Below are 57,671 nucleotides of genomic sequence, written 5' to 3' on the forward strand. Positions count from 1 at the left end.
ACACACATACACAAAAACACCAGCCGTGGGGATTAAATGTCGGTTTTGTTGACTTACGGTCGCCTACTTTATGGTACTCAACGTCAACACGTACCGCTTCCGCTACGATACTACCCCCGGATTCGGCATAAACATGCCAGTCGCCGCCCACATTTGCTAAATACATGTTGTGTTTGCCTACGGGGAGGCCGGTCTCATCGCCTTCGAATTCGTTTTCAAGTACACCTATAACTTGTCCTTCTTCGAATTCATCCAGCGTCTTGATATGGGATGTGTCGGCGGGCGTGAATTTAGCGCCCTTTCCATCTTTCTTGCCGTACGCTGTTCCCTTTTCGTGGAGTCTGATCCGTTTCGCCTTTTCAACGATTTCTTCGGCGGTCGGTTTTTCTTTACGCATAGTGAAACACCTTGATCCTTTCTTGACCTTCCAGGTCAACAGTGTATAATTTCCCTTATTAAAATAGCAAACAGGGGTGACAAATAGTGTCAGTGGAAATAAAAATAATTCAGTTATTTTTATTAAATATTGCACAAATATTGTGCGAGCCTATTTGAACTTAGATACGAACGGTATGATTGCTGTCTATCTTAACATACGCCTCTTTCTAACATTTTTCTAACAGAATTAGCCAAAGCAATAGAAGATAAGAGAAAGCACCAGACAAAAGGCTCAAGCTAAGTTGTTGCTATTATTACCTGTTAGTGTCTGGTGCTTTCTGTTGTTCGGACAATCGAACAGGCTCATAACCCGAAGGTCGCAGGTTCAAATCCTGCCCCCGCTACCAAATTTAAGCTCCTGAAGTCCAATGACTTCGGGGATTTTGTTTTTTGGGGAGTTACCTTCAGATACCGGATTTTCTAGGAGTCATATAGGAGCTGCAGAACCGTCAAGTGGTACTACCCCACGTCAACTGGCGAGAATCGACTCATAGGCGGTCAGGAGTGTCCCTTCGCAGTTGACCTACACAGCATCTCAATGAGAAACTTATCTTTCTGCTCGTTTTCATGAAGAAAACCATATGATTCCTCCCACCCAGTAGTATCGTCATGTGGAGGTGTACGCACAATACCTGTAGGATCGACCACAAGAGCGCTTACGTAGTCCCCTCCATACTTTAGATCGAAAAGTCTGGCCAAGTGATCTTTCATGTCATTCACGATCATGGTCTTTGCCTTTTCCATACTCGGAGGCGGTGTATCCACGATCTTTCTTGAGAATCCACCGGTGTAAGCGAAAAGATATACGACGTTCTCATCATCCGGGTAGACGTGTGTGTGTTTCTCAAGAACTGTGGTGCTGTGATCGCCCCACCATCTCACCGCTACAATTCGTCCTCGGAAGGAATCAAGCGATAGGGAAAGTCCATCAATTGTCTTAAATATCAGAGCCGGAAATTGACTACCGACGAGACGTAGAGATTTGCGGCGCTTCTGGAATAGGGAAGAAGGGAGGGAAACAATAGCAGCAAGATCATCCCGCGCTCTACGCAAGGCTTTTCGGGGATTACTAATGAGAAGTTGGAAGAATCTCAACACTGGGACGCCTATAAGGAAGAAAAGTAACCAAGTAAGGAATTTCTTTTCTCCTGGACTGAGATAGCCATCATCAGCTAAAATAGGAGTCCCTGAGAGAAAAAGGAACAGGGACACAGTTACGGAAACGTCAATGCGCATGGAATACTCCCAGCAAGAGGTTCACGAATAATATTATTATGTTGTTACTTATCTGCCCGAATCACACTGTTACCTATCAAACAGGTTCATACCACCCAAAATCCCTACCCAATGGGTGGGATACGAATTTTTATGGAACCGGGTGCAAGATAGAGCGTAGAAGAACCAGCATGGCTTCTCATTCTTACATTGAGTGGACTTACGCAGGAGCTTCTAAAGCGACGAGTTGCACTTCCCATCAATTGAAGGATTCCATAAAATATCCAGGAGGAACTTTATGTTCAAAACCTATCTGATTCTTGCACTGAGGAACGCGATTAGACACTGGGGTTACGCTCTCCTCAATATATTTGGATTGGCGATCGGCATGGCCTGCTGCGCCTTGATTTTCCTGTGGGTGGTTGAAGAACTGAGTTATGACAGATTTCACGCCAACGCGGATCGCATCTATCGCGTCACAAACCGCCTACAAATTGGTAATATGGATCGAAGTGCGGCAACAACAATGGCTCCGGCAGGTCCCGCAATGGTAGAAGACATTCCTGAGATTAGCACCGCCGTTCGATTCAGTATAGCCAGAACCTTGCGAGTTAAGTATCAGGATCGCCAGTTCATTGAAGATGGCGCCTACTATGCCGACAATTCTGTTTTCGAGGTTTTCTCATTTGGCTTGATTTCGGGGGATCCTCGCTTGGCACTTACTGAGCCGTATTCAACGGTAATTACCCAGGAGGTTGCCCATCGCTATTTTGGTCAGCAAGATCCGATAGGCAAGATTCTTCAGATTGATGGCGCTGACGAATTTGTGGTGACAGGAATCTTGCAGGAGGTGCCACAAAACTCGCATTTGCGTTTTGATATGCTACTTTCGTTTCAGACACTATACTCGCGTGACCGCGAGCTTCTAAGTATGTGGAACAGGCTGGCATATTTCACATATATACTTTTGCCTGAGAATGTTGACTTCAAACAGGTTGAGCAAAAGCTACCAGCTCTCATTGATAAGTACTTAGGTAAAATCCTTGCTTCTCGTGGAGCTGTCCAGGAACTCTTTCTCCAGCCTCTAAAAGAGATTCACCTTAAGTCTAATTTGGAGAGAGACTCTTTCGCCGAAGGTGATATTACCAATGTTTATCTGTTCTCAAGCGTTGCCTTATTAGTGCTTCTGATTGCGTGTTTTAACTTCGTTAACCTCGTCACAGCCCGATCCGCAACACGCGCCGGAGAAGTCGCTATGCGCAGAATATTTGGCGCTCAGCGTAGGCAGCTAATACAGCAGTTTATTGGTGAAGCTGTCATGTTGTTCATATTTAGTATGGTGATCGGTTTGGGGCTGATGAATCTGGCCCTTCCTGCCTTTAACGAATTAACCGGATTAGATTTCAGTGTGAGCGACTTGATGAACCCAAGTTTCTTACTCGGGGCTGTAGTTGGGGCGTTGATCATCGGAACTATGGCTGGAGCGTACCCGGCTTTATATCTCTCATCATTAAAGCCGACCAATATGTTTAGACACGCGTTCGCACAGGGGCGCGGTAAAGGAATTCTGCGTCGGGTCCTGATAGTCGTACAATCAGCCACTTTGGTCGCTCTAATTATCTCCACTCTAGTAATCTACAATCAGATCAGCTATATGAAGAACCAGGGGCTTGGCTTTGACCACCGGGATTTGGTGGTTCTGCCCGACATCACCGATCCCTCGGTACCCCCCTTGGACATATTGCGGAATGAGCTTATTGCAGTAGAGGGCGTTGTTGGCGTTACAACCTCGTCCTCTGTACCAGGTCGAGGGGGAATGGTGATGAGTGTTATTCCTGAGGGTTTTTCTGACAATAATGCCATGATGTTGACCGCGATAAGAGTTGACGCCGATTTTATTCCAGTGCTTGGCATGGAGCTTGTCCAGGGCAGAAATTTCTCCAAGAACATTATAACTGATACTGCTGAAGCAATAATCATTAATGAAACTGCGGTTGCGCTATTTGGTTGGAACAATCCCATCGGTAAGAATATTCGTCGCGTTGTGCGTCGCCCATCAGGCACCGATTTCGTTACAAAAAAGGTTATTGGCGTAGTGCGCGACTTCCATAACGAGTCGCTGCACTCAAAAATCGGACCTGTGATGCTTGAGAACTCAGCGGATAACCTAACAATAATGTCAATGCGCGTGGAGTCTGGTGCACTGACAGGTACTCTAAACCGGTTTGAAACGAAGTGGTCTGAACTCGCGCCGGATTATCCGATCGACTATATTATCTTGCAAGAGGATATTGAGACTCGTTACAATGGCGAAGGGCAACTGGCGCATATGACCACCTATTTTTCGCTTCTTGCTATCACTGTAGCATGCCTGGGACTGCTCAGTATTACCGCATTTTCAGTCGAACGCCGTGGTAGAGAAATCGCTGTTCGCAAGGTATTGGGAGCCACCGTTTTCAGTATCCTCGAACTGCTCTATAAAGAATTGCTGGTCCTTGTATTGGCGGGAATCACAGTTGCCATTCCGCTTTCCTACTTTGTAATCAACCGCTGGCTGTCAAGTTTTGCCTACCAGGCGACCTTTGGTTGGGAGTTTTTTGTCATATCAGTGGTCATCACTATCGTTATAACAGGACTCACGGTCAGTATTCAGACCGCTCGCGCGGCCCTGGCCAATCCGGTGGATTCTTTAAGATGCGAGTAACCGATCTAATGTGTAACTTATGTAACAGTCATACAGGGTAAATCATTTCCAATTTTGTTGCAATTATCGTAAAGTTACTCTATTATTAAATGCGAATGCGGGAACCCACCGTCCCCGTTTCACGCGGACAATGGGCCACCGGACTAAATAAAATTGACAACCAAACGTTCACCTGTATCTTATTTGAAGCAAGCTATATTCTGAGATTTGTCTTAACGTCGGAGAAAAATATGTTAAAATATTGCGAGGGCATCAGGAATATCTCAGAAGATGATATTCTCAGGCTGTATAATTCGGTCAATTGGACCACCTATACAAAAGAACCGGAAAATCTTATCAAGGCCGTAACAAATTCTACCTACGTAGTTATCTGCACTGAGAATGATAAGCTTATCGGCCTGGCGCGCTGTCTGTCTGACGACAGCGCTATCCACTACCTCCAGGATATTCTTGTTGATCCGGATTTCCAGCATCGGGGGATTGGCCGTGAACTTCTTAATCGATGTTTGAAGAGATTCGAACATGTCAGGTCGCATGTTCTTCTCACCGATGATGATGAAAAACAAAAACTCTTTTATGAATCCGTCGGCTATACCAGTATAAAATCACTGAAAAAATCAGTTTTAAATTGTTATGTAAAAATGCCGGGAATGAATTTGGAGTGAATGGTTAGGAATTACCTCGCAACAAGGTTGTGGTACCAATGCAGTGTATATATAAATCAAATAATAAAAAAATGTGGAATTTTAGTTTGCCAGAGTATCTGAAAGTATTAGAACCTCTTTGCCCTTGCGAGATTTATAGGTATTATAAAACAAAGAATAATTTCTTAGTTTTCTGTTCGCGTAAAGCTCTCTTATTATACGATTATTGTCGTAAGTAAGAACCCAGTTGGAATCAGAATGTTCATTCAGCAAACTCGCGAGAAGTTCATGATCCGTATGTCTGTAATGATTAAGATACAAACAAGAACCTTTTTCATAATATGGCGGATCTAAATATATAAGAACATCTTTCTTGTCCAAGTAATCCTTTATTAATTGAATACCATCCTTTTGGGATATTTCAATCCTGTTACGATATTCAGAAAGCTGTTCAATTCTTTTTGCCAAGTTATCCTTATTAAATCTGGCATCAATTTTCCATTTACCTTTTTGATCTATACCGCCAATGACCCCACCATCTATAATCCCTGAAACATTTGTTCGGTTTAGAAAGAATACTGCAAATCCCAAATCAAATCGTTTAGAGCGGCGATTTTGATATATCAGTCTTTGATTTTTCCATTCTCTAATAGTAATTGGAGTAGAGTATATTTTCTTTATAAATTGACGCGTATCACAAATCGCAGATTTCCAAAAAGAATAAATGGCCTTATCTAAATCATTTATTATTACGCTATCGACTTTTTCTAAATACAGTAAAGCTAAGGCTGCCCCAGCACCACCTGCGTACGGTTCTATATATGTAGTAGCTGATTGAAATTTATTTTTTATCAATTTATCAAAGAATGGAAACAAAAACGTTTTTCCGCCAGGATATCGCAACGGGCTATAATGGTACTTATGATTTCTCTTATTTGGTATTTTCATAAAAGCTCCGCTACTTCGGGTTTAATATATATCTAAAAAGACTTTCCATAGAATCCCATGCCATTTCGACATCCTTATCAACTGCAAAAACACTAGGATTATGATTGGTAGCATTGAGAAACTGCGCCGAATACGATGTCATTGTATTATTGCTAATTATCCTCTGGGTGACTTGAGACAATTCCCTTTTCCTTATTTTGTCCATCTCTTTCTTGAACTCTTTTAGAACATCATCAAGAGAAACAAATTTTCCTCTTCTGGGAGGTGTTATAGTAACGCCCCTTTGAAGGAAGTATGCCTTTAATGCGCATTCAAGAAAGCTCCTTAAAAGATCATGAGCCGCATTTGGAAATTTGTGAAAATCAATGCTCTGCAACTCTATTAACATTCTTCGGACTCCTGGAGCTTTTAATGTAAAAACTATATCTTTTGGAGCAAGCTTTTTTCTTCGCTTTATATTTGGTGGAATTTTTTCCTCGAAATCCTTACTCGATATTATTCTTGCTCCCTTGGATTGTTTTGGAATGCAAGATTTCGGTAAGGTGGAGAGATATTCACTTCTATTTTTTTCATTATTTAGTGCGCGAGAGTCTACAACTTTATCAACGACATCTTGAATAATTCTTTTGAATCCTTTTTCAAACTCAAGTTTAGCTATTCTAATTTTAACATCGCCATCTTTAGTGAATTCGAAGCCCAAGAAATTTCTTACATTTTTGTCTTCATACAATCTTTCCATGGTTGAAGCCGGAAACGATCTCTCATTGTGCACCTTTTTTGCCGTTTGTTCATTATCATAAGTGATAGATTTTGCTATTTTGTGGAAATTGATCAGTTTTAAGAATTTATCAATATCTACACCGGGATATTCTGTTCGCAATTCCTGGACGGTTTTGCCTCTTTTTAATTCCGCTTTATAGAAATATGCCTGTCTTAGTGGTCGCCACGGGCGTCTTGTATTTTGTGTATGTTTACTGGCAAGGAAGTGTCTTACCGATTCACGGTCAGGTGCTAAAATTACAGCAATACTTTTTGGAAATCGTCCTGCGCCTTTAATTAGTTTCTTTACATTTATTTCCTTCGTGGGTACAATCGCAGGTCGGGCAAGAACTTTGAGAGCCGCGACCCTTCTATTACCATCTATTACGGTGTACTTCTTACCTTCTTTGATAACCACAGGAACTTCATCGGGAAAAAACCCATTTATGGCCATACTCTCCAAAATTTGCATGGCATTTTCGTTTAAAAAGAGGTCATTAATCAGTGCGGCTTGGGATGATTTAACCTCAATCTGTAATCTAATATTTTCAGGATCAAGAAACAATTCAGTGGTCCTCACTTTTTTTCTAGGCCATGATTCATAGTTTGGCTTTACCGATTTTGTTTTCATATTTAGTCCTTGATTTAGCTATCGTTATTTATCTATTTTTCAAAATTCTCAAATAATCAGAAAACGAAATTAACCGATGGGCGGGTGCTCCACTGCCTAAATAGTATAATTATTTTCATTCACTCAATTGCCCAAATTATGGATTCCCGTAAACGCATTTAATTATAGCATAATTATATGATAATGGCAATCACTTTATCGTTTTTCACAATTTTTACAAAATTTGCCATTAATTACTAACATCTCCCATTTTGTATGAAGAAAGGGAACACACCCCATCCCGCTGGGCTTGTTGAAAAAGTCTTGAAATGATCTTCAGCCTAAGGAATGGGGAAACATTTCGAATCGTAAGTTCTTGATACACAGCAGATCACAATTTTGTTTTCACAAAATCAAGATCTGCCGCAACTCTTGGCAGTGGTTTTTCAACACGCCCCGCTTTGCGGGAAACCCCTCTCAAGACAGGCAAAAGCCTGGCCGGCAAAAGCTTGGTAGGGGAACAGGCGACGCCTGTTTTCAGGGCTCCTCGCAAGCGACTCCTGCAGGAAAAATATGAATGCTTTAGTAATCACCACCGATTTGATATGACCCAAAACGTTAATCTGAGGAAACAAACCCATTTGGGGAAGATGAAAATCCTCGCAATACGAAAAAGGACAAAACGAACCCAATTCTCCGCAATCCAAGACAAAACAGTAAATTACAAGGAATTTTCAAAAAATATTATGTGGATAACTTCTGCAAAAGCAGAATCAGTGACCACAACAAAGCCCCGGTCGATTGCTCAACCGGGGCTTATGGGTGCAGGAGATAGTATGCGGTCATTTATAACTCATGACTTCCTTAACGGCCGCCATGACTTTCTTATTATTGGGCAAACAAATATCATCGCCGTCAACTCCGTAAGCAACTCGCGAATCGATAGCGGTCACCAGTTTGACAGGCGCTTCAAGATAATTTATCGCGCTGCCCTGCGTAATAACACTCGAAATCGTCGCCGCCACCCCGCCGTGCCAGCGGTCTTCACTGATGACAACGACTCGCCCGCATTCCTCGGCAGATTTAATTATTGTTTCTTTATCCAAAGGACGCAGCGTCCGCAGATCGACAACCCGCACGCCGGTTCTTTCTTCCTTGAGAATCTCGGCTACCCGGCGAGCCAGATGAACCGTCGTACCATAGGTGATAATTGCGACGTCTTTATGCTCGGGATAATAAACTTTGGCCTGCCCGAACGGGATCATTTCATCAAGTGGCGGATATTCGGTTTCGACCGGCACGCCTTCCCAATCGCGGCGGTTATACAGCGCTACCGATTCGCAGAAAAGAACCGGGTCGTTGCAGGCGTAGGCGGTGCGCAAAAGCCCGGCGGCATCATAAGCGTTCGACGGCACAACAACATGAATCCCCGGCATATTGATAAAGGTACCGATATTGGCTTCGCTATGCCAGAACGCGCCCGCGCCCTGCTTATACCCGCCGTAGGAAACACGAATCACCATCTGCGCCGTCCATTGACAATTGGAACGCTGATAGAGAGTGCAAATCCGATCTTTAAGAATTTGATACCCGGGCGATACATAATCGAGAAACTGAATTTCCGGAATCGGCCGACGGCCCTGAAAAGTATGCCCGATAGCGCGTCCGAGGATACCGGCTTCATCAAGAGGCGTATTGAAACTACGGCTCTGACCGAATTCACGCTGCAGGTTTTTGGAAAGGAGGAACACCCCGCCTTTGCCTTTGAGATTTTTCATCTTCTCGGGATGATTCAATATCTCGCCCGAAAAATCGCCGACATCCTCGCCAAAAACCAAAGCGTCTTTGGAATGAGCCAGAATTTCCATCAGGGAATAATTAATCGCCGAGCGCATCGTCATCGGCCCCAAATTTTCCGGGAGATCCGGTTTGGGGAAATATTTTTTCTTATGATACTCGGCGAATTTTTTCTTTCGGTCAATCTTAGCGGCCTTTAAAATTTCCGTCCAGGTTTTTTGAGCTTTTTCGAAAGTATAATCGTAAACTTTGGTTTCCACGTCCTCCAACCGTTTCGGTTGATAATCTTTGACCGCTTTTTCGGACTCCTCCATTACTATTTTTTCAATCTCATCCCACATCTGGCCAATCTGTTTGGGAGTAATCGCGCCGTCTTTGATAAATGTCAAACCGGTTTTCAATGTGCAATCATTCTCGATATGCCATTTCTGCAAATCGGGATCCATGTAGAACGACTGGTCATCCGAACCGGAATGCGACTCCTCACGAGTAACTTTGACATTCATCAATACCGGCCCGGCCCCGCTGCGAGCGTAATCTATCGCCTGGCATACATTCTTGATCGATTCCTTTATATTAGTTCCGTCGAAGCGAAAGATTTTAAGACCAAAACGCTGAAATCCCTCGAATGGTGTAGTTGGATCGCCTTCGGGGAATTGTTCTTCGACCGAAACCGAGATGGCCCAGCCGCAATTGTAAATTGCGTAAACATTGGGTGATTTATCGAAGACCGAATAAAACACAGCCCGCGCAAATTCCGGCGAGGAGGTGCTTCCTTCACCGATGGAACAATATACGACAGCATCTTTGGGATAACGCCCGCCGGGAAACACTGCCTGTTTTGAAATAGGCGCCGGATGAATAATCGCTCCGCCCAGTCCGGCTGCCTCGAGAGCATGCGATCCCGTTGGCGATGCCTGAGGCAGAATTTCTTTGTCGAGATAAGCCGAATGGGATGGCTGAAGCATACCTCCCACCGCCTGACCGCGACGATCGCCAATCGCCTCCAGCATTTTTTCATGAACCGATACGCCGCGATGCATATCAAAACCTTTATTGCGATAATACCCGCTAAAAGGATCATTAGGCCGAAGAATTTGCGCCGCGACAATATCAATCATTTCCTTGCCGCCGCAACCGATTACAAACCTGCAATGGCCCTTTCGCAAAAGCAGCTTTTCTTCCATCTCGATGCGCCGAGCCAGAAGCATTGAGTAGAACATTTTTCGCAGTTCGCTGACTTTCAGGCCGCCGTAAGCCGGCAATGCCTGTCCCGCTTTTTTGGCCGCACCTTTCCTGCCTTTATAATTCTTTAGTTTTTCCGCGAGAGCTTTTATATGCACAACTGCCTCCCCAAAAAATTTGATGATAGATTTTTGTATGAGACACCCGTAAATACTTCAATTTCATAACCGCTATCAACTACTTTTTCCTACACCAAAATTGATTGCTCAATTTACCATTGAATCAAATACGCATATTATTATCCATAATTGGAGAAATTCTTGATTTGCCGCACTCTTATGTACGATAACAGGATAGTCGCCTATGGACATAAAGGCGATTGACAAATTTCTCTTTATATTTATATTATGACAAAGACGATATAGAAACGAGCACTTTTCCCTTAACCGGGGGACAAATGAATCGGAAAATATCAAAAGTAATAGTCTTTATTTGCTGGGGCATTATATATTTTTTTCTGTCCGGTTGCGGCGGTAAACTGGCAGGGCCGGAAAATGATAAAGCTCAATTTGATATTAAAATTGAATACATGCGCGATGCATATTTGGGTCATTACAGACAAGCCTCTATAGAATTCGCCGGCGATTTTTCGCAAATAACCGCTCTCGATTTAAGAATTACTTATGACCCGGCTTATGTAGATTTTGTCGAAGGATACGCTGGCGGTCTTCTCATTGACAATAAATGGGAATATTTTACATATAGCTATATCCCACCGGTAGATTCCGGTGACATAAAAACCCCGCCTTTGCTGCATCTTTATGCATTCAACAATATTAGCTTTGATCCTGTGCCCTTACAAGGTCAGACCGATGATTCAACATCGATTGCCGTTTTGACATTTATTACAAAAAATAATCATGATAATGACTGTTCGTTTTCGTCTATTAGATTTTACTGGGAAGACTGCTATGACAATCTACTATTCACCGATTTCCCCGACAGCGCGATTTGCGCCACAGCCGTCTATGATACCGGTCAACTTGTCTGGTCTGGCAATGTGGATGAATTCGGAATTGGCATTATTCCATCCTTATGCGCCGAAGATTCGCAGGTGGTCTTTTCACCGACCGCCAATTTCATAAATGGTGGGTTTGGAATTATCTGTGATTCATTGATTAATGATCACCCTTGGTACGATCTGTATACTATCGCCACTGCGGTTATGATGACTAATTATTTCATATCGGGACCTGCGGCATTTGGAAGTCAAGCAGATTATTGGACAGAAAATACTGACTTTAATGCCAATGGTACACCTCTTGAAGTTGGAGACTTAGTCTATCTTGTAAGGGTTATTGTGGGCGATGCCCTTCCATATTTGACTATTCCAGATTTGGGACCGGTTGAGATTATACATTTTATCGATGGAGAAAACAATTCAATTTATTACGAATCCCCTTATGATCTCGGGGCAATGTTGCTGGAATTCGACGTAACGAGCGATTTGTTCGAACCGATCCTGATTGATAACGCCGCAGATATGGACATCGTTTACCACAACGATTCAGGGCAATTTAGAATACTGGTTTTCAATATAGGAACTGAAAAAATCGAAGAGGGCAATGGCGGTATTTTAGGCTTTCAATCAGCAGGTGAAGTCAATTTGAACTATGCCGAGATTTCCCATTATCACGGCGAAAATGTTCCGGTTGAAATCAACGATGAACCGGTTGTCTTCGAATTAATGCAAAATTACCCTAATCCGTTTAGCTCATCGACCGCAATACAAATCGCTCTGGCCTTTGAATCCGATTGGGCTATTGAAATATTCAATATATATGGCGAAACGATTCGAAAATTTAACGGTCATTCCGCGCCGGGTATGATTGAAATTATATGGGACGGCAAAGACGATCACGGTAATGATGTCCCCGGCGGTGTCTATTTCTACCGTGCCACTGTCTGTGACCAGATAATAACTAAAAAGATGATGCTCCTGAGAGATCTATAAAAATAAAGGCAAGAGCGTAATTCCTGGCTTTAATACATATTCCAAAATCTCAATTTACTCAATTGAAAATTAATGTCCTCCCTCCATCCGTCGATTGTGCCCATCGCCCATGCGGTCGCGCTGCTGCTCCATCCGCTGGCGGCGTTCGTCTTTAATCTTTTGATATTCCTTTATCTGTTCTGAAGATAAAACCGCTTCGACATTTTTATCGGTATCCTCACTTATACCTTGCATGGCCTGGAGCATTTCGCGGCGATCCCGATTGCCGCTTCTCATTTCATCCATAAGAATCTGACGATCGTTATTTGCGGTTTCAAGAATTTTTGCGATTTTTTCCTGCTGATCTTCGGTCAATTTCAATCGTTCGATGAGAGTTTTCAATTGATCATCACTCGACCAGTCTCTGACAAATTCCATTTTTTTCAACTTCTTTTTCTGACGATCATCGAGAATAAAACCGATCCGTTTATGGACTTTATCATACCATTCCTGGCGGCTATCACGATCACCTCGTCTATGTTCGGATCTTTCGGCCCGGGCTTCCTGGCGCTTATTAAATTCCTCAATCAGTATCGGATGAATCTGATCCTTCTGACTGGAACTGAGTCTTAATTCTTTATCGAGAATTTCGATATGCCGGTCGGCCCACTCCTCGGCCGCGTCAGCGAAAACCAGGCCGGCCATTAAAAAGACTATAATGATCACAAAACCAAAAGTAAATTTCACATTCTCCTCCGCAATGATTTAATTTTCATCAATATATTAGACATAAAAACGAGAGTAAAGTCTAAATATTTTTTGGATTATTTGTAACACAAAAAAATAGCTATCCAAGAATGATTACACAAAAAAAGGGCTAAGGCGCTGAGCTGTGGGACCAGGCACAGCGCCTTATCTGGGAGGGATATTAAAGGTTGTCCAATAACGCATAAGTGGAATAAATCCACAACAACCTGTACTCATATAACACACAAATTAAAAAATATGCAACAATTATTATCCCGAATTAGCAATTTATTTCATAATACTCAGATATTTCAGAAATTCCAGATTCGCAAATTGGCCAATTATATCATTTTTTAAACAATTTGAGAATTCTCATTAATTTGTATAAATGACTATTATACAACAGATTAATATGTTATACCAGACCCTATTCTGGGGGCAGGACCGTCTCGAAAGATAAAATTCACCAAATATACTGCATCACCTATGTTGACGTATTTATCCATGTTTACATTGGCTCGCCAACCGGGCCAGGAGGGTGCCGGGCCATTCTTAAACACATGATTTATCAGATAAACGGCGTCTCCGACATCCACTCCCCAATCTCCATTGGCGTCTCCCGGCTGATAATTAAAATCGATATGCACCGGGCCGTCGCCGACATTATAGGTATTTATAATTTGTCCCTCAGAATTTATTCGGAATATCCGGTCCCCAAAAGTGCAGGCAAATGAGGTCGTATCCTGAAAAGCTACGATTCCCATCGAACCGGAATCAACATAAATCGGATTATTCGCGTCATGATAAATTTCAAAAGTTTCGCAATTATAGGAATAAACTTCGCCATCGTCGGTCCATCCTCCGGCTGAAATATAGGCAATATTATCGGCTCCGACGGCAAGCAGACTCGGGTCCCCGCCCAGCTCTTTAGAATCGATGATGCTATTGGAAGCGGGATCAATACGATATACCGCTCCGCGATTCATCCAGTAATCTCCGGTACAAATGCAGTGTATAATTCCCTGCATATCGACTGCCAGGAACTGAGGGTTGGTTCCGGTCAGGATTTCATAATCATTCATAACAGTATCGGCGAGGCAGTCATAGACAACTACTCTTCCCTGACCCCAGGTGTATGTATCAAAATCGTATCCGGTAACGGCGATATAGGCGCGATCGTTATAGATAATTATTCCCTCGGGTGATTGACCCACTTCGACGGTTATTACTATTTCACCGGTAGTGACATCGACTTTGGCGACGCTGTTGTTGACCATTAAGGTGACATAAAGATATTGATCGTCAAAAAATGCCATCCAAAACGGATTGCTGTATTCGGGCAGCTCAATCCATCCAACGGTCGTTTCATTATTTAGATTTATTATTTGAATCTCAGACGTCCCGGATAAGACTACATAAGCCAGAGTGTCTCGGATAATTATTTGATTGGGAAAACTATAAATATCGGTTCCAATCGCGATTATGTTGTTTGTAACCTGTCCGGTATTCAAATCAATTTTTGAAAGTGTTTCGCCCGAGGTATTGACAACGTAAGCCGTTGGATCGGCGGCAAATATAATAGAAGCATAAAATAGCCCCAAAAATAAAAAACATCCAATGCGTATCATGGTTTTTCTCCTTTTGTAAGTTTGGTTGGTGATTTATCGGGAAACCGGTAGGTCAGAGATAAATCAATACTCCAGTCTCTCCCCGGCATCGGGAATTGACCGATGAGAGTATAATTTTCATCCCTGAGATTTTTGATCCGGTAAACGGTTTCTATCCGGATATTTGAGTAATTTAATTTAAGCGCAATATAACAATCGTCAATTCGATAGGCGTCATACCATTTGGTATTGGCATCAAGTGAATATCTTTTATCGACCAGGCGAATCGAATATTGTCCCACCGCTTTCCAAACCGTTAATTTTGTTTGAATCGTCGTTGTATATCGAGGTCGATAAGTTAAATCCATATTATGATTGCTGCTGCTTGCGGTTTTGTTTTTAGGAACCAGGACGGTATTTTGATAAGAAATTTCCAGGCGTTTGGAAAAAAGTCCCAGTCGAATAAAATCTTCATGCCCGGTAATGCGGGCCGCATCAAGGTTCACCGGCTTCCAGGCAAACCCCGGAGAAGTTAGACGCCAGACGATTATATCCTTAATGTGATTATGGAAATATGTAATTCCGGCTGATAGATCAATTTTACCCTCATATTCAATTTCAAATCCAGCTTCACTCTGTTCGGATCTCTCCGGCCTTAATAATGGATTTCCGACAGCCCATGCGTCACTCTTCCAGAAAAGCGCGACCAAGGCAGGCAATTGAAACGACGTCCCATAATTGCCGCGCAGAGTCATACGAATCTTTTTGCCGGTTGAAATAGCAAGACCAATTTTCTTTGATAAAATATTTAATGAAGATAAGTGATTCTCGCCGGTTTGGCTGACATGATTTTCATTAGATGTGCGATTGTAATCATGACGCAGGCCGCCATTGAATGTCACCGACATGCCGGGATCAGAAATCTCGAATTTTTTCCGAAGGCTGACAAAAACAGCGCCATTGCTTCGAACCGTTTTGCCCATTGATTGGGTGGGGCGGAATAGATCTTTATGGTCAACTCTATCCTGGCGCAGAGCAATCCCCCATTGGAGATCGCCTAAATTTGGAGATAAGTATGTATCAAGAGCGTCAAAAGAAATTTTATCGGTAAAGGATTGATTTTCAGTTCGCTTAAATGGGTTTGCCGATTTGATATTATTATAGTGCTGCTCAAACCGCGACGCATTCAAGGTTAATTTGATATTGTGAAGGGGAGTTGGAAGATAATCATAAGCGGCGCTACCCAATATCCGTTTATCTTCTTTATATGCATGATCATCGGGCTGAGTCACGGGACCGGGCAGGCCGTATTTAGATGAAAAAAACTGACCGGTATATGTCAAAAATGATTTCGGAGAGCTATCATACTTTCCCGAAATAAAATAATTATCTCTAACAGTATAGGCATTCCGTCGAATCCCAGACTCGACCACTCCGACCGGCAAGGTCACATATTTATAATGAAAATCGCCGTTTGTCCGGTAATGGTTGTAGCTGAATACATTGATTATCGCTGAATTAGGGATTATATCGGTGCCGGTAACGTCAGTCGTTTCCGTCTTCCATTTGCCCAAACCGCGATTGAAAAACAACTCCGCCGGATTCTTGAAACTTCTGGACAGAGTAATTATATTTACGGCTCCCCCCATCGCTCCGGGTCCAAACCTCGCTGACGAACTCCCTCGATATATTTCCACGCGCTCGATTATTTCAAGGGGTATTGAGTTCAGATCGGCAACGCCGTCTCCCGCGTTATTTAAGGGGTGGCCATTCAGCATAACCAGGACATGGCGCGATTCGCATCCTCTTATACTAACGGTTTTCTTACCGCCGGTTCCCGATTCCAGGACTGCCACTCCATTAGCGTTGTCAAGAATATCACCAAGATCCTCCGCCTTAGATTCAATTATACTTTTTCGATTGATAATTTCAACATCTGCTGAGCTTTGCGATGATTTTGTTGATGAAACGATGGTCGAGTTTTTTAAATTATATATTTTCCTTTCAAGATAAATATTCAATTTACGGGACATATCGGGGATAATTTCAATACTTAATTGCTCAGAAGGAATATACCCTTCCGCGATGACAGTTACCGAAACGAATCCGACCGGAAGATGTTCAAAATGAAAATATCCGGTGTTATCCGTCCGGGCTACATAATTAGAGTTAGAAATATTTACCGAAGCGCCGCTTACCGGGGAGCCGTCGGCCTTATCAAAAACCCGCCCCGATAGCGTTACCGTCGATTGTGCGAGGGCTTGACCGCCAATCGAAATTAGAATAGCCAGAAGTATAAGAATTTTATGGCAGGCAAGGGTTCGCGGCGTGACGGGACTTAAGCAACAAAAAATCCCGACAACGCCTCTTGTCAGTCGGGAAAGCTCCAACGCTCCCTCCCTCGAGGGCTGTCGAATTAATAGTCCTGAGTTCGGCAGGTCTCCTGGCTTGCGGCATCAAGCCTATCAGGCTCCCTTCCCCCCGAATTTGATATCCGGGAGTGGGATATGAACCTTTCGTAGCCGCTTACAGTAGCGGGGCTGCGACGGATTTTCACCGTCTTCCCTATTATCCGCGACGCGGACCGAAATCGTTTACTTTGTCAGTATATGGCTTGAATTAAATTATGTCAATAAAAAAATAAAAAATAAAAAACCCCGCCAAAAAGCGGGGTTTGAAAATTTATCATACGACTAAAAGAATTTACTCATCCTTAAGTATAATCTGATAATGCGGGAAGACTTCAACCGCCGGTATCGTCAGATTAAATACCAGACCGTCAACCGTACTCATGTTTCCATTGGCGTCAATAAAGTACATTGTCGTCGCTTTACTGACTTCCGATTCGGTATTATTGACCGTCACCATACCATTTTCAAAAATAAGCTGTTTGGTAGTATCCGGGAACGTGAAATGCACGGTGGTATCGAATTCCGTCCAATCATAAGTACGGTAAAACCGCCTTTTCGATTGTGCCACAGTAGGATCACAATTAATATATACCTGGAACGTATCTATTGTTATATACGGGAGGAAATCGGGATTGATGCTGACAACCGTAATTTCAACAAAGAAATCGTTTATGGTAGTATCAATATCTAAAGGATCAGTAGAAATCGTATCCAGAATAGTATCCATCGCCAGTTCGCATAACCCGGCTGAATCTACGGGCAGATAGAATGAATCGACAATTCCCCAGAAACCCCAAAGCAAAGTATCATAATAAGTGGTGTCTGGAGCCAGAGGAAGCTGGGCCAGGGGATCCATTATGTGCGTGGATATGGTTGTATCGATGGTTGTATCGATAACTAAAGGATCAGGAGAAATGGTATCCAGAATTACTATATAAAAAAACCATTCCGCATAATAAACTTCCTGCTCATAAATCGAATCGGGAGGTACTAATAGGGAATCCGGGTGAAAGATACCTATCGAATCATACTTGAATATTGGAGTCCTTGAGGGATCAAAAGTTTTGGAAGTAAATGCTGTATCGGCCGAAACTACGTCCCAGGCTGAATCAATGGTCATGGCGTAATCAATACGGAATGAATCAATCCAGGTGAATGTATCCGGTCTTGTAAAGCTGAAAGTATAAGCTTGTTGCGGATTGAAACCAAAGACAACAGATGTTGTGTCAATAATGATTGAATCAACCGAAATCACAGTGGTATCAATCGGGGTGACAGTAGTGTCAATAATGATTGAATCAACCGAAATCACAGCGGTATCAATTGAGGTGATATAGGTTCCTGAACCCAGGGTACCGATAAATCCATTGGTGTCGGTATAAACCGATTCAAGCCAGCCGATATCCGGCTCGACGGTCAAAAGTACGGAATCGACGCCGAACATTTGATAATCATTGTCGATCTTCAAGTGAAACACCGGATAGGTATTATGATGTTTCGGAATTGGATTTACGGTATTGTCATCATTTTCGAACCAACTGCATCCTGTTATCAGCAATAATAATATTGCCGTCAGGAACGAAATCAATATTCTCATTTGTTCCTCCCGAAAGTTTCGAAACGCAAGGCCATAATAATAATACTTTCGGCCCCGCCGGGCAAGGAAAATTATCCCTTTTTTATTACTCAGACGTCTTGAGCGGCTGGTTTGTGCAATTGGCACGAGGCAGGTCAAGCGATATTTTTTTGCTTCTCCCAGCGATTTCCAAATGACAGCAATCCTCCCAGTACAAGAAGGATAGTTCCCGCCCAAAGAATATTCATTGTTGGTTTTTTGGAGACCTCCAAAATCAGGCGATCTTCGGGATTTTTATCGGTTAAGCCCTCGACGGAAATGCGAACGGCACCCTGATCAGCATAGATTTGCTCCAATCGAACCCGATGATTTTCAAGACCTTCCCTGAGGGGAACGTCGATATACTCCATCCCTCCGGCGGGTCTGTAAATTATCGCAGGAGTTATGATTCCCATTTGCCCCAAAGTATCGGTCACCTCAATTTCGGCACCGAATTTCATCTCCCCGCCTTCGGCGTGAGCGTCAGTTGCAAAGCCTTTAAATGCGAAAGAGTATGAACCAAGAGGTATGGCATGAGACTGTTCTAATATTATCCCGTTTTGAGCCGACAAGTCCTGGATTTGCTCAGGAGCGAAATAAATATCATATAATAAATGACGCGAAATATAAGGCTTTTTCATTAAGCCCTGAGATCGCTCAGACCAATATAATTTTGGCCGTGCCTCATAAATTTCCCCGCTGTCGGACACCTTAAGAAGAATTTCGTTTTGAGGATTTTCCAAATGAGAGGTCAGTCCCTGATATTCAATCTCAAGATTAAATACCGATCCGGTTTCATTACGATTAATAACAATTTTTTCTCCCAAAGCATAAGCCGACGATCCCAGGATGCCCAAAAGCATAAGGGCGAATCCAAAATGACTCAACTGAGCTCCCGCGGATTTGATTTTACCTGGCAACAATTTAATCAAAGCAATCAGATTGGAGATGACCGCCACCGACACCGTAAAAATATATAATAGATTGGTAAATTCTTTAACTCCCCGGAAATAACATACCAAACTAATAACCAGCGCGACTACAATCGAGATAATACTCTTTTTCAACAAATCCTTGAGATTTCCGCCATTCCAAGCCATAGCCGGAGCCAATCCCAGAAAGATCCCCATCAGGATTGCGAGGGGAAACGTGATTTTCGTATAGACCGTCGTATCCACCGCGCCGGCTTCACCAAAAACGCTCGTAATCAGCGGCCAGGATGTCCCGGAAAGAACTAACAATGCGATTAAAATTAATACCCAAACGGAAAACAAAAGAGCAAACTGCTTTGAGGTCATTGACAGATTGACGGCCGGGCCCTTGACCCGCTTAAATCTTATCACGAAATAAAACAAGGCCAGAAGGATCGAACCCGACATGAAACTAATAAGTAAATTATTAACTCCCAAGTCTACGAAACTATGGACCGAGAAATCCGCCAGCACTCCCGAGCGAGTCAAAAACGTGCCATACACTACTAACAGAAAAATTAATATGGCCATGAACAGATTTGTCTTTGGAAGAGAACCGCTTCTTCTTTCAATTAATAATCCATGAACCAATGCCAGCGAAATCATCCAGGGGATAAAAGAGGAATTTTCTACCGGGTCCCAAGCCCAGTAACCGCCCCAACCCAGAGTCTTATAAGCCCAAAAGCCGCCCATAATATTTCCGGCAGCCAGGGTCACGGCAACGACCGTAACCGGGACGAAAACAATCGTGAGCCAATTCTTATAATCATTTTTAATCAGAGCCGCCAGCGCGATTGCATACGGAACTGCCGCGGCCGCATATCCGATAAATATTACCGGCGGATGAATAACCATCCAGGGGTCAATCAGCAAAGGATTTAATCCGGCTCCTTCGGGCTGCGCCACGGGTAACTTTTCAAAGGGCGATAATATCAACAGCATAACGCAGAAAAAGAAATTTATCAGACCGTAAACAAACATCGCATGATTGGTATATTCGCGGCCCCGATAGATTAGATAAAACCCGAAAAAGGCCAGAAGCGCCAGCCATAATAAATAAGTGCCCTGCTGACCGGCCCAGAATGCGGAAATTAAATAAAATAGCGGCAGGTCTGACGATGAATAATCATAAACATATTTGTATGAATAATCACCGGAAATGAAATAATAAAACAAAAGGGCGCACGCCATTAATACCAGCGCGGTAAAATATTTATAACTTAGACGGCCCAACTCGGCGAATTTCGCCTTGCCTCGCAATACCATAAAATAACTGAAGGTGCAGGTCAGGCACGCGGCCGTGGTGAGTACTATTAGAAAGTTGCCTAAATTCACGTCTTAAGCCTCTTGATCCAACCCCTGATATTTCGAGGGACATTTAACGAGCAATTGATCGGCCACAAAAACCCCGTTATCGTAGCGTCCTTTGGCGACCACCGATGTAGCCTGTTCAAAATTCCCCGGAACCACGCCGCCATAAATTACTTTGAGCCTAAAATCGGATTCAGGATTTTCAAGGTCGGTTATTACAAATTCCAGGCGAGACTCTTCGGCATTGTAATTGACTGCGTCAAAATCGATTTTACCCATAACCTGAACCGTCCCCTGCGTTGTTGATACTTTGGTCAGGGGTACATATGTGACAGTGGTTGAAACGAAGGAATATAATCCCCAGGTGACAAAGACGGCAATTATCAGCAAACCGGCAATATATTTAGTTTTCACTTCTAATCCTCAAGCTTCTTAACTTTTCTATCTAACATCAGTAGATATACGAACAAGGCTACCCAAATGAGAAGGGTAACGGCCATGACCATGTAATTGGAAGTCATTTCATTAACTCCTCATAAACTTTGCGTTCTTTAACAAAAATCTTAATCGTTAATTTATACATCCAGGCAAAGACCATCGTGAACGCGATAAGAGCCGGGAAAAACACCGATGTGGTCGTTCCCGACATTGTAATTTTTCCCGATTCGTCAACTATCGAATCAGAGGGATGCAAAGACGGCATTACGCGAGGGATGACAAATACCAGAAAAGGAACCGCCAAAAACGCGAAAATGGCATAAACGGCCGCCAGACGCCCCCGTTTTTCGGGATCATCAACCGCCGAACGCAGGGCGAAATATGCTCCATAAATCAGAAGCAGTATAAAAATAGATGTCTCCCGGGGATCCCAATTCCAAAACGACTGCCAGGTTACTTTTGCGAATATTGAACCCGTTATTGTCGCCAGCAAACAGAATAATAAACCCAGACCGGCCGCCGCGCGCGAACGATCGTCGTCAATTATATTCCCGTTCTTGAGATACCTGATTGACATAATCATTGAAATCAAAAAGGCCAATACGGCCACCCAGGCCTGGGGCACATGAAAGTAAAATATGCGGCTCGCGGCTCCGATCGATTGCTGAGGCGCAGGAAATACAAAGGCCGCGATTATGACCCATGTCATTAAGGCAAACAATATAATTTTCAACCAACCGGACATTATTTATCCTCAATCCATAACTGGCCAATATAAATAAATTTTGAATTAAAACAAACGAATACGCGATAAGTTCCAATTTGTCTTAATCGTTCCATACAAATTCAAAAAGCATTAAACTGGCCGTAATCATTACCACCGAATAGGCGAAAAGCAATTGAATTTCCGGCGAAGCAGCTGCGAAACCCGCGCCGGGCGACAACGCCTTTTTGGTACCTTCAATAGCGCCGATCAATAATGGCAAGAGAATCGGAAATGATAATACGGCAAATAAAGCCCCCTTGACACCAGCTTTGGCGATAAGGGCGGCGATCAATGTAGTCGTCCCTACCAAGGCAATTCCGCCCAGAAACAAAATTACCAAAAAGAGCTGGAAATTTTGGACATTGACGTCCGTCATGATGATAAACATCGGAGTAATAATTACTTCCAGAATTATTAACAGAAAGAAATTGAAAACCAGTTTTCCCAGATAGACCGCGGTGGAATCGGCCGTTAGTTTTAATATGGTTGAAGTTTTGGCTTCTTCTTCTCTGATAAATACCTGAGCCAGCCCTGACATCGCCGCAAAGAAAATAATAATCCAAAAAAGCGAGGCATATACGGCAGGTTCCAGATTCATTTGTCCCACGGAAAATGAGACAACTGTCAATGTCGTAATGCCGAAAAGCAAAATTGCGTTTAATGCGTAACGGGTTCTAAACTCGCACCGGATATCCTTACGAAGGATCGCGACCGACTTAGCTATTAAGCTGGTAGAGTTTTTCGGCAATCCCATACTCCTCTTTTTCATTAGTCGCGATTATCAATATCCCGTTTTCCTTCTGCCTTTCAATAACTTTTGAAACCAGATTTTTGCCATCGTCATCAAGATTAGAAGTTGGCTCATCAAGCAGCAAAAAAGCAGGCTTATTTAACAACGCCACGGCGTATTTAAGCCTCTGCTTCATTCCCGATGAATAGGCGCCGTATTTATCTTTGCCTCTCCCTTTTAATCCAATCTCTTTAAGAGTTGTTTTTATTTCCTCCGAAGTGATTGATACGCCTCTCATGGTAGCGAAAAACCTGAGATTCTCTTCGGCCGTCAATGGATCATAGAGCGTCATTTCCGGGCCGACATATGACAGGATTTGACGGGTGGTGGAACGATTTAACCTTCCGCTTGAATCGTAATATATAACTTCTCCTCGGGTTGGAGACGCCAGCCCGGCCAGAAGGCGCAACAGGGTCGTTTTCCCTGAACCGTTGCGGCCGGTTATAGCCAGTGACTGGCCGCTTTGAAGCTCGAATGATACGTCTCTGAGAACCTTCCGAAACCCAAAATTCTTGAATAACTTTTTAACTTCCAACCTGTACATTTTTGCTCATCCAAATAAAATCATTCAAGGATAATCAAATTTCGCACTCTTAATCAAGGAAAATAATTATTCCTACCCCAGGTCATACCTGCAGTTATCAATTATTTCGACTTGACAAATCGGATTTTTCATCAAAATTACGTATGTATAAAAAAACCCGGAGTATCGATTTGAAAACGCGATTAAGCCTTGGAATACTTTATACTTTTGCATTTTGGGTACTAATTTTGAGCGGCGTCGCTCAATCAGATATCATTCTGGTTCCGGCCCAACGAACGACAATTCAAATAGGAATCAACGCCGCTTCCGAAGGTGACACTGTTTTGGTCGCGCCCGGGATATACTCCGGCCCGGGAAATTCCAGATTAGATTTCCTTGGAAAACGAATCCTGGTAACTTCTGAAGGCGGTTCAGAGCTAACAACTATCTTGACGACCGGAGAATCTCGCTCAGTCACATTTGATAGCGGGGAAGATTCCCTGTCCATATTAGACGGATTTACAGTATCTGGCGGATATGAAATCAACTTCGATTGGTCTCAGCCGTTTCGAGGTGGGATACTATGTATCGATACCTCTCCCCTAATTCGAAACTGCATCATCCGAGATTGTTATGCTGAAGAAGGCGGAGGGCTGTTTTTATCGGGCGGCGCGCCCCGCATCGAGAACTGTCTTATAGAAAATAATAAGGCGTCTCATCGCGGGGGAGCCATAATGGCTTTGTGCGAGCGGTTGACGATAGTCAATTCCACTATTACTAAAAACCGTGTCAAAACGACTGAACAGGGGCGGCTGGCATCAGGAGGAGGTATAAAAAACCTTGGGAATTTGTTCCTGAAAAACTGCAATATATCGGGCAACAGAGTCACACATGATTCCGGCCTCCCTTCTATGGATGATTTCGCGCTGGCTCAGGGGGGCGGAATATATAGTTTATTGGGTCGTGTCGAAATTGACAGTTGTATTATAGCCCGCAATTCGGCGGGCACAGGAGCAGGGTTAGTATGCGGCCTGGCTGACGCTACAATCTCATTTACCAAAATATTTAACAACACATCTTCGGTTTATGCCGGGATAGCATTTATAAGCGGTTTCCAAAATCCGCTTGATGTACGAAATTCCACATTTGCCTGCAATTATTCCGCCCGTGATCTTTGCGACGGCATAGCGATACTAAGCTCGCCCTCATTTGTAAAGGCTGAGAAAACAACTGAAAAAAATTTCGAATTGGGAAATTATTCCGCAGGTGGAATCGTAAAGAATAATCTATTCGCCTTCAATTCATCTACTCCTGTTTATAACGACGATGCCGCATACACTCTTGATATTTCATTTAATAATATCTGGCATACTGTCTCGGGGCCCGACTACGGAGGAGTCTTTACCGATTTAACCGGCATTGATGGAAACATCTCTTACGATCCAATGTTTTGCTCAGTATCCGATAGCGGGCTTGATATTGACGCCTATTCCCCTTGCGCCGACGGTGGAGAGTTGGGCGAAGCGATTGGGGCCGGTCAGGTTCTTTGCGATTTGTATGCTGCGGGTCCGCAAAGAATATCGGTTAAGTTAAATGAGGATACTCCCGCCGGAAATCAGGCTATTTTGGATAATACGCTAAATCAACTCCGCCCCTGGGATTCGCTTCACATTGCGTCAGATAATTCGACCGTATTAATCGAAAATTTATCAATTGATTTCCCTATATATGTTTTCGGCGGCGGTAAGTACCGAGACAGCTCGTTTGTTTTATCCAAAGATTTTTCGCTCCAGAACCGCCCGACCGTTACAATCAGCGATTTCGCGATATTGCGAAATGTATGGATTGACGGGTATCACGGTGACGGATTATTGCTCGGCTATAACGCAATTAACTTCTCAAACTCTCCGACTATAATAGATTCATCATATCTAACCGCGTTTGAATCTGATGCCGCACTGGCCATATTTGAAGCGTCTCCGCTAATAAGAAATTGCGAAATAACCAACGGCATATCCGCTATCGGTAACGGTGATGTTATCGCGTCTAATAATTTCTGGGAATGTCCTGACATAATTTGCATTGATAGCCTTTTGCAATATGATAGTCTGTTTTATACCGGTACGATTTTTGTCGAACCATTCCTGACTCAAAGCCCGACTTCGGCCGAAGATTTAGTAAATAATAATTTACCACATAAAATAGTCCTCTCACAAAACTATCCCAATCCGTTCAACGCTTCCACTAAAATAGAGTTTACGATTCATCGGGCCGGACATGTCGAGTTATTTATATTTGATATTCTCGGCCGCCGCGTCGCGAATATTATATATAAACACCTACCCGCCGGTTCACATCAGGTAATCTGGAGCGGCAAAAACGATTCCGGCAATGATTCCCCGTCGGGGATATACATTTACCGCCTTAAGTTAAATAACCAAACAGAAATCAAGAAATTGATACTATTGAAATAAAAAAAAGCCCCTTCTCGTCAGAGAAAGGGCCTTTTTCATATCATTTAACTCAATTCATTAATCATGCGATTTTGCCAGAGGCGGATGTTCAATCGATGGAACTCCTTCGGGATCGCCGGTAGTCATGTAATTGATCGATGACTGCAACAGGGCTGCCGCATAGCGAGTGTTGTGAATACCGTGCGACTTATCTTCATGGACGAAAGCCCAGTTGAAAATAGCGCCGACTGAATCTGCATCGGGAACGACCAAATCATCAGTAGGCTCCCAGGCATCATCTTCGGCAATGTACTCAAGAAGTCCGGCTGCGATTAAGAGAGTCTCCAGTTCCTCCATCAAGTCGTCGATTTCTGTCTGGACACCCTCGGTGTCGTCGCCGTCGCCATCGAAGTCAAAATCCGTCACCCGATCGAAATCATCGATTTCCGTATAGGTGGCATGACAGCCATCGACGTTACAAGCGTCAGTGTTCTCATCCTCTTCAGTTTCCATCCAGAAAGTGTGGCCACCCATTACATAATCGACGCTGTTATCGAAATGGCATGTGACGCAGCCTTCGGCCACGCCGGTGGAATGCCAGGAGTCGTCGTCGTAATCGTAACCATCGTATTCATAGGCGTTCTCGCCAATCAGCATGTCGGACTGGTTGCTGTGATGCGGCCCGAAGTGGCCGCTCAACTCCACGCTGTCGACGACGTACGTTTCAATGTCGCGGCGCCCATGGTGGCATGCAACGCAAAGATTCGATCGCCCCCGGTTGTAGGTGGCGCCGTTGCCCAGTGTGACCGCCGCGGTTGTTCTGAGCGCGAAATCACCGTCGTTGTGAGGATCGTGGCAGGTGAAACAGCCTACGGACGTGAAATGATCGGCGGTTACATCGGCGCCGGTTACGCTGGCTATAAACCCTTCATTGGTGTGACAGGGTCGGCAGGATCCGCTGCTTCTCATAGCATTGCCAGACGCATGCGCTGAGTTCTCCCACTGCCTAGTGGCCAGAATAACCTCCGTACCGAGATCGTCGGCGCCGTCATGACAATCGAAGCAATTGTTCGGGCCGTTGTCAGCCACTTCAACGGTGCCAACTATCTCCCGTTCACAAGAGACAAAGACCATCAACACAAAAATAATGATCGCTGTCAGAATAACATTGTCCTTCATTTTTCCCTCCTTGTGGAGTTTTATTTTTTTAATTTCATTTTCTTCAACTACCTTCAAAACTTGTATGAATATGACACTTCGATAATGTTTGCCGTGTAATATTCGGCATATGGCCTGGACATATCGGCCAGATTATCAAAATTATCGATGGTATAAGTAATCTCTAATTTGTGGGCGTGGGTCACGGAATAAAGAGTCTTAAAATAAATTCGCGAGCTTTCAATATCTACATCCTGTCGACTACGGACATACCGGCCGCCAGCGCCTAATTGAAATTCATGGCATCGCGGGCTCAAGTAATTTCCAGTTAAAATATTATCGCTGAATTCGAATAAACCGCCCGAATTATCATATTCGCCTTTTAAATAAGAATATTGATAATCCAGTTCACCAAATCTGGAATTATTCAAATAACCCGTCAGACTCCATTTCCCATAACTCGATTCGCTCCCAATTTCGTTATTCTCTATTTTTCTATTTTCCCTTATTAAGCGGACATTGCCATATTCCCGCGGTAAGTCATATTTGAGCGATACGCGGTATCGGGAATAATCCCGGTCGCCGGTTAATGTTTGACCCTCATTGACAGCTTTATTTTCAGAGCCATAATTAGCTCGTGTGGTTAATTGTGCCGTTATTTTAGCCCATGTTGACAAATAATAACCGTTAGAAGATAACTCGTCCGGGACCATATCATTTCCTTTATGGCGATATCCGAGAGTAATTCCCGCCCTTCGTGGCCATACTTTGCTGATAAATAATCCTTGAGTTATATTATCCGTCGCGGCCAGATCGCCGGTGCGCCGAGCTCGATCCCAGATAAAATTGTACTTCAGACTATATCCGGAACCATAATTATACTTCATCCCGCCCCAGGCTGTATTAGCGGAAAGAGTATCAAATCGCCTCTTCACTTTACTCGTGTAATGCTGAAAGCCGCCGTTGAGTATAACTTTTTGATAAAACGGCAATCGGATTACTGCGTTGATTCTGGTTCGAGTTGAATTACGATCATTGGCCATATCAATGCCGTCGTCGAATGAAGTTGACCGATAATCCGCCTGAACATTATAGAACGAATGCGTAAAACGAAGTCCGGAGTTAAAATATTTTTGGCTATAATCGACCTTATTCGTTAGAATAGTTGGACCGTCGTTATACAGATTCGTCGCAGAGCCTTTTTTCCCGACCGAACCAATCCCTCCATATAATCGAATCATGCGATGAGGCTGCAGCCATGCATTACCGCCGAATGTTTCTCTTTCGGTATTAGCTGAGCTGGAAGAATTATAAATCCTTCGATATTGATTATAATTCAGATTAATTCCATAGTATCTTGCCCTCGTGACTCCCAATGAGAGATTCCGATTTTTTAGAGTGATATTTTTGAAATTAGCATTCACACAAGTGCCATTATCGAAACGATAATTATACTTCTCAAGAGATATCTGGAATCCCTGATACATATTAAAATTGGGTTGATAGACGCTCGGACTTCCTTCTTCAGACAAATCCAAAAATCCGATTTTAACCATTCCGGTCTGCCGATCGGCCATCGCAACTCCGGCCGATATCAGGAGAACAGCCGCGACTATCCCGATTATTCTATAATTTTTATTAAACAAGACTCTCCTCCCTCCTAATTTCGCCGGTGGCAATAACATGCTTCAGGGTTTCCTGTTAGTTTAAGCCCCAAGTCCTGGTCGAGTAGAAAACGGTTTCTGAAATCGAAAGAACCATGAACCTGGCTATGGCAATCAATACATTCAAGCGAGGCATAAGCTCCATCGTGCGCCGTAGCGGAATGCCCGACTCCTTCGCTATGGCATTGCCGACACAAACCATTACCCGGTTGCGTCAGCAACCTATCATTGGGACTGCCGTGCGGTGAATGGCACGAAATACATCCTGATCCTTCGGTCGAAAAAGTACTCGTGGCTTCATGCTCGGCTATGAAGGGTCCACTTTGTTCGGGATGACAGGAAACACAATTTACTCCTGTTCCATGGCCAAAATCCGGTGATGCCTTGCCGATAAAATCATGACATCCGGTGCAGGTAGCTCCTCCGAATCCGAGAGGATGGTTTGATCTTTGGATAAACTCATTAGCAGTTTGTTTGTGACATTTTTCACAAATCAAGACATCACTTTGATTAATTGCGTCATTATCACTTGAATGAATCGCATGACAAGAAACACAGGATAAGTCAAGTTCTGCAAAAGATATCATTCCCGAAGCGTTTTCATTGAGATGTGGATTATGGCACTCCGTGCAAATTACCCCCATCTTATGTACTCCTGAGGAAGCGAGACACAATATATTGTCTATCGTTGGATCGTCAACATGCGCATCGCCGTCACCATGACAACTTGTACAGCCGATTGTAGTCGAACCGGCTCGAACCTTTAATTTTAATGCATGGGGACTTTCGACCAGTGTTTTGTCGTACCCATCATGACAATCCAAACAGGTTTCACTCGTGACTTGACCCAGTCCCGCTTGATATCCCAATAATAGAAATATTAAGATTAGCCGTGATTTCATATTTTTTCCACCCATTGGCTATTTTTACAAATAATAAAAATTGTCCTCAAATCTTGAATAACATACCATTTTTGTCGTCATTTTGTCAAGATAAAATTCACCTTTTTACCGAAAAATATAATATTTTTCGCTCTACAATTAACTTATCTCTATGTGATTTATAGTATTAAATTATTTATTCAAATCCGGTATATTTCAAAGAACAATGAAATAATCCAAGAACAGGCCGGCAATTAATAATCAAATCAAAGCGGCTACAGCGGCGGTACGGTCACGCCGAAACCGTTTCAAAATATCGTCAACCGGACATTCTTCACAGTTGAGATTGACATGAGTTGTAATTATAGACGATAGATTATCATCAAAAAGCGAGGCATGCTTTCCAGAGTACTGTTTCTTAGCCAAAAGATTAGCCCCCCGAAGTACATCACAGTCCTCACAATTTGGGACTTTGCGCACCTCTGCCAGCATCGCCGCAATTTCCTTTGCCGCCGGCATTCTCCTGAACGAAAACATTGACACTCCCATTCCCTGGATGATACACTCTCCAATTATTAAACGAAAGTTTTTAGAGAACAGGCAACAATAAAATTCGTGAACACTTGGTTTTTTAACAGAGGACTAAGTGGGTCTTCTATTCAACTATATCGCCCAAGCGCGACCACCGCACTCTCTGGAAAAAATGCAACATATTATAAAAAACAGATTTTGGAATCGAGGTTAAATCGGCCAAGGTCACCTCGGGAGCGTCTTCATCCGGCGTCCATGACCAGTGAATCAGCATGGCCTGCCCCTGAATTAATTCAAGGTTCACCGGCCCCCAGAATCTTGAATCAGAGCTATTATCGCGATTGTCACCCATACAGAAAATATGATTTTTCCTGACTACTACTTTGGGGAAATTATCACGCGGATTTGCCCCGGGAGGTATTATTCTGGAGCCGGTAAATTTCGAGAATTCGGGATCGGGAAATCGGACCCCGTCAATATACAACACTTTGTCAATTACTTCTACGACTTGCCCTTCGGTAGCTACGCATCGTTTGATATAATTCGTTTTCCGATCGACCGGATATCGAAAAACAACCACGTCGCCCGGTTCGGGATTTCTGAAGGAGGGTAATCGCCAATTCGTTAACGGAATCTGGGCGCCGTATATAAATTTGTTAGCCAGGAAAAAATCGCCGATGAGCATCGTATCTTCCATCGATGATGAAGGAATTTTGTAGGCTTCCACGACTGAAGTTTTAATAATGAAAGCCAATATCAGGGCAATAATCAATGACTTGGCGTATTCATAAGTTCCGGAAGATACTTTCTTCGACAAATCGCCTCCATACAGTTTTTGAAATGTTCAGAACGCAAATATATATAACACCATTTAAAAGACAAAGTGAATTTTTCCTGATTTAGTCTACCGTCTGGACAAATCGATCCCAGCGAATCCTCCCCAAAAATCGAGAAGTATTATCCCAGATCGATCTCGGGATAGTTGTCAAATCCGTCATGTCAATCTGAGTAGCGTCTTTATCCTCAGCAATCGACCATTGAATTATAAAGACATATCCCTCGATTAAATCAAGAGACACCGGCCCCCAGAATCGGGAATCATTGCTTTTATCACGGTTATCGCCCATCGCGAAGATGGTTCCTTTAGGTACCCGATAAGGCCCGAAGTTATCACGACGCGGTACAAATTGAGCGGGATATTTTCCATCCAAATATTTCGAGAATTCAGGATCCGGGAATATTTCACCGTCAACATAAAGAACTTTATCCTTCACCGCAACGATTTGACCCTCAACAGCAATGCATCGCTTGACATAATCGGTTTTGCGGTCGCCGGGATACTTGAAAGTAATAATATCTCCGGGCTGGGGCGGCCTGACCGCCGGAAATCGCCAGTCGGTAAAGGGCACTTTCGCACCGTATAAAAATTTATTGGAAATTATCAAATCACCGATAAGGAGAGTATCTTCCATCGATGATGAAGGCACTTTATAAGCTTCAGCTATCGAGGTCTTAATTATAAACGCGGCTATAACCGCGAATAATATTGCCTTGGCATAATCAAACGATTGAGTAACGGCAGTCTTTTTTCTTTTATTTTCTTTCTTCTTCTTTTTTTTCTTTGGCATCAATATTTAATCTCGTCTTACCCGGTAATTACGCGAACGATATCATTGTAGGTCACCATAATTATCACAACCAGTAAAAATACCAGTCCAATCTGCTGAGCAATAGCCCGTTGGTTTAAAGACAGCGGCTTCCCTTTAAGTTTCTCGATAAGGAGAAATATCAGATGCCCGCCATCTAAAACCGGAATCGGCAGGATATTTAGGATGGCCAAATTTACCGATAATAAGGCCATAAACGCCAAAAGATCAATAAGGCCCCTTTTTGCCATAGCCCCCGCCGCCTGCGCAATGAAAACCGGCCCGCCAATCATTTTTGGAGAAATCTGAGCCGTCACCAAGTCATAGACAAATTTATAAACGTTCTTTGTAAAGTACCACGTCATTGCTAAACCACGATGCCCAGATTCAAAAAATCCAAGATCAACGATGGTTGTCTGCTGGCCCACTCCCATCATCCCGATAGGAACTTTTTCACCCTTTTCATTATAGACTTCTTCAGAATAAGTAGTTAGTCCGACCGACATTTCGATGTCATCACGAATCCAGATGACGGTAATAGGTTCTTCGACATGAGTGGAGATAATTCGGGCCATGCTCTCAAAAGTTGTGATGGGCGAATCATTGATTCGGACTATCATATCTCCCGGTACGATTCCCGCCCCTTCGGCAGGACTGCCTTCTGCGACCACTCCTATTACGGCTTGATCGGTGCTTGCGACTTCTTCGCCGTTAACAAAAAATATTCCCCAGAGTATCAGAAAGGCGATGACAAAATTCATAATCGGCCCGGCCGCGACGACGATAGCCCGTGCCCCTACCGATTTTGACATAAATTCATAAGCCGCTCCGGTCGACTCCTCGCCCGGTAATTCACCGGCCATTTTTACAAAGCCACCCAGAGGCACAAGACCGATTGAATATTCTGTCTCACCGACTTTTTTCTTAATTATGGCTGGCGGAAATCCGAGCGAAAATTTCTCAACTTTGATTCCAGCCCGTTTGGCCGCGATAAAATGACCTAATTCATGGAAGAAGATTAAAACACCGAGTACAAATACCGTTGCAAGAATGGTTATTAGCATGTCATTTTCCTGACTATTTCTTCTGCTCTATTTCTGGTTTCCCTGTCAATATTCAATATATCGTCAAGGTTTGGCTTATTAACCACGTTATGTTCAACTAAAATTCTCTCAATAAGTTCCGTAATTTGAACAAATCCAATCCTTCCGTCAAGAAAATAAGCAACCGCCTTTTCGTTGGCGGCATTAAGAACGGCCGGAGCCGTCCCCCCCGCCTCAGCCACGTTTCGTGCCAATCGAAGAGCCGGAAATTTTTCTTCATCGGGCTCATAAAATTCGAGCCGCCCTGCTTCGGTTAAACTCAATCGCCCGTTATCGGACTCGACCCGGTCGGGCCAGAATAAGGCGTAGGCGATGGGGAGCTTCATATCCGGATTTGAGAGCTGGGCAATAATCGAACTATCGTCATATTCCACCAGAGAATGGACTATCGATTGAGGGTGAATGACAATCTCAATTTGATCGGTTGGCATAGTGAACAGCCAGACCGCTTCGATAAGCTCCAGCCCTTTATTCATCATCGTGGCCGAATCAATAGTAATCTTGGGACCCATCTTCCAGGTTGGGTGTGCCAGAGCCTCATCTATAGTAATAGCTTTGAACGATTCTTTGTCCCGAGTCCTGAACGGCCCCCCCGATGCGGTCAGGATTATCTTTCTTATTTCGGATAATTTTCCGGCATTCATACATTGCCAGATGGCCGAATGCTCCGAATCGACCGGCATGATTTTGCCCCCGGATTTAATCACTTCATCTTCAAAAAGAGGTCCCCCGACGACTAACGATTCCTTATTGGCCAGAGCCAGATTTTTGCCCGCCTTAATCGTCTCCAGAGAAGCCAGCAATCCGGCGGCGCCGACTAAGGCATTCAGGACAATATCATTTTCCGCGAGCGATGCCAGTTTTTGCAATCCATCCGGCCCGTATATTATCTCTATATCCTTTCCCGGCAATTCATTTTTGAGTATATCCGCTTCTTTTTCGGAATAAACTGAAACGAATTTTGGATTAAATTTTCTTATTTGTTTTTTTAATAGGTCTAAATTTCTCCCGGCTGCCAAGGCTACGATATTAAAACTACCGGGATTGTCGGTAATGACATCCAGAGTCGAACGGCCGATCGACCCTGTTGAACCGAGTATGCTAATATTTTTCATTTTCATTTCTCAGTCTAAACTACGAATAATACGCCGGTCAGTTGCGTATCGATTATTCGATTGTTATATCCCCTTCGATCTTTATGGGAACCGGTTCCCTTCTTCCCAAATTTTCAATAAATGCACGGCTTCAATCGGTTTATCGTTTTCATCGGTGGCCAATCGTCCAATTTTTTTCACGACATCCATGCCTTCAACGGTACGGCCGAAAATTGTATATTGTCCGTCTAAATCCGGGCGGCGTGAAAGACAAATAAAAAACTGACACGAAGCCGAATTGGGATCAAGTCCTCGCGCCATCGACAGCGTCCCCGGATTATGTGGCAAATTGGAAAATTCAGCGGGGATTACATAACCGGCATGACCGGATATATCGTTAGTCGGGGAACCGGATTGAATCATGAAATTTTTAACCACGCGATGCCATTGCAATCCGGTATAAAAACCCTTATTCGCCAGATCCAAAAAATTAGCCACATGATTGGGAGCCACATCCGGCCATAATTCAAGAACTATTTTTCCCTTATCCGTCTCAATACACACCCGGGGGTATTCGTTTTTACCAGCAGATTCCTCCTGCGGCTCATCTTTGTCGCCACCGCAATTAGCCAGCACAATAATTAACAGTATAAAAAAACCAAATCGACGCATTCGGGCCTATCTCCATCTAAATTTATGAAGCGAATATAGACCCGCGACTGGTTTAAGTCAAATAATTGTCTGGATTGCTGATCAATCAGGATAATAATTCAATATTCTTGACTTTATTATTTCAATTCCGGTCGTATCCGCGGCATCGGCATATCCGACGACCACATCGCCATAATATGGAACTGTACAAAGTCGATGATATCCTGCCGGTAAACATTTAATTTCTAAATCCGGAAATGACGGCAGGGGCGGCAATATAAATACTCTGAGCGTGTTGTCAACGAAATTGTAATCCTTAACCATCTCGCGAGCGGCAATATAATAATTTGGTGGGCTCACGGTTCCTTCATAGATGAGGATCATCATTAAACCAGCCAGGGGATAATCGGAATCATAATAAATATCAATATTGTTATTGAGGTGATGTACTTCTAAAGTAAATTCCTTTGTGTCGGCTCCCAATAATGAATCGACTTTGATATCGCCATGACATAAGAACGAATCCGCCTCCATAATGATTCGATACATGCCTGCGATTTCCCTGCCACCTACTATCTGAGTATGATCCCATACCGTCCAGTAACTGCCCGGGGGTTTTTCTTCATTTAATAAATCGGCAATGATCTGCTGCGTGAAATCAATTACGTAAATGTGAGTAATGGACGTTTCCGGAATGTCAAAATGAATCATTGCCTGCTGGTAACTGGGATTAGGAAAAACCGGATATAACGCGAAAGTCTGAGGCACGGAATCATTCGGGTACGGGTACTGATAACACCAGTCATTGGGATCAATCGAGCGAAAACTATCATCTCTTTGTACTTCAGTTATACCCGAAATTGTTATGGTGTCGATTGCAACCTCAGGTGTAACGGGTTTTGGACTATCGTCTGAACAACGAATAAAAACCATAAGAGACAAGGATAGCAATACTGCCAACACTTTACGCCGCAACATATAAACCTCCAAATATGACTGCCAATAAACTGGCCAGCCCGAATTAGTTTAATAATTATAAAATCACTTTATCAATTTAGAGTAAACCAATTATGTCCTTTGCCACCTTGATTAAATGCCACAGCGTAGTTACACTTATTATACTAATTACTGGAGAAATGTCAATGAATATTAACTCGCGTGCCCGCTTATAAAATCCACCAGAAAGGGCTTGTTGAAAAACCGCCGCCGAGAGTTACGGCGGGTCTTGATTTTGTAAAAACAAAATTGTAACCTGCCGTAGACCAAAAACTTATAAATCGAAACGAATCTCTATTATTGGTGCTGAAGTTCACTTTTGAGCTTATTCAACAAGCCCGAAAAGGTGGGCTTTTAGTATAAAATTAAACTGACGATAAAGTCAAGAATTTAGCCATCAACTTTATCCTTAGCTACGCCTTTGAGTTTGTCATTAGCGAATATGGCGATATCCACCCGCCGATTCGCCTGACGGCCGGAAGAAATGGCATTATCCGCAACCGGCTGATCTTCACCGTATCCCATAATTCGGAAACGCGTGGCGATAACCTGCTTGGTAGTCAATAAATTCGCGACTGATTGCGCCCGGCGCAATGAAAGGTCCAGATTGTGCTCGGCCGGTCCGGTCGAATCGGTATGCCCCTCGATTAAAACTTCGGTATCTTCATATTTAATTAAAATTCCGGCCAGTTTTTCCAAATTTACTTTGGCTTCGCGCCTAAGCCCGGAAGAGTTGACATCAAAGAGAATTCCGGAATCGAAAGTAATCTTAATTCCCTCGCCGATCCGTTCAATCGTTGCTCCTTCGAGGTCGCGCTCAATTTCTTCCGCCTGCTTATCCATATAATTGCCGATGTAGGCTCCGGCCGCTCCGCCGATAGCCGCGCCGAGAATGGCACCCACGGCGGTATTACCGGCTTTATCGCCGATAACCGCTCCGGCCGCGGCTCCGGCCCCGGCACCGATTAAGGCGCCCTGATATTTCTTCTTAAGTCCGCAACCCCAAATGCTTGTTAATAGAATGGCGCATAGGGTTAATATTAGAAAACGTCTCATCGAATATCCTCCTTACTGTGAAGAGTACTATTTAATAGACGCTGCAAGATTAATTAATGTTGGTGTTATTAGCAGCCCTCAAAACAAAATACAAAAATTCAATTATCCGAAAATATCAAACGGACATGATGTCCTTTTCCTTGGCCTCGACCAGTTCGTCGATTTCCTTGATAAATTTATCGGTTGCCTTCTGAATATTATCGATACCGTCATGCATTTGATCTTCGGATACTTTTTTATTTTTTTCGGCTTTTTTTAGTTTATCATTGGCGTCGCGGCGAATATTTCTAATCGCGACCCGACCATCCTCAGCCATCTTTTTGCAAAGCTTGACTAATTCGCCCCGCCTCTCCTCTGACAGCGGAGGAATCGGAATCCTTATCAAATTGCTTTCAGCCTGGGGATTCAATCCCAATTCAGCGGTTTGGATCGCCTTAACTACATCCTTGATAATACTTTTATCCCACGGCTGAACCAACAAGCTTTTCGGATCGGGCACTGATATTGAACCCAATTGATTTAGAGGCGTCATCTGTCCGTAGGCCTCTACCTTGACGCTATCAAGCAGCGCCGGAGTCGCTTTCCCGGAACGTATGCCGGACAGATCGCCTTTGACCGCCTCGATAGTTTTTTTCATGCGGCTTTCCGCATCGGTTTGAATTTCGTTCAGCATAATTAAGACTCCCAGTTATTGAACCAAAGTTCCGATTTTGTCACCCATCCCGGCTTTATAGAGATTGCCCTCTTCAGTCATGTTAAAGACCAGAATTGGAATATTATTTTCACGGCATAATGCGATAGCCGTCGCGTCCATGACTTTCAAATGCCGAGTCAAAACATCATCGTAAGATATACCAGTATATAATTCCGCCGAATCATCCTTCTCCGGATCGCCGCTGTAAACGCCGTCCACGCGTGTACCTTTCATGACGACTTCAGCATTGAGTTCTGCGGCTCGCTGTGCCGCGGCGGTATCGGTCGTGAAATATGGATTTCCCGTTCCGGCTGCGAGAATGACAATTCGGCCTTTTTCAAGATGACTGATTGCCTTATTGCGAATATAAAATTCCGCGACCGTATCCATTCTCAGGGCCGACATGACCCGCGCCGATATGCCGATCTGATTCAACCCGTCTTTAAGAGCCATGGCATTCAGAACAGTCGCCATCATCCCCATAAAATCGGCGGTAACTCGATCCATTCCATTTTGTGATGCTTTAAGGCCGCGGAAGATATTACCGGCTCCAATGACGATTCCAATTTGGATTTTGGCCTGTGAAAGTTCTTTGAATTCCAGACAAATTTTCCGGACGGTCCCCGGATCAATACCATAGAGACCTTTACCCATCAGGCTTTCCCCCGATAGTTTCAAAATAATTCGCTTATAATGGGGATCGTCCCCCATCTATTATTCTCCCAGGCGAAATCTTACGAAACGACGAATCTGAATATTCTCGCCTAATTTCGCAATCGCATCCGTAACCAGATCCGAAACGGTTTTATCGTTATCTTTTACGAAAGCCTGCTCCAACAAACAAGCTTCCGAATAGAATTTTTCCATTTTTCCTTCGATAATCTTGTCGATAATCTTCTCGGGTTTGCCCTCCCGCTCAGCTTGACCGCGATAGACTTCCTTTTCGGTATCGATCAATTCCGAAGTAACCTCTTCACGGCTGATGACTTTGGGATCGGCCGCCGCAACTTGCATGGCGACATCTTTGGCAAATGCCTTAAAATCATCGGTGCGGGCGACAAAATCGGTTTCACAATTAATCTCGACTAATACTCCCAGTTTGTCACCGGGATGAATATAAGAACAAATCAGACCTTCGCTGGTAGCTCGACCTGATTTTTTGCTGGCTGAAGCAATCCCCCTTTCGCGTAGATTCTTGATAGCCTTCTCCTGATCTCCATCGCTATCGGTCAGCGCTTTTTTGCAATCCATCATACCCGCGCCGGTTTTATCACGCAGTTCCTTTACCATTTTCGCTGTAATTTCGGCCATTTCGTAGTTTCTCCCCTATTTATTCTCAGCTGCGTCTTCATCGGTGGTTGGCACAGCGTTCTTACTTTCTGTTTTCACTTCGGGTTCTTGCGGGACTTCCTTTACTTCCGGCTCAATAGAAAAATCGCCAGCAGTCATTTCCTCGGTCGTCGTTCCCTGCTTGACCGCCAAAATATAATCAGCAAGTTCATTGGTAATTACACGAATTGATTTGATGGCATCGTCATTGGCAGCGATAGGAAAGTCAATTAATTCAGGATCAGCGTTGGTATCGACTATCGCTACAATCGGAATATTCAACTTGGCAGCCTCGGCAACCGCGATTTTTTCTTTTTTGGAATCGATGACATAGACCAAACCAGGAAGAGCATTCATTTCACGGATACCGCCTAAAACCCGATCCAGACGATTTTGCTCGCGCTCCAGACGGCTGGTTTCCTTTTTAGTAAATTTCTCAAAAGTGCCGTCTTCTTTCATCTTTTCGATTTCTTTAAGGCGTTTAATGCCGCCACGTATAGTATTGAAATTAGTCAGCATTCCACCCAGCCAGCGGTCGGTAATATAAAACGCACCCGCTCTTTCGGCGGATTCGCGGATAACATTTTGAGCCTGCTTTTTGGTTCCCACAAACAAAATCGGCCGGCCGCTGGAGACCACTTCATTAATTTTGCGTTTGGCTTCGTCAATGGCCGTAAGAGTTTTTTTCAGGTCAATAATATAAATGCCGTTTCGGGCGGCAAATATAAACGGCTTCATCTTGGGATTCCAGCGTCGGGTCTGATGCCCAAAATGGACGCCGGCTTCGAGTAAACGCTTGATACGTGAATCAATCATTGATAGGCCTTTCCGGTTTTTACGACCACTTCCTTCATCCTGCATCGGGCCGCGAGATACGGACCCCCGATAAAGTCCGGAAGTGTGGTTATTTTTAATTTATTAACGCTTGGAGAACTGGAAGCGCTTCCGCGCCTTCGGTTGTCCATATTTCTTTCTTTCGACCTTTCGGGCGTCAACGGTTAAAAAACCACCCTTTTTCAATTCGTTCCGCAGCGACGGATCATAAATTATTAAAGCCCGGGCAACCGCTAACCTTATCGCTCCCGCCTGACCGGTCAAACCACCGCCTTTAACGCTGGCGGTAATATCAAACTTTCCGCTCATTTCCACTTTTTCAAGAGGTTCCATAATATGTTTAATGAGTGAATCGCGGCAAAGATAGGCTTTCTTCTCGCGGCCATTAATCAAAATCTGGCCTTTACCGGGCTTGATATCGACGCGGCAAACCGATTCCTTTCTGCGGCCTGTGCCTGCAAATACGTCCGGGGTCTTATTATCAGCAGCCTGTTCCATATTCTAATTCCACTTTCAGTCTAATTTCAGGGCTTGAGGTTTTTGTGCCCGGTGAGGATGAAAATCATCGGCATAAACATGAAGCTTTTTGAATACTTTTCGTCCCAGGCGATTATGCGGAATCATACCCTTAATCGCGTTTTCAATGACTTTTTCCGGATGCTTTTCGATCATCTGACCATAAGTACGAGTCCGTAATCCTCCCGGGTAACCGGAATGACGATAATACTTCTTGGATTCGGCTTTGCGTCCGGTAACGGTCACATGGCGGGCGTTAATGACGATAACATTATCTCCACAATCGAGATGCGGTGAAAAATACGGCTTGTTCTTGCCGCGTAAAATATCAGCGATTTTTACAGCGGCCCGACCCAACACAGCTCCCTTGAGGTCGGCCACATACCATTTTCGATCAATGTCGGTCGCCTTGGGTATAAATGTTTTCATTTCCAACTCCAAAATATAAATCCGCTAAATAACAGAGCCTGAAAATATAAGCCAAAATATCCTACTGTCAAGTCCTTAATTATAAAAAATTCCCGCCTTGATCCTGTCCCCGTTCTTATCGGTTGATTTACGCAACCGGTTTAGTCACAACAAATTCAGAATCAAATAAAAACCCCGCTTCAAAGCGGGGTTTTTCTTAGATATTTCTCAACTAACTTTTTTCCAACGCATCAGTAATTCCAAAAGCAATCTTACGCCAAACCCCGTCGCTCCTTTGGGAATATAAGGCAATCCCTTCGGCTCCAGATCGACGTAAGCGATATCAATATGCGCCCATGGCCTGTCCTTTACGAATTTCTTCAGAAACGCCGCGGCCTTCAAAGTGCCGGCGTCAGCCCCGCCGGAATTTTTTAAATCCGCGATATCCGATTTCATGGCGTCTTCGAAATCTTTCCAGATCGGAAGATCCCAGACTCTCTCCCCGGTCGCGAATGACGCCGCATGAATATTGTCAATTAGCTTTTTGTTATTTCCCGCGAATACCGCCCCGGTATAGCCCAGAATATATTTTGTTCCGCCGGTTAACGTCGCGATATCAATAATCGCCTGCGGATCGAATATCTCCGCATAATCCAATGCGTCTGCCAAAATCATCCGACCCTCTGCGTCGGTGCTGATTATTTCAATGGAATGACCCGCCCGCGAAATAACAACATCGCCGGGACGGCTGGCTTTGCCCGACGGCATATTTTCCACCAACGGCATCAGAGCGATCAAATTAATTTTGGCGTTTAACCGGGCGGCGGCGGTAATCACATTTAGAACCACCGCCGATCCCGTCATATCATTTTTCATATCAACCATACCCGCCGGTGTTTTCAACGACAATCCGCCCGAATCAAATGTCACGCCTTTGCCGATTATCACAACCGGCTTCCCTTTGGGCTTGCCATTATACTCGAGAATTACAAAACGGGGCGGATTGTCCGAACCCTTGCTAACCGATAATAGCGCCCCCATTTTTTCTTTCTTGATTTCCGATGGACTTAAGATTTTGCATTTGAACTTATATTTCTTCGCCAGCCGAGCCGCCTCTTTGGCGTAGGCCTCGGGATATAGATTATTGCCCGGTATATTAACCAAATCACGGCAATGTGTCACCGCTTCAGAGATTATCTCCCCTCGCGCCAAACCGACTTCAGCTTGACGAAGTTTACCCCGCTGAGGAATAACAACCGACATCGATTTGATTATCTCTTTTTTATCCGTCTTATAATTCTCGTAATGATAACTCCCGAGCACAAATCCCTCGACAATTGCCGATGTAATGGGGTTGGTATCGGGACCATCATAATAAAACGAAACGCCCTCTATCTTATGTGATCGCGCCATCTTTCCGACAATCCCGGCCGCCTTACGATAAGAATCAAATGTTATCGATTTCTTCTCACCCAATCCGGCCAAAATAAACCGCCCCGCCATCGTTTCGGTGACCTGATGGATCATTACAGATTTCGCTTCAGATCCATCAAATTCGCCGGATGCGAACATCTCACCGACCGTGCCGCCTGTAAGAATATCGATTTTTTCAATTACATCGCCTTTGGGGATATCATTTTTATAGCAGAATATCGCAACCGCCTTATCGGCAATGTCAAATACGTCAGATACATGACTGGAAAGTTTCATAATTTACCTCAGAGCTTATTTTTTAAATTTCGAATTACTCAAAATGTACAAAATTAATAAGGCTCGACCAACAAATTTCATCAACAATACATACTATGAAATGATTATAATCTATTTAGCGTTTGGATATAGTAATCTTTAAAAATCGGTGTTTAAATAGCTCTCGTAATTGGTCTCAATTTCCGCCAGATTATCGCCCCCGAACTTATCGAGAAACGCATCGGCGAGTACCATCGCGACCATAGCCTCGCCGACAATCGCCGCGGCCGGGACGACACAAATATCGGATCGCTCAACAATCGCTTCTCTGGCTTCTTTGCAAATAATATCTACCGTATCAAGCGGTCGCATCAGGGTCGATATCGGCTTGCATGCTCCTCGAACAATGAGCTCGCTTCCATTAGTCAATCCCCCCTCAATTCCTCCAGCCCGATTTGTCTTTCTATAAAAACCTTTCGATTTTGGATGCTTGTCCGGAGAATCATAATATATGATGTCATGTACTTTCGAGCCGAATCTCCCTGCGTTGGAAAATCCCTTGCCGATCTCCACTCCTTTGACCGATTGAATTGACATTATCGTTGCCGCTAATTGACTGTCTATTTTTTGATACCACTGGGCATTGTTACCCAAACCGGTCGGAAGACCGCATACTCTCACCTCAAATACTCCACCCAGAGTATCACGATTTTTCATTGCCTGCTTAATCACAGCGATCATTTTTTTCTCGGCGACGGTATCGACGCATCTCACCGGTGAGGCGTCCGACCAGCCGGATATTAAATCAAAATCAATCTTTTTGCCGCTTATTTTTGCCTTACCAATCGAAATAACATGGGACGCGATATTAATGTCAAAATATTCAAGCAACTGTCGGGCGATCGCGCCGCAAGCCACCCGCGCCGCGGTTTCCCTCGCCGAGGCCCGCTCAAGAACATTTCTGAGATCATGCTGATTGTATTTAATCGCCCCGGCCAAATCAATATGCCCCGGACGCGGAGCGGTCACATCATATGCCCGCTTCTTTTGCATTGGCGAAAGATTTCGGCCGATTGATCTCATTGGATCCATTATTTTTTTCCAATTCGACCAATCCTTATTCGATATCTCGAGAGTGATGGGCGATCCCAGCGTTTTCCCATGTCGTAAACCGCTAAGAATATTTACCTTGTCTTTTTCAATTTTCATCCGGCCGCCCCGACCATAGCCTTGCTGTCGGCGGCCTAATTGCTCATTAATCTTTTTTAATGATATCGGTATACCGGCCGGAAACGATTCGACCAATCCTATTATCCCCCGGCCATGGGATTCACCGGCTGTTAAATAACGGGGCATTTGTCCTCCTGATTATACCCCCAAAATATATTGGTATTATGAGAAAAGGGCAATATTATTTATCGGGTTGCGCTTCCTGAACGGGTAAAAGAACCTCGCCGCTGTTTTCAAGCTCTTTCAGACGAGACTGAACCCGGTCATCAATACAAATCGCGTTGGACTCCGAATACTTCTCAATTTCTTCAAGATTTGTCAAATCTCGAAGCTCAAGAATCACGGCCATAATCTTTTTTAATGATTTCTCGACGACTTCAAGGATGTTGTCGAGACGATCATCCTTGTCAATTATTCTCTCTCGGTCTCTGAGCATCTTCAATAACTGCGCCCGACCGGAGATAGCCATCGCAGCATTGTTAATATAATGAGACAATGTCGCGATAGCGACATTTTTGGTCTCCATGACCGCCGCCCGTCGCTCCTCTATCAGGATGCGTTGTGATAAATCCTGTCTCTCGCGGAATAAATGCTCAATGGTAATAAACGAGTTAAACAATTCTCGATTGGCCCGGGCCAACAGCTCGCTGGGATCGCCGATATCGATTCCAAAACTATCCGCAATGGTGATAATTTCATTGGGTAAATTTCTCGTGACTGTCTCAATATCATTGTGATTTATATTTAATAGGTTAATCAATTGGCCTATTGATGCCATCCGCTTTTCAATCTTGATAGGTGTATCATCGCTTGAATAAGGATGCAGTAAATCCGCCAGTTGTATAATCTGCATAGTCTGGTTTTCCGCGATATTCGGAGCCGAATTATGATGACCACCGATAGTATCTTTCAGTATTGCCGGAAAACCCCACTTTTCAGCCAGCATCTGTCCGATTGCAGCATGATCGATTCCCAGAATTTTTTGCTCAGCCTCAAAACGTGATGGAAATTCAGAGAGTCTTTCCTCAACCTGCATATAATCTTGTGGAAAATGACGGATAAAGAATAGCTGTCCGATATCATGCAATAAACCGGCGATAAATAATTCCTCCGATTGATTGTGTCCCAGAAAATCAGCCAGGTTTTTACTTACCAAGGCAACTCCGATAAAATGAGTAAACATTCCCTTTATATCGAGATTATAATCCGATTCAAGTTTCTGTACCTGGAATACCGAAGCCGACAATACCAGGCACTTTATCTGGGTCGCCCCGAGCATCATTACCGCCTGATGCAGCGTTGATATTTCCGAGCGATGGCCATAAAAAGAAGAATTGGCCATCTTCAATATCCGACTGGTCAAACCGGGATCATTCATAACCACTTTAATCAAATCTTCAATGGAATAATCATCCGAACCTACCAACGTGAGCATCTGGGACAGACTTTGCGGCATTGAAAGAAGAGAATCATCTCGTTGAATCTTGTCAATATATTTTAATTCGTTCATCCTGTAATTCCTTTAAATGTTCGCCCCTCACTTCTATTGTCGGCAAACGAAAAAAGATATTTATTGCGGGATTATTTTTAGTAGGAATTATGCTTTTGGCGGGCTTGACTGATGACTTCGGTAAGTTGTTCGATTTTAAACGGCTTAGCCAGCGTAAAATCAACACCGGCCCGACTGGTCTGCTCTTCAGTAAGGTTTAAGCCCCAGCCCGTCATCATTACAACCGGAGTCGAAGGGGAGTGCTTTTTAACTTCCCGGGCTACATCCCAGCCCGATATATCCCCCATTACCAGATCGACCATGACGATATCATATTTATTGCTGCGGATAAGGATCATCCCTTCCGCAGGAGATTTTACTGCCGTCAGGCGAAACCCCAGCGATTGACAAATTCCGGATAATAAATCCAGGATCATTTGCTGATCATCGACAGCAAGAATAGTCAGAGCATTGCTGTCACTTGAAGACGTCGAAATTATCTCACTCGAATCAACTCGATTCGGAAACTTAAATGAAACATAAGTAGGCTGGCGGCCGAATCGATCAAAGGAGACCTGAGCGTTAAGATTTATAAATTTGCCGATCATTTCAGCGGAAATAAATTCTTTGGGCAATACATCCGGTTCGCCATAATCATAATCAGAAGGTTTAAAATCTCTAGTATATTCCCTCGACCCACGAATAATATTAAAATAAAAGGCGTCATCAGCGGTTACCGATTTAAGTAAGACCTGTTCCCCGTCCCCGATGAAATTGACGAATTGCTTCAATATGCTTTCAATTAATGAAATCAGGTTATCGTTGCCAATGGCGAATCTCGCCGCCTTGTCAATATCTTTCTCAAGTACCAGGGTACGATTATCATCGAACATATATAGATTCGCCGTAATGTGCCGAGGACTTAGATATTCATCAATCGCCAAAGTTAAATCATCGGCTTGCCCATCAGGGGCATTCTGCTTGTCGATTATAGATTTTTGCAGCCTTTTGATCGATTCTGCGGCCGATTCGGAGGCTTTCAATATTTCACCGGCCGTGTAGCGTGTCGGCCCGTGAATATCGGCCTTACGTGACAACAATTGGGCCCGACCGGTAATCGTCGCCAGGTAATTATTTATTCTATTTAAGACGGCGCTGTCGCCGGCTTTGATGGAACCATTCTGGCTCATGAAAATCTGATTATCCATTTCCGTCGTGGTTAGTTTTATTGATAGCAATTGAGCCGATAATAACAGGAGTCCTTTTTCCTTGCGCACAGATAACGATGACTGATTAAAATCAAAAATAGATACTATTGCGGTAACCGCGTCCATTACCACGACCGGAATATTTATCTGAAATTTCGGAACGCCCCTCTCCCCGCAGAGCTTAATCAAAAAATCTTTATTAACCGGCTCCAATTCACCCCAGGCAATTTCGATATCGTTAGCGGAATTGTATTCAAGAATATCGCCTGTCGCTGCCGCCTTACCCACCGGGCCTTCACCGGGGATAAAAGCCAATTCCCTCATTTCTTCGCTATAGCCGGCCTGAACCCGATACCCTCGACCGTTATCGGCAACAAATACCATGGCTGCCGCCGATTTGGGCAGGAACCGAACAATTTCCTTCAAGAATCTATTGTAAATCTTATCCAATCCCGAATCATTTTTAATTTCGAGAATATTGATAAGGGATGTGACCGCCGTCTGACTCAAACTATCGGCGTTTTTTAACTCAACAATATTTAATGCGATTGAAATAATGCTTATCGAAGTCTCGATCTCCTGAAGTAATGATTCATTTACCGATAGGCTGCCTCCCGAATAGTCGATCAACAGGGCATACTCGCCCCCTTTCCAGAGACTAAACGGGCAAAGCAATGTACTCCGATTTATAAAAACCGAACCATCGGGATTTCTGGCCTCCTGATTAAGGATTATCATCTGACCGCGCCTGATAGATTCGATAACCGCGATCAGATACGATTCACTTTGCTCGGGTTTGTATGCCGATACCTGATGACTCGCCAGATTTTCAATTTTACCTTTTGATAGCATTACTACCCGACAGGCCAGAAGATTAAATCTTTCCACCAAAAACCTACAGATATCGGAAGGTTGTTTTTGATAGTTTCCGGATTTTGCCAGATGGTTCACATTGGCGAAAGTCTGAGAAAGCAACTCTCGTGTTGCTTCAAGTCGTCCTTTATGTTTCTGATTTTCTCGAATAAGCCGGTTTGATTCGATTTCCCGGGCGATGATTTCGGCCGCCGCGGTTAACAGCAAACGCTTCGATTTTTCAAAAAATCCGGCCCGGTTTGACAAAACCAACATGGTCCCCAGCGACTGATCCCGGGCACTCATAGGAATCGCCGCCGCCGAAAAGGTCAGTTTCCGACCCGCCAGGATCAATCTGCGGCTTGATGAGTCTGAAGTCACCAAATCATCAGAGATGAAAGATCGTTGCTCAGATGCCGCGCGAGAAATTATATCCTGCCCCAGAGGAAATCGCTCCAGATTATGCATTTCCTCTTTGCTCAAACCGATTTGAGCCGCCAAATACATTTCCCCGCGAGCACGATTAATCAGAAAAACAGCGCCCTTTTTGACAACCAGATAACTCGCTATTTCTTTTAGGACGAGAGCGAACTGTTCCATCATGGAGTATGGCTGCGAGGCAATATGTCTTATATTATCCAGAAGTAAATACCTGTCAACTTGACCGGTAGATTCTTTACGGAAGATGTCAAGATGAATCGGAAAGGCATTGACGGTGGTAAGTACCAGAAAAAAGCCCAAAAGGAAAAGGGCTATCAGAGATATTTGCAGGATCGGATATACAACCGGAATAAACCATTGAGAATAACCGGGCCAGTTTATAAGGATCGCCAGAAGAGACGTCATCATCCAGATTATCAGTCCGCTGAAGAACCGTGCTTTATTTGGAAAACTCTCCCTGTCAATACGGGATGATTTCATAGAGCTGAAAATCAGGGCAAAAAGAGTCAGTGCGAAAAACAGGATTGAGCCGATTATTTCAAAAGTCATGCCGCCAACTCCCCATGCAACGTCCAACTGTCGGCCCGATTAATACGGGAATTAACAACTTTCCCCAGCAAATCTTCCGGGCTTTTCAACAATATCGTTTTATTCCCTTCGGTCTTACCCTTCCACACCGAAGCATCGCGGCGGCTTGTCCCGTCAATCAAAACCGAACTAATCCGACCGATTTCTTTTTGATTGACTTGATAGGAAATTTCTTTTTGTAACTCAATCAACTCTTGTAATCGTCTCAACTTCACTTCTTCGGGAACATCGTTTTTCAGGTTCTTGGCAGCCCAGGTCCCATCGCGAACCGAATACCTGAACATAAACGCCGCGTCAAAACGAATGTCGCGCACCGCCTCAAGTGTCATCCCAAATTCATCTTCAGTCTCGGTTGGAAATCCGACTATTAAATCGGTCGTTATCGCGATATTGGGACGGGCCTGTCGCAATTGGTGAATTAAACTCAGATAACGGGTGTAATCATATTTGCGAAACATCATCTCAAGAATTCTATCCGACCCGCTCTGAAGAGGCAAATGAAAATGACCCATAAGCTTCGGTTCGCTCGAGAACAGGTCAATTAAATCATCCGAGAGGTCTTTGGGATGCGAAGTAATAAAACGGATTCGATTGATATCAGTTTCGGCAACTACCTTCTTCAACAATCCCGGAAACTTCAAGTGTGCCGAATTATATGAATTAACGTTCTGTCCCACCAGCGTGATTTCCACAATACCTCTGCCATATAAATCGTTAATATCATCAATAATCGCGCCCGGCTCCCGGTGACGTTCCGGGCCTCTCAAGTAGGGAACAATGCAGTAGGCGCAGTAATTATCACATCCGCGTGATATCGTAACATGGGCTGAATATGAGTTGTCAGGCGCCGGAGAAAATTCTGCCCAGTCCAAATTTTTAGTCATGCGGGTATCGACTACAGGTTCTATCGATTCTTTATTCAGTAGTCGGGGCAAATCAAATAAGCGTTCCGTCCCCAGGATAAAATCTATCTTGGGAATACGTTCAAGAATTTTCTCGCCCATTCTCTGAGCCATACATCCAACGGCGCATATACGGCTATCGCCAGTTTTCTTGATTCGCGCCAGTTCCGTCAATCGCCCCAGAGCTCGTTCTTCAGCCTTCTCCCTGACCGAGCAGGTATTAATAATAATCACGCCCGCTTCCTCGGGATTAGAAACCGAAACGAATCCGGCATCATCCATCGCCGCTGATAAAATTCCCGAATCGGCGAGGTTCATCTGACATCCATAGCTATGTAAGTAGTAAGTCTTCTGCATTTTTCAGCCCGGACAAGGTGAAGTATCGGCTGTTATCTACGCTGTATATTCTGCAATATATCTACGAAATTCGGCCAAAGTCAACAAATAACCCGAGAACAGAGCATTAAAATACCCCGGTGGAATCCATCCGGGCCATATCTTTTCGGGGTGTTTCTTATCTATGATATCTACTCTACACATCCCAATTGAGGAGCCAGACCGTCTCTAAAGACATGATTTATCAGGTAAACCGCGTCACCTATATTAATGGCGCAATCGGCGTTGGTATCCGCCCAATTTGGCTTTGCGGGAGGCGGCCCTGATTTGAATACAAGATTAATCAGAAATACGGCATCGCCGACATTTACGTCTCCATCATCATTGGCGTCGCCCGGTCGGTCGAGAATGGCATCCGTAACTATAATTGTAAACTCCGTTGTGTCCTGCAACTCGGAATTATAAGCATCTACGGCATATATGCTGAAATCATATTCACCCATTTCTATCGGAAATCCGGAAATTATTCCCGTTTCAGGATCAAACTCAAGGCCCGGAGGTAGACTACCGGATAATATTTCAGAGGTATAAGCGTCATTAACGCTTAAAATAGAAATCGTATCCTCATAGTTGCCGTTTATTGAAGCTTCCGATAAAGAATCGGCAAATACGCGAATGCCCCAGAATTCCTGGGTAACCTCACGCAATATCCATTTTTTAGGATCGAGTTCAATTGAATTCACAGCTTCATCGGTATGAAAATAAAAAACCTGTTCCCGTCGATTATTAAATACAGTTATAGTATCAGTTGCTTCTGTCCTTTCCAGATGAACATCAATCGGCATGGAGAATACCAAAGGATCGGTTTCCTGAGTTTGCTCGACATACAAATAATGAATATACCCCCCTTCAGGGTCAGAGCGAGAATAAGGGGCAATAGTATATTCCGGAAAATAAATTCCATAAATCCATTGCTCGAAGAAATAATCCAGATCGATACCGCAGGTTGTTTCGACTACCGCTTGAAAATCCTCGGTTGAGGCAGAGCCCCATTTATATTGCTGGCGATAATTATTCAGCGATTGGAAAAACAATTCTTCACCGACAATATGACGGAGCATATGTAACACCCACGCGCCCTTATCATAAACAATCCGGCCAAAAATACTCCAGATATTAACCGTATCCTGAATATAAATACTGCCGCTTCCTTTGAATTCCATATAATCCATATAAGTATGGTAGTATTCTTTCCCGTAAACGACTTCATGGTATAATGCTTCCGAATACGAAGCGAACCCCTCATTTATCCAGATATGGTGCCAATCACTACAGGTAATCTCGTCTCCCCACCACTGATGAGCCAACTCATGTGTAATGATATTGTCAGAATAAGCCCATTGTGAGGCCTGAGTAGAAGTATTAGTCTGATGTTCCATCGCTCCGCCCCAGTCAAAATGAGAGCAACCATATTTTTCATTTCGATAAGGATATTCTCCGAAAAAATCCTCGAATATCGCCAGCGCGTTGGGCATAATCGCGAAATATAGTTTTGAGTCTTCAACATGATCGTCAAAAACATAATAATGCAACGGCACCACTCCGACCCCATAATCATACTCATCGTACCAGACCGAATATGGATGCATCGCCAGCGATACCAGGTACGGCACAATCGGATACCGTTCTTTCCAATAAGCAGTGTGAGTTCCATCCCCGTTATCTACATCCGATACCATAAGACCATTTGAGGAAATAACAAGTGATGTATCAGCCGTAATAATAATATCGGCCGAATCGGCCTTGTCAGTTGTGATATCATTGCAGGGCCACCAGTCACGAGAACCAAAAGGTTGAGACAATGTTGTTATAAGAGGTAATCCAAATCTTTCTGTAAATTGAAATCCCTGCAATCCTCCCATCTGCAACGGCTCACCATGATAGACAACCGTAAATTTGAATTCTTCGTCAAAGAAATAATCTCTTTCGAGATATACCGTCAGCAAATCTTCATTATGCGTGAATTCCAGATTTCCGGAATTATTAAATATTGAATCAACGTCCATGTTATAGCGCAAATCGACAACAATACTATCCAAAGAACCGGCTTGAATTCTACCATGAATACCCACAACACCATCAATCGACTGAATATCATAATAAATTGTTATATCGATGCTGTAAAACGTAATATCATACTCCTGCCAGTTGGATAAAGCCATCAAGGCCCGATCTTTTTCAACCTGCTTGACCTTTAATAGGTGCGGCCTTAATTCGTTCTCCCAAAGCCACTTATGTGTTTCTGCCGGAGTGTAATCATTGGGTGATTTCTCGGAATTGCCTGGAATTTCACTTTCTTGCGACCAAACTCCTGCCCCCAGGAATCCTGAAATCAAAATAAGCACTAACAATCTCTTCACTATCTTCTCCGGGATAATTTAATCCAACAACCTATTCAAATAAGTACGATACCTATAAGGCGGTGAGGAGTATCCTGCCACAATATACTCTCAATTTTACAATCGTCAAGAGCCAATATATTCTGAAGAGCAACGACTTTTTTTTTATCAAAGGAATTACGCTGCAGTCACGCATAATTTTATTTGGCTTTCCTCAATTCAATAATCGGCGCTTCAGCCGGACAGCCCAATCGAAAAGGAAACCAATGTCCCACTCCGGAAGATGTATATAACTTTCTATTTCCTTTTTCGTACAAACCCCAAAGGTAGGTGTTTTCTGAAATCAATTCAAACGCCGATTGGCCATAAATACCTAACTGTCCGCCGTGAGTATGCCCCGCCAACGTTAAATTAATGCCGAATTTCTCAGCCAGGTTAAACCCTTTGGGACGGTGACTGAGAAGTAGCTTAAAAGCGCCGTCGGGCGCGTTTTTAACCGCGCTGGTAATAGTGGCCTGCAAAAACCCGCTAATATCGCCCCGCATAAACATCGGGTCATCCGCCCCCGCCAAATAAATAATTGCGTTTCCAACCGGAATCGAAATACCATTATCCTTCAATAGTAAAACATTACTCTTATCAAAGGCCCGCCTTACATGCGTGATTCCGCGAAAATACTCATGATTGCCAAGGCAGGCATATACTCCATATGGAGTTTTTAACTGCCCGAGAATATCCAAAACACTCTTATATAATTCAATTCTATCTGACAGATCACCGGTGGCGACAATCATATCCGGAGAAAATTTGCTGGCCGCCTCTATTACCTCTTCGACATCTTCCAGATGACGGTAATATCCGATATGAATGTCGGAAATTTGTAGAATTTTGAATCCGTCCAAACCATCAGCCAAATCATCAAAAAATATCGATTTCTTATAGACATCAATATCGGTGAATGAACCGCCCACGCCAGAAACACCGGCGCCCAAAGCCACCGTTGGAGCGATTACCGCAGCATAATTCAAAAACTTCCTTCGTGAGATTTGCTTCTGATTTATTTCTAATGTCTTATCAACCGCCGGCTCGGCTCGTTTCTTTTGACGCCGTTCCCAGATATCATGGATAAAATTGATTATTCCCGAAACCGGCAAAGACAATAGTAAGGCCGATATCAATACCAGTGATAGGGCGCTCAATGCCGCCGCGATAAACATTAACGGCTTGATGAAAAAATATATCCCCAGCATCCAGATGCCGATAAAGACCACCCCCAGAATCGGAAGCGTATATGAAAAAATCCTGACGAATCGATACTGCCACCACCGGCGGTTGAACACTTTGAAAAAGATAATTTCCAACCCGGATAATATCATCAGCATGATAACGGCGGCGATTGCGGGGAATAATTCTGCCATAATTCTACAAGTTACACTTTCTCATATTTTGTTCAATGAATTATACGCAGAAAAATGATACTTAGGCGGTTGAAATTGAAATTAAACCGGAATAAACCCGAACCTTATTTTTGGCCGCCAATCCAGGCCGCTTTATTTAAGCTCGTGCTCCGGTTTTTCCTGTTTAACCCAACGCAGATTATCCGGATCATATACATAAAAATCCTGATTGGTATCGAAGCAGGTAATGTCTTTGATGCGCGCCGTTTTTGAATCCACATTCACAAACGCGTTTTCGGTCAATTCATTAGGCGCTTCCACTTCTCTGATAAAACTGCCCACCGTGCCGGGCATTTCCTTAAAACACCGTTTGAGATTCGAATACTCCATTCCGCTGGCGGCAATATGCGTCTGGCGCGCGTATATTTTCTTGTCGGATGTGACGCATAATGAGCAATTACAAACATTGTCATTGATCCGATAAAATTCTACCAGCAAATCAATAAATTGATCAATGGTATCGCTCAGGTACTTTAGATGTGTCGATGGAATCGTTAGAATTATCCCAATCGGCCGTCCCCCCGGCATTGGTCGTTTGCCGATTTTCTTGATACGGACCGGCAATCCCGCAATCTGCGAATCCTGCAATTTGTTTTCGAAATCATCCGGAAGCGAACCGACGCCGTTTAGTATTTGAATTGTAACATATTCAGAAGAATGCATATTCCCCCTGCCTTTTTTCCTGGTACCTGTGCCTAATCAGTCTATCGACAGATAGCCTTTCAACTTAATCGACACGTAGAAAGAAAAGAACATTAAAGGCGAGGTCATTCATCACCAGTTTAATCTTCCGGATTGAGTTCTGAGCGATAGCGAATAACCCAACAAATACCTAATCCTTCATCTTCTCGATGTCCTCATTGGTGCCAATCACAAGCAATAAATCATTTTCAGTGATCAAGTAATCGCCTCCGGGAATATGATCAAACGTCCCCGCTTCCAGATCGCGCACGGCAATGATCTGAACGTTATACCTCGCGCGAACATCCAATTCGCGAAGCGTTTTGCCGATAAAATTTTTGGGAGGCTTCAGTTCGACAACAAAATAATCGCCCGTCAAAGGCAGGAAATCCAGAAGATTTGACTGCGCCATCGAATTGGCCAGCCGGAACGCCATCTGCTTTTCGGGAATAATCGCTTCTGATGCTCCGACTTTGGTTAATATCCGGGCATGATCGTCGGAGTTGGCCTTGACAATTATCCGTTTGGCTTTGAGTTCCTTTAAATGCAGAGTGATAAGTATCGAGGCATGCGAATCCTGTCCGGTGGAAACGACAAAACAATCAAATTTCTCGACTTCGATTTTCTCCAGAAACGCCCGCCGAGTAGCATCGGCGACGATCGCCACCATATCATCCTGAATCGACTGGACCGCCGTTTCATCGGAATCTATCGCCGTCACCTGGCATTTTAATTTTTTTAATTCCTGCGCTACCGTCGCGCCGAAATTTCCCAATCCTATTACGGCAAACTCTTTCATACTTTCCTATCCTATCATTACCGATTCGCCGGCATAAACAATCTCACCCGGCTCAGCCGGACGAGCCAATGAAAACGCCAGTGTCAATAGCCCCACCCGGCCGATAAACATCAAGACTATGATTATCAATTTCCCCGTTACGGTCGCATGTCCGGTGATACCCAGAGATAACCCGACCGTCCCGAAAGCCGAAACAACTTCAAATAAATTATCGACAAACCATCCCTGACTCAACTGATGCGGTTGCGGCCTCTGCTCCGCCAGCATCAAAAGCGCGAACATGACAACTATTATCAGACTCGCCAACAGAGTTGCCGTCAAAGCCCGCCTGATTGAATCATTATCAATCGACCGTTTAAACACCGGTATCGATTTGCGTCCTCTGAATCTGTTATATACCAAAAGTAAAATCACCGCCCCCGTTGTTGTTTTGATACCTCCCCCGGTAGAGCCGGGACACGCTCCGATAAACATCAAAATCAGCGTAACAAGCAAGCCCACTTCAGTCAAATTCACCTGGGGTATGGCATTAAATCCGGCCGTCCGGCACGTCACCGCTTGAAAAAAAGCGTTAGACAGACTATCAATAAAAGACATATCTCCAAAGCTGTTATTATATTCAATCGCAAAAAAAATAATAGTGCCGGCGCCAAGCAATATCGCCGTCACACTCAAACATAATTTGGCGTGTAATGATAACATACTTCTAAATCTAAATAATCGCGAAAAAATCTCTCCAATAACAATGAAACCAAGTCCACCAATGATTATAAGTAATGAAAAAACTCCGAGTATATACAGATTCCCGTTATACGATTCGAGACTATTGGGGAAAGTCGAAAATCCGGCGTTGCAGAATGCCGAGACGGAATGAAATATTGAGTAAAAAACCGCCACATCCGATGGAAATTCCTGGCTGAACTGAGCATATAATGCCACCGCCCCTAAACCTTCAATCGCAATCGTCGTTAATATTATTGCCGCCAGAATCGTCCCGGTTCGAGTCCAGTTGCCGAAATTCTCGAATATCCCTATCCGATCATAAAACGATACTCGCGCCCCCATCATCATCAGAAGCGACGTCGCGAATGTCATTATCCCCAGTCCGCCGAGTTGAATTAAAACCAAAATCACGATCTGACCGAAAAAAGAAAAATCAGAACCGGTATCGAGCACCGTCAATCCGGTAACGCATACCGCCGATGTCGATGTAAAAAAAGCATCTATGAGACCAATCGAATCCCCTGCCGAACTGATCGGCAGATACAAAAATATCGTCCCGACAACTATCGTCGCCGCGAAATAAATTATAACTTTCCGCCCCGGACGGGCCCCAATAAGTTCCATTAAAACTCTCTAAGCTGACTTATTTAAATTGCCAATTCAATAGATTAGAACTTTATCACATCGATTGTCAATTAGATTATTTATATCTGGTTCGCCTCAATGCGCAAATTCAGCTTGAGTTATTCTCAATCGAATCATCGAGATTAATATTTGACAATTATTTAAATACATGATATTCTGGTAAAATGAAAAACTATAGATTATATGGAAAACCGCCTTTTGAAGTCGCGGTTATTCATGGCGGCCCCGGTGCACCAGGTGAGATGGCTCCGGTGGCGCGTGAATTGGCATCCACTCGCGGAGTCATGGAACCGTTTCAAACAGCCACATCGATTCAGGATCAGATAGATGAATTAAAAACTGTTTTGGAAAACAAAGGCGATCTTCCGGTTACCTTAATAGGTTTTTCGTGGGGTGCATGGCTCAGTTATATATTTGCCGCCCATAATCCAATCATTGTAAAAAAACTGATTCTCGTCGGTAGCGGTCCTTTTGAACAAAAATACGCCGAAGGACTTATGGATACCAGACTCAATCGCCTGGGTAAGGAAGACAAAATCAGGGTAAAATCCATATTAAAGATTCTAAATAATCCGGAAAGTGAAAACAAAAATGAGTCATTTACTCTGCTCGGAGAATTGCTATCCAGGGCCGATACCTATAATCCGATTGATGATTATTTCAACGAATCCGAAATAATTGAATGTCAATCGGAGATATTTCAACGCGTTTGGAATGAAGCCGTGGAGCTGAGAAGTAGTGGAACACTTTTAGAAATTGGAAAACACATCAAATGTCCGATTGTCGCAATCCACGGCGACTATGATCCTCATCCGGCTGAAGGCGTCGAAAAACTCTTATCGCCAATCATCAATAACTTTCGATTCATTCTTCTTAAAAACTGTGGCCATAAGCCCTGGATTGAACAGGAAGCAAAAAGTAAATTCTTTGACATCCTATATGAAGAACTATCTTAGTAGAAGTAGGTCGGATTCCGAATGAGCATAGTCCGTAGGGTGGCATCCCCGTGATTTCGCCAGCCAACCTACGCAAACATCGGCTGAGCTTCATCTTTGAATAATATCACTAATGCATAAATCCCCAACGCCGTCCCCAAGGGCGGATCAAAAATATGCAAAACCGACAAAACAATCACCAGAATTCGCGCCCAGCTTTTCCGGTACAACAATCCCCATCCACCGATTATACTTGGGATGCCGGTTATCACTCCCAGCATTAGCATAAACGAACCGATAAACGTCAGAATCCCCTGTGCTTCATAATCACCGGCTACAACCCCGATCCCGGCCATGAATACGAATATTGAGAAACAGATTAAAAATGACATCGCTCCGAATACGATATATAAAACCCCAATAACTTTGATATGCTTTTCCATAAGTCAGCCTCCTTGTTTTATCTTTACGAAAATATCATGCGATTGGATACAAAAAAATGGGTTTGTTTCCTCAGATTAACGCGTATTATTTTTCTAACAATATCTTCTCTTGTGATACAATAAGTTATTGACATTTTATTCTCCGTTATTTATATTTTCTAACATATTTCTAAGGAGTGTGCATGGCTAGTATCCATTTTAAGAAGAGAAAAGACGGTAGCAAAACTTATTATGTGGTGGTTTGCAGGCCAGGTGGCCATAAGTGGATTAAGGGAGGATCGCTCAAAGATGCCAAAATCTTGAAAAAAGAGATTGAATCTTTGGAAAAATCTGAAAGGATTGAGAAGTTGGGACTTGTAAGCGAGAGG

Annotated in this window: 49 protein-coding genes and 1 riboswitch (1 of these 50 running past the window's edge); of the genes, 6 read left to right on the forward strand and 43 right to left on the reverse strand. The window is 43.7% G+C overall.

Annotated elements, in window-relative coordinates; translation table 11 throughout:
• Nucleotides 1–397 (reverse strand): hypothetical protein (locus V3V99_01640; GenBank protein MEE9441352.1); only part of this gene is annotated, 397 nt, incomplete at its 3' end.
• A 539-nt stretch (nucleotides 398–936) separates the two neighbouring features.
• The gene (locus V3V99_01645) at nucleotides 937–1,674 is read right to left on the reverse strand and encodes a hypothetical protein (protein ID MEE9441353.1); all 738 of its coding nucleotides are present in this window, start codon (nucleotides 1,672–1,674) and stop codon (nucleotides 937–939) included.
• A 277-nt stretch (nucleotides 1,675–1,951) separates the two neighbouring features.
• On the opposite strand from V3V99_01645, the gene V3V99_01650 reads away from it, so the two are divergent.
• Together V3V99_01650 and V3V99_01655 are read left to right on the forward strand one after the other, a co-directional pair.
• On the forward strand, nucleotides 1,952–4,357 hold the full coding sequence (locus V3V99_01650) for an ABC transporter permease (protein ID MEE9441354.1): 2,406 nt from the start codon (nucleotides 1,952–1,954) through the stop codon (nucleotides 4,355–4,357).
• A gap of 230 nt (nucleotides 4,358–4,587) precedes the next feature.
• Entirely contained in the window at nucleotides 4,588–5,022 is a 435-nt protein-coding gene (locus tag V3V99_01655; protein ID MEE9441355.1) for a GNAT family N-acetyltransferase, read from the forward strand.
• An 81-nt stretch (nucleotides 5,023–5,103) separates the two neighbouring features.
• On the opposite strand, the gene V3V99_01660 is transcribed toward V3V99_01655, so the two are convergent.
• The 3 genes from V3V99_01660 to V3V99_01670 form a co-directional block, all read right to left on the reverse strand.
• Complete coding sequence (locus tag V3V99_01660) at nucleotides 5,104–5,949, reverse strand: DNA adenine methylase (GenBank protein ID MEE9441356.1); 846 nt, start codon at nucleotides 5,947–5,949, stop codon at nucleotides 5,104–5,106.
• Nucleotides 5,950–5,959: 10 nt separating this feature from the next.
• Nucleotides 5,960–7,339 (reverse strand): hypothetical protein, encoded by a 1,380-nt coding sequence (locus tag V3V99_01665; GenBank protein MEE9441357.1) that lies wholly within the window; start codon nucleotides 7,337–7,339, stop codon nucleotides 5,960–5,962.
• An 821-nt stretch (nucleotides 7,340–8,160) separates the two neighbouring features.
• Nucleotides 8,161–10,458 (reverse strand): thiamine pyrophosphate-dependent enzyme, encoded by a 2,298-nt coding sequence (locus tag V3V99_01670; protein MEE9441358.1) that lies wholly within the window; start codon nucleotides 10,456–10,458, stop codon nucleotides 8,161–8,163.
• Between the two features lie 299 nt (nucleotides 10,459–10,757).
• Here V3V99_01670 and V3V99_01675 point away from each other — a divergent pair, with 299 nt between their 5' ends.
• Nucleotides 10,758–12,314, forward strand: coding sequence for a T9SS type A sorting domain-containing protein (locus V3V99_01675; GenBank protein ID MEE9441359.1), 1,557 nt, complete (start codon nucleotides 10,758–10,760; stop codon nucleotides 12,312–12,314).
• A 69-nt stretch (nucleotides 12,315–12,383) separates the two neighbouring features.
• Here the strand turns inward: V3V99_01675 and V3V99_01680 are convergent, their stop codons facing one another.
• The 10 genes from V3V99_01680 to ccmA form a co-directional block, all read right to left on the reverse strand.
• A complete protein-coding gene (locus V3V99_01680) occupies nucleotides 12,384–13,040 on the reverse strand; it encodes a hypothetical protein (protein ID MEE9441360.1) in 657 nt (218 codons plus the stop codon).
• Nucleotides 13,041–13,447: 407 nt separating this feature from the next.
• Nucleotides 13,448–14,668 (reverse strand): hypothetical protein, encoded by a 1,221-nt coding sequence (locus tag V3V99_01685; GenBank protein MEE9441361.1) that lies wholly within the window; start codon nucleotides 14,666–14,668, stop codon nucleotides 13,448–13,450.
• Nucleotides 14,665–17,037 (reverse strand): TonB-dependent receptor, encoded by a 2,373-nt coding sequence (locus V3V99_01690; GenBank protein ID MEE9441362.1) that lies wholly within the window; start codon nucleotides 17,035–17,037, stop codon nucleotides 14,665–14,667. The genes V3V99_01685 and V3V99_01690 overlap by 4 nt, the downstream gene beginning before the upstream one ends.
• 25 nt (nucleotides 17,038–17,062) lie before the next feature.
• A riboswitch (cobalamin riboswitch) is annotated at nucleotides 17,063–17,251 on the reverse strand.
• 99 nt (nucleotides 17,252–17,350) lie between these two features.
• The gene (locus tag V3V99_01695; GenBank protein ID MEE9441363.1) at nucleotides 17,351–18,655 is read right to left on the reverse strand and encodes a hypothetical protein; all 1,305 of its coding nucleotides are present in this window, start codon (nucleotides 18,653–18,655) and stop codon (nucleotides 17,351–17,353) included.
• 134 nt (nucleotides 18,656–18,789) lie between these two features.
• Nucleotides 18,790–20,979 carry a cytochrome c biogenesis protein CcsA gene (gene ccsA / locus V3V99_01700; GenBank protein ID MEE9441364.1) on the reverse strand — a complete coding sequence of 730 codons (2,190 nt, stop codon included), beginning with the start codon at nucleotides 20,977–20,979 and terminating at the stop codon, nucleotides 18,790–18,792.
• Nucleotides 20,980–20,982: 3 nt separating this feature from the next.
• Nucleotides 20,983–21,369 (reverse strand): cytochrome c maturation protein CcmE, encoded by a 387-nt coding sequence (locus V3V99_01705; protein MEE9441365.1) that lies wholly within the window; start codon nucleotides 21,367–21,369, stop codon nucleotides 20,983–20,985.
• Nucleotides 21,370–21,371: 2 nt separating this feature from the next.
• A complete protein-coding gene (locus V3V99_01710; GenBank protein MEE9441366.1) occupies nucleotides 21,372–21,476 on the reverse strand; it encodes a CcmD family protein in 105 nt (34 codons plus the stop codon).
• Nucleotides 21,473–22,138 carry a cytochrome c biogenesis protein gene (locus V3V99_01715; protein ID MEE9441367.1) on the reverse strand — a complete coding sequence of 222 codons (666 nt, stop codon included), beginning with the start codon at nucleotides 22,136–22,138 and terminating at the stop codon, nucleotides 21,473–21,475. Before V3V99_01715 ends, V3V99_01710 begins: the two co-directional genes overlap by 4 nt.
• A gap of 82 nt (nucleotides 22,139–22,220) precedes the next feature.
• A complete protein-coding gene (locus V3V99_01720) occupies nucleotides 22,221–22,907 on the reverse strand; it encodes a heme exporter protein CcmB (GenBank protein ID MEE9441368.1) in 687 nt (228 codons plus the stop codon).
• A complete protein-coding gene (gene ccmA / locus V3V99_01725; GenBank protein MEE9441369.1) occupies nucleotides 22,876–23,493 on the reverse strand; it encodes a heme ABC exporter ATP-binding protein CcmA in 618 nt (205 codons plus the stop codon). Before ccmA ends, V3V99_01720 begins: the two co-directional genes overlap by 32 nt.
• A 170-nt stretch (nucleotides 23,494–23,663) precedes the next feature.
• Between ccmA and V3V99_01730 the strand changes: the two genes are divergently transcribed.
• Complete coding sequence (locus tag V3V99_01730) at nucleotides 23,664–25,946, forward strand: T9SS type A sorting domain-containing protein (GenBank protein MEE9441370.1); 2,283 nt, start codon at nucleotides 23,664–23,666, stop codon at nucleotides 25,944–25,946.
• Between the two features lie 57 nt (nucleotides 25,947–26,003).
• Here the strand turns inward: V3V99_01730 and V3V99_01735 are convergent, their stop codons facing one another.
• The 27 genes from V3V99_01735 to V3V99_01865 form a co-directional block, all read right to left on the reverse strand.
• Complete coding sequence (locus V3V99_01735) at nucleotides 26,004–27,104, reverse strand: hypothetical protein (GenBank protein MEE9441371.1); 1,101 nt, start codon at nucleotides 27,102–27,104, stop codon at nucleotides 26,004–26,006.
• Between the two features lie 53 nt (nucleotides 27,105–27,157).
• The gene (locus V3V99_01740) at nucleotides 27,158–28,729 is read right to left on the reverse strand and encodes a hypothetical protein (GenBank protein MEE9441372.1); all 1,572 of its coding nucleotides are present in this window, start codon (nucleotides 28,727–28,729) and stop codon (nucleotides 27,158–27,160) included.
• A 14-nt stretch (nucleotides 28,730–28,743) separates the two neighbouring features.
• A complete protein-coding gene (locus tag V3V99_01745; GenBank protein MEE9441373.1) occupies nucleotides 28,744–29,649 on the reverse strand; it encodes a cytochrome c3 family protein in 906 nt (301 codons plus the stop codon).
• Between the two features lie 240 nt (nucleotides 29,650–29,889).
• Nucleotides 29,890–30,147 (reverse strand): hypothetical protein, encoded by a 258-nt coding sequence (locus V3V99_01750; GenBank protein ID MEE9441374.1) that lies wholly within the window; start codon nucleotides 30,145–30,147, stop codon nucleotides 29,890–29,892.
• Nucleotides 30,148–30,283: 136 nt separating this feature from the next.
• Nucleotides 30,284–30,976, reverse strand: a complete 693-nt coding sequence (gene lepB, locus V3V99_01755) for a signal peptidase I (protein ID MEE9441375.1) — start codon at nucleotides 30,974–30,976, stop codon at nucleotides 30,284–30,286.
• An 82-nt stretch (nucleotides 30,977–31,058) separates the two neighbouring features.
• The gene (gene lepB / locus V3V99_01760) at nucleotides 31,059–31,787 is read right to left on the reverse strand and encodes a signal peptidase I (GenBank protein MEE9441376.1); all 729 of its coding nucleotides are present in this window, start codon (nucleotides 31,785–31,787) and stop codon (nucleotides 31,059–31,061) included.
• 17 nt (nucleotides 31,788–31,804) lie between these two features.
• Nucleotides 31,805–32,869, reverse strand: coding sequence for an RIP metalloprotease RseP (rseP, locus tag V3V99_01765; GenBank protein MEE9441377.1), 1,065 nt, complete (start codon nucleotides 32,867–32,869; stop codon nucleotides 31,805–31,807).
• Nucleotides 32,863–34,023, reverse strand: coding sequence for a 1-deoxy-D-xylulose-5-phosphate reductoisomerase (locus V3V99_01770; GenBank protein ID MEE9441378.1), 1,161 nt, complete (start codon nucleotides 34,021–34,023; stop codon nucleotides 32,863–32,865). The genes rseP and V3V99_01770 overlap by 7 nt, the downstream gene beginning before the upstream one ends.
• Before the next feature lie 81 nt (nucleotides 34,024–34,104).
• Nucleotides 34,105–34,674 (reverse strand): peptidylprolyl isomerase, encoded by a 570-nt coding sequence (locus V3V99_01775; GenBank protein ID MEE9441379.1) that lies wholly within the window; start codon nucleotides 34,672–34,674, stop codon nucleotides 34,105–34,107.
• 81 nt (nucleotides 34,675–34,755) lie between these two features.
• On the reverse strand, nucleotides 34,756–35,631 hold the full coding sequence (locus V3V99_01780) for a hypothetical protein (GenBank protein ID MEE9441380.1): 876 nt from the start codon (nucleotides 35,629–35,631) through the stop codon (nucleotides 34,756–34,758).
• 408 nt (nucleotides 35,632–36,039) lie between these two features.
• A complete protein-coding gene (locus V3V99_01785; GenBank protein MEE9441381.1) occupies nucleotides 36,040–36,705 on the reverse strand; it encodes an OmpA family protein in 666 nt (221 codons plus the stop codon).
• Nucleotides 36,706–36,820: 115 nt separating this feature from the next.
• On the reverse strand, nucleotides 36,821–37,378 hold the full coding sequence (gene frr, locus V3V99_01790; GenBank protein ID MEE9441382.1) for a ribosome recycling factor: 558 nt from the start codon (nucleotides 37,376–37,378) through the stop codon (nucleotides 36,821–36,823).
• A 15-nt stretch (nucleotides 37,379–37,393) separates the two neighbouring features.
• Nucleotides 37,394–38,110 carry a UMP kinase gene (gene pyrH / locus V3V99_01795; protein ID MEE9441383.1) on the reverse strand — a complete coding sequence of 239 codons (717 nt, stop codon included), beginning with the start codon at nucleotides 38,108–38,110 and terminating at the stop codon, nucleotides 37,394–37,396.
• A 3-nt stretch (nucleotides 38,111–38,113) separates the two neighbouring features.
• The gene (gene tsf / locus V3V99_01800; GenBank protein ID MEE9441384.1) at nucleotides 38,114–38,710 is read right to left on the reverse strand and encodes a translation elongation factor Ts; all 597 of its coding nucleotides are present in this window, start codon (nucleotides 38,708–38,710) and stop codon (nucleotides 38,114–38,116) included.
• Between the two features lie 15 nt (nucleotides 38,711–38,725).
• Nucleotides 38,726–39,544, reverse strand: coding sequence for a 30S ribosomal protein S2 (gene rpsB / locus V3V99_01805; GenBank protein ID MEE9441385.1), 819 nt, complete (start codon nucleotides 39,542–39,544; stop codon nucleotides 38,726–38,728).
• Nucleotides 39,545–39,646: 102 nt separating this feature from the next.
• Nucleotides 39,647–40,060 (reverse strand): 30S ribosomal protein S9, encoded by a 414-nt coding sequence (gene rpsI / locus V3V99_01810; protein ID MEE9441386.1) that lies wholly within the window; start codon nucleotides 40,058–40,060, stop codon nucleotides 39,647–39,649.
• Nucleotides 40,061–40,075: 15 nt separating this feature from the next.
• The gene (gene rplM / locus V3V99_01815; protein MEE9441387.1) at nucleotides 40,076–40,507 is read right to left on the reverse strand and encodes a 50S ribosomal protein L13; all 432 of its coding nucleotides are present in this window, start codon (nucleotides 40,505–40,507) and stop codon (nucleotides 40,076–40,078) included.
• A gap of 207 nt (nucleotides 40,508–40,714) precedes the next feature.
• Nucleotides 40,715–42,196: a leucyl aminopeptidase gene (locus V3V99_01820; GenBank protein MEE9441388.1), complete on the reverse strand. Its 1,482-nt coding sequence runs from the start codon at nucleotides 42,194–42,196 to the stop codon at nucleotides 40,715–40,717.
• Between the two features lie 138 nt (nucleotides 42,197–42,334).
• A complete protein-coding gene (aroC, locus tag V3V99_01825; GenBank protein ID MEE9441389.1) occupies nucleotides 42,335–43,531 on the reverse strand; it encodes a chorismate synthase in 1,197 nt (398 codons plus the stop codon).
• Nucleotides 43,532–43,586: 55 nt separating this feature from the next.
• Entirely contained in the window at nucleotides 43,587–44,915 is a 1,329-nt protein-coding gene (locus V3V99_01830; GenBank protein ID MEE9441390.1) for an HDOD domain-containing protein, read from the reverse strand.
• 77 nt (nucleotides 44,916–44,992) lie between these two features.
• A complete protein-coding gene (locus tag V3V99_01835) occupies nucleotides 44,993–47,944 on the reverse strand; it encodes a response regulator (GenBank protein ID MEE9441391.1) in 2,952 nt (983 codons plus the stop codon).
• Entirely contained in the window at nucleotides 47,941–49,242 is a 1,302-nt protein-coding gene (gene miaB, locus V3V99_01840) for a tRNA (N6-isopentenyl adenosine(37)-C2)-methylthiotransferase MiaB (protein MEE9441392.1), read from the reverse strand. Before miaB ends, V3V99_01835 begins: the two co-directional genes overlap by 4 nt.
• Nucleotides 49,243–49,412: 170 nt before the next feature.
• Nucleotides 49,413–51,641, reverse strand: coding sequence for a M1 family aminopeptidase (locus V3V99_01845; GenBank protein MEE9441393.1), 2,229 nt, complete (start codon nucleotides 51,639–51,641; stop codon nucleotides 49,413–49,415).
• Nucleotides 51,642–51,820: 179 nt separating this feature from the next.
• Nucleotides 51,821–53,038: a metallophosphoesterase gene (locus V3V99_01850; protein MEE9441394.1), complete on the reverse strand. Its 1,218-nt coding sequence runs from the start codon at nucleotides 53,036–53,038 to the stop codon at nucleotides 51,821–51,823.
• Nucleotides 53,039–53,170: 132 nt separating this feature from the next.
• Nucleotides 53,171–53,740, reverse strand: a complete 570-nt coding sequence (locus V3V99_01855; protein ID MEE9441395.1) for a hypothetical protein — start codon at nucleotides 53,738–53,740, stop codon at nucleotides 53,171–53,173.
• Between the two features lie 169 nt (nucleotides 53,741–53,909).
• On the reverse strand, nucleotides 53,910–54,557 hold the full coding sequence (locus V3V99_01860) for a TrkA family potassium uptake protein (GenBank protein ID MEE9441396.1): 648 nt from the start codon (nucleotides 54,555–54,557) through the stop codon (nucleotides 53,910–53,912).
• A gap of 6 nt (nucleotides 54,558–54,563) precedes the next feature.
• Nucleotides 54,564–55,904, reverse strand: coding sequence for a TrkH family potassium uptake protein (locus V3V99_01865; protein ID MEE9441397.1), 1,341 nt, complete (start codon nucleotides 55,902–55,904; stop codon nucleotides 54,564–54,566).
• 185 nt (nucleotides 55,905–56,089) lie between these two features.
• Between V3V99_01865 and V3V99_01870 the strand changes: the two genes are divergently transcribed.
• On the forward strand, nucleotides 56,090–56,881 hold the full coding sequence (locus V3V99_01870; protein MEE9441398.1) for an alpha/beta hydrolase: 792 nt from the start codon (nucleotides 56,090–56,092) through the stop codon (nucleotides 56,879–56,881).
• A 68-nt stretch (nucleotides 56,882–56,949) separates the two neighbouring features.
• On the opposite strand, the gene V3V99_01875 is transcribed toward V3V99_01870, so the two are convergent.
• Nucleotides 56,950–57,303, reverse strand: a complete 354-nt coding sequence (locus tag V3V99_01875; GenBank protein ID MEE9441399.1) for a hypothetical protein — start codon at nucleotides 57,301–57,303, stop codon at nucleotides 56,950–56,952.
• A 182-nt stretch (nucleotides 57,304–57,485) separates the two neighbouring features.
• On the opposite strand from V3V99_01875, the gene V3V99_01880 reads away from it, so the two are divergent.
• Nucleotides 57,486–57,671 carry the 5' portion of a site-specific integrase gene (locus tag V3V99_01880; protein ID MEE9441400.1) on the forward strand. Its footprint extends 945 nt past the window's final position, so 186 of the gene's 1,131 nt are visible here — the first part of the coding sequence; its start codon is at nucleotides 57,486–57,488; its stop codon lies off the right edge, out of view.

The sequence above is a fragment of the Candidatus Zixiibacteriota bacterium genome, from assembly GCA_036480375.1.
Lineage (GTDB): Bacteria > Zixibacteria > MSB-5A5 > GN15 > JAAZOE01 > JAZGGI01.

Excerpts from the sequence above, each read along its gene's own strand:
- V3V99_01820 (MEE9441388.1), bottom strand. The coding sequence starts at position 42,196 with ATGAAACTTTCCAGTCATGTATCTGACGTATTTGACATTGCCGATAAG.
- V3V99_01685 (MEE9441361.1), bottom strand. The coding sequence starts at position 14,668 with ATGATACGCATTGGATGTTTTTTATTTTTGGGGCTATTTTATGCTTCT.
- V3V99_01785 (MEE9441381.1), bottom strand. The coding sequence starts at position 36,705 with ATGAGACGTTTTCTAATATTAACCCTATGCGCCATTCTATTAACAAGC.
- V3V99_01875 (MEE9441399.1), bottom strand. The coding sequence starts at position 57,303 with ATGGAAAAGCATATCAAAGTTATTGGGGTTTTATATATCGTATTCGGA.
- V3V99_01660 (MEE9441356.1), bottom strand. The coding sequence starts at position 5,949 with ATGAAAATACCAAATAAGAGAAATCATAAGTACCATTATAGCCCGTTG.
- aroC (MEE9441389.1), bottom strand. The coding sequence starts at position 43,531 with ATGCCCCGTTATTTAACAGCCGGTGAATCCCATGGCCGGGGGATAATA.
- V3V99_01860 (MEE9441396.1), bottom strand. The coding sequence starts at position 54,557 with ATGAAAGAGTTTGCCGTAATAGGATTGGGAAATTTCGGCGCGACGGTA.
- V3V99_01855 (MEE9441395.1), bottom strand. The coding sequence starts at position 53,740 with ATGCATTCTTCTGAATATGTTACAATTCAAATACTAAACGGCGTCGGT.
- V3V99_01695 (MEE9441363.1), bottom strand. The coding sequence starts at position 18,655 with ATGAGAATATTGATTTCGTTCCTGACGGCAATATTATTATTGCTGATA.
- V3V99_01655 (MEE9441355.1), top strand. The coding sequence starts at position 4,588 with ATGTTAAAATATTGCGAGGGCATCAGGAATATCTCAGAAGATGATATT.
- V3V99_01715 (MEE9441367.1), bottom strand. The coding sequence starts at position 22,138 with ATGTCCGGTTGGTTGAAAATTATATTGTTTGCCTTAATGACATGGGTC.
- V3V99_01835 (MEE9441391.1), bottom strand. The coding sequence starts at position 47,944 with ATGACTTTTGAAATAATCGGCTCAATCCTGTTTTTCGCACTGACTCTT.
- V3V99_01665 (MEE9441357.1), bottom strand. The coding sequence starts at position 7,339 with ATGAAAACAAAATCGGTAAAGCCAAACTATGAATCATGGCCTAGAAAA.
- V3V99_01750 (MEE9441374.1), bottom strand. The coding sequence starts at position 30,147 with ATGCCGGCGGCAAAGGAAATTGCGGCGATGCTGGCAGAGGTGCGCAAA.
- V3V99_01865 (MEE9441397.1), bottom strand. The coding sequence starts at position 55,904 with ATGGAACTTATTGGGGCCCGTCCGGGGCGGAAAGTTATAATTTATTTC.
- rseP (MEE9441377.1), bottom strand. The coding sequence starts at position 32,869 with ATGCTAATAACCATTCTTGCAACGGTATTTGTACTCGGTGTTTTAATC.
- V3V99_01770 (MEE9441378.1), bottom strand. The coding sequence starts at position 34,023 with ATGAAAAATATTAGCATACTCGGTTCAACAGGGTCGATCGGCCGTTCG.
- V3V99_01870 (MEE9441398.1), top strand. The coding sequence starts at position 56,090 with ATGAAAAACTATAGATTATATGGAAAACCGCCTTTTGAAGTCGCGGTT.
- rpsB (MEE9441385.1), bottom strand. The coding sequence starts at position 39,544 with ATGATTGATTCACGTATCAAGCGTTTACTCGAAGCCGGCGTCCATTTT.
- rplM (MEE9441387.1), bottom strand. The coding sequence starts at position 40,507 with ATGAAAACATTTATACCCAAGGCGACCGACATTGATCGAAAATGGTAT.
- V3V99_01745 (MEE9441373.1), bottom strand. The coding sequence starts at position 29,649 with ATGAAATCACGGCTAATCTTAATATTTCTATTATTGGGATATCAAGCG.
- V3V99_01710 (MEE9441366.1), bottom strand. The coding sequence starts at position 21,476 with ATGACTTCCAATTACATGGTCATGGCCGTTACCCTTCTCATTTGGGTA.
- ccmA (MEE9441369.1), bottom strand. The coding sequence starts at position 23,493 with ATGTACAGGTTGGAAGTTAAAAAGTTATTCAAGAATTTTGGGTTTCGG.
- tsf (MEE9441384.1), bottom strand. The coding sequence starts at position 38,710 with ATGGCCGAAATTACAGCGAAAATGGTAAAGGAACTGCGTGATAAAACC.
- miaB (MEE9441392.1), bottom strand. The coding sequence starts at position 49,242 with ATGCAGAAGACTTACTACTTACATAGCTATGGATGTCAGATGAACCTC.
- V3V99_01650 (MEE9441354.1), top strand. The coding sequence starts at position 1,952 with ATGTTCAAAACCTATCTGATTCTTGCACTGAGGAACGCGATTAGACAC.
- V3V99_01735 (MEE9441371.1), bottom strand. The coding sequence starts at position 27,104 with ATGAAGGACAATGTTATTCTGACAGCGATCATTATTTTTGTGTTGATG.
- V3V99_01830 (MEE9441390.1), bottom strand. The coding sequence starts at position 44,915 with ATGAACGAATTAAAATATATTGACAAGATTCAACGAGATGATTCTCTT.
- frr (MEE9441382.1), bottom strand. The coding sequence starts at position 37,378 with ATGCTGAACGAAATTCAAACCGATGCGGAAAGCCGCATGAAAAAAACT.
- V3V99_01645 (MEE9441353.1), bottom strand. The coding sequence starts at position 1,674 with ATGCGCATTGACGTTTCCGTAACTGTGTCCCTGTTCCTTTTTCTCTCA.
- V3V99_01675 (MEE9441359.1), top strand. The coding sequence starts at position 10,758 with ATGAATCGGAAAATATCAAAAGTAATAGTCTTTATTTGCTGGGGCATT.
- V3V99_01775 (MEE9441379.1), bottom strand. The coding sequence starts at position 34,674 with ATGCGTCGATTTGGTTTTTTTATACTGTTAATTATTGTGCTGGCTAAT.
- V3V99_01780 (MEE9441380.1), bottom strand. The coding sequence starts at position 35,631 with ATGTTGCGGCGTAAAGTGTTGGCAGTATTGCTATCCTTGTCTCTTATG.
- rpsI (MEE9441386.1), bottom strand. The coding sequence starts at position 40,060 with ATGGAACAGGCTGCTGATAATAAGACCCCGGACGTATTTGCAGGCACA.
- pyrH (MEE9441383.1), bottom strand. The coding sequence starts at position 38,110 with ATGGGGGACGATCCCCATTATAAGCGAATTATTTTGAAACTATCGGGG.
- V3V99_01850 (MEE9441394.1), bottom strand. The coding sequence starts at position 53,038 with ATGGCAGAATTATTCCCCGCAATCGCCGCCGTTATCATGCTGATGATA.
- lepB (MEE9441376.1), bottom strand. The coding sequence starts at position 31,787 with ATGCCAAAGAAAAAAAAGAAGAAGAAAGAAAATAAAAGAAAAAAGACT.